This window comes from Streptomyces cyaneofuscatus (assembly GCF_042718795.1).
GTDB classification, from domain to species: domain Bacteria; phylum Actinomycetota; class Actinomycetes; order Streptomycetales; family Streptomycetaceae; genus Streptomyces; species Streptomyces cyaneofuscatus_A.
Genome location: NZ_JBHXOX010000001.1, coordinates 226,562 through 284,001, shown reverse-complemented (window position 1 = coordinate 284,001; position 57,440 = coordinate 226,562). Strand labels below are relative to the sequence as shown.

Here is a 57,440-nt window from a genome sequence, read left to right as displayed (position 1 = left end):
CCGGCCGCCCGGGCCTGCGCCGGGTCGTCGCACGCGGTGCGGTCACCTCCGCCCTCACCGCGCTGCGCACCCTCGCGTACACCCTGCCGTACGGGCATGCCCTGCGGGCCCACCTGCCCACCGGGCTCGCTGCCCTGCGCGACCGTCTGGCCGACCCGGGCCTGGTGCTGGACCTCGGCCTGAACTGGACGGAGTCGGGCCAGCAGATCGGCGCTCCGATCCGCGCCGCTCTGGGGCTCTCCGAGTCCGGCGGGGCGGACGCCGACGGACTGGTCCGGGCCGGTACGGCGCTGCTCCTCGCGCCCGGCCACGGCAACAACGAGACGCTGCTGATCCGCCCGGCCGGTCTGACAGGCCCGGACGACCCGGCCTTCGGTCTCATCGAGGGCACGGTGGCCGCGCACACCACCGGCGACCTCCTCGCCCTGCGCACCCTGCTCGGCGAGGAGACCGGGGAGCTGGTCTCGGCAGGGCTGCCCGAGGGGACTGTGGGCTCCGACGGCTCTTCGGCCTCCGACGGCTCTACGGCCTCCGACGGCTCTTCGGGCTCCGACGGCTCTACGGCCTCCGACGGCTCTTCGGGCTCCGACGGCTCTACGGCCTCTGACGGTTCTACGGGCTCCGACGGCTCCCCGCACCACCCGGCGCAGGACCCGACCCGCGCGGTGCCGGAGCTGGTGGCGGAGGCCGCCGAGACCCTCGGCCTGAGCGCGGACGCCGCCGCCCTGTACCTGATGCTGCTCACCCTGCCCGACCCGACGGACCGCAACTGCGTCCGCTGGACGGAGTGGAAGCCGGCCCGCGTCAAGAAGGCCCGGGCGGAACTCGCCGCCACCGACCTCGTCCTGGAGGCGAAGCGCTCCCGCGCCGGCCGCACCCTGTTCCTGCCCTGCGGCTGGATGGAGCGCAGCGCCCCCGCGCTGCCGCTGGAGACCTGGAAGGAAGGCCTGTACCCGGTGGCAGGCGGCGTCCGCACCGTGCCCCACCTCCCCGTGCCCGCGCTGTTCGCAGCCGCCTGGGCGCGGGTCCGCGGCGGCGATGCCCCCGCCTTCGAAGAACTGCAGACCCGCGCACCCCGGAAGGGCCGCCGCCGATGACGAACTCCACCACCACCAGCTCGATGGACAGCACCACCGCGGCCGGCGTCCCGGACCAGGCGGTGGCGCCCGGCCGCGAGCACCGCCAGGTGACCCCGCCCGAGGACCGGTACGCCACCGAACTGGCCTTCCTCGCCGCCCACGACGCCGGCCCCCGCCCGCCCGGCTGGCGGCTCACCCCACGCGCCGTCGTCACCTTCGTGACGGGCAGCGCGGGGGAGGCACTGGGCCTGCCGAAGGGCGCCCGGCCCAGCGCCGGGGTGCCGCCCCGCCTGGTGATCGAGCAGAAGTTCGTCGGTGAACGCGCCCTGGTCGAACGGTGCGTGGTCACCCTCGCCGGCGAGCGCGGCCTCCTCCTCGTGGGCGAGCCCGGCACCGCCAAGTCGATGCTCTCCGAGCTGCTGTCGGCGGCCGTCTGCGGCACCAGCGCACTCACCGTGCAGGGCACCGCGGGCACCACCGAGGACCAGCTCAAGTACGGCTGGAACTACGCGCTGCTGCTCGCCCAAGGTCCCACCGAGCAGGCGCTGGTGCCCTCCCCGGTGCTCACCGCCATGACCCGGGGTGCGGTCGCCCGCGTCGAGGAGGTCACCCGCTGTCTGCCCGAGGTCCAGGACGCCCTGGTGTCCCTGCTGTCCGAGCGCCGGATCGCGGTCCCCGAACTCGCGGGCAGCGAGGCCGCCCAGGTGCACGCGGCCCCCGGCTTCGCCCTCATCGCCACCGCCAACCTGCGGGACAGGGGCGTCTCCGAGATGTCCGCCGCGCTGAAGCGGCGCTTCAACTTCGAGACGGTCGGCCCGATCGGGGACGTGGACGCCGAGACCGCGCTCGTCCGCAGCCAGTCGCGCGCCGCGGTGGAACGGGCGGGAGCCGCCTACCAGGTGGACGACGCGGTCCTCGAAGCGCTGGTCACCGCCTTCCGGGACTTGCGCGAGGGCCGCTCCGCAGAGGGGTGGGAGGTCGAGCGCCCCTCCACGGTGATGAGCGCGGCGGAGGCCGTCTCCGTCGCCGGCTCCCTCGGCCTGGCCGCCGCCTACTTCCCGGGCGACCGGGATGTGCTCTCCCTCCTGCCCGGCCATCTGCTCGGCGTCGTCCGCAAGGACGACCCGGCCGACGCGGCACGCCTGCTGGGGTACTGGGACGGCCCGGTGCGCAGGCGCGCCGAGCAGGGGTCGGCCACCTGGCGTGCCCTGTGGGATCTGCGCGCGGTGCTGGAGAGCTGACGGATGAGCCAGTCGACGACCCCCGAGACGTGGGCGGGTGCCGCTGCGATGCGGGCGGGTGCCGCCGAAGCGTGCGCGGGTGCTGCCGAGAAGCGGGCGGCCACCCAGGAGAGCCGGGAGGCCGCCGGGACGACGCGGCCGGTCGCCGGGGCGCCGACCGCGCTGCCGCCGCAGGGCCCGGAGGCCGGGCCCGTCACCCCGGAGGCCGCGGTGGAGGCGCTCGCGGCGGACGGGCCCGGGCTGCCGTTCCTGATCGGGGTGCGCCACCACGCGCCCTCCCTCGCGGCCGCCGTCCCGGCCCTGCTGGACGCGGCGGCCCCCGACGTCCTCCTCGTCGAACTGCCCGCCGAGTTCCAGCCCTGGCTGGGCTGGCTCGCCCACGAGGAGACCCGGGCTCCGGTGGCGCTGGCCGCCGTACTCGCCGACGGCCCCGGTGCGGGCGGCGGACAGGAGCCCGCCTTCTACCCGTTCGCGGACTTCTCGCCCGAACTCGCCGCCCTGCGCTGGGCGGCCCGGAACGGTGTCCCGGCCGTGGCCTGTGATCTCCCGCTCGCCGACCGGGCCTGGGCGCGGGGAGGTCCGGACGCGCCCGTACCCGTACCGGGCGTGGACTCCGTACCCGTATCCGTACCGGGGGAGGGTCACGGGCTGTCCGCCGCCCTCAGGTCGCGGCTCACCGGCCGGGACGGCGACGACCTGTGGGACCGCCTGGTGGAGGCCCCCGCCCCCGGCTCCCCACCCGGAGCGCTCCGCCGCGCCGCCCTGCTCACCGGCTGGGCGCTGCGGTACGAGGCCGAGGCGCGGCGCGGCGTGGACGGCACCGACCTGGTACGCGAGGCGTGCATGCGCGGGCACATCGCCGAGGCCTTGGCGAACGGGCGGCGGCCCGCCGTGGTGGTGGGCGCCTTCCACACCCCGGCGCTGCTGCCGTACGCCACCGGGGCGGCCACGGCCCTTGCGCCGGACGCGCCCGATGCGGCGGACGCGCCCGATGTGCCGGAGGCGCCGGAGGTACCCAGCGCGCCTGCGGGCGCACCGAAGGCCCCCGCGCGCGAGGCCGGTGCGGGTGAGGGTTCCGCGGTGGCCTGCACCGTCTCCCTGATCCCGTACACCTACCCCCTGCTCGACTCCCGCTCCGGCTACCCCGCCGGCATCCGCGACCCGGAGTGGCAGCACACCGTCCTGGACGCCGCCGGGGACCCGGCCGCCCTGCACGAGGCGCTGGTCCGCACCGCGGTCCGCGTCTGCGTCGCCCTGCGCGAACAGGGCCATCCCTACGGCCCGGCGGACGGCCGGGAGGTCGTCCGGGTCGCCGGAGACCTGGCCCGGCTCCGCGACCTGCCCGCCCCCGGCCGGGGCGAACTCCTGGAAGCCGTACAGACGGTGCTCGGCCGGGGCGAGACCTACGGCACGGGCCGCGCCGTCGCGTACGCGCTCGAAAGCGTCCTCGTCGGCACCCGTACCGGACGACCCACGCCCGCCGCCCCGCGCAGCGGCCTCGGCCCCGCTGTGGAAGCCGAGACCGAGGCGCTGTCTCTTCCCGGCCCGGCGGACGCGGCCGAGAAGACCCCGCGCGACCTGCGCCTCGACCCGGCCCGCTCCACCCTCGACGGGCGCCGTGAACTGCTGCTGCGCCGGCTGACGGTGTGCGGCATCCCCTACGCCCAGGAGCAGGGGGTGACCGGCGCGGCGGGTTCGGAAGGGCTCACCACGCGCTGGCGGGTGCGGTGGACCCCGGCCACGGCCGCGATGCTCACGGCGGCCGGAGCCCGTGGCGTCACCCCCGCCCAGGCGGCCGAGGGTGTGCTGCGCGGACGGCACACGACCGAACGTGCGGAGGGCGGCCCGACGGCCGCGCAGGCCGTACGCGGTCTCACGGAGGCCGCGGAGTGCGGGCTCCCCGCTTTGGCCGACGAGCGCCTGACGGAGCTGGCGGCCGTACTCCCCGCGAGCGGGACCCTCCCCGAACTCCTCGCCGGGCTCGACCTCCTGGACCGGGTCGCCGCGGGCCACCTGCCCGGCCTGGCGGTACCCCGTGACCCGTCGTCCGCCGGCACCCCGGACGCCCTCGCCGCGCTCCCCACCCGCATCGCGCACGCGGCGGAACTCCTGACCTCGGCGGCGGTGCGCCAGGTCGACGGCCTCACCGGTTCCGAGGAGCCCGAGGACGCCCGGGCGCTGCTCGAACTGGCGCAGCGCGCCGACCGGCTGGGCGGCATCCGGCTCGCCGACGCCCTCGCCCGGCTGGCCGCCGACGGCACCCCGCTGATCGCGGCGGCGGCCGGAGCCGTCCGGGTGCTCACGGGCCACGAGCAGGCCGAGACCTTCGGGGTGCGCGTCGCCTCCTGGGTGGACGCGGCGGTGGACAGCCCCTCACGGGCCGCCCTCACCGCCCGCCTCACCGGCGTCCTGACGGCGGCGGGCCCGCTCCTGACCGTCGGCGCTGCCGCCCTGGACCCGTTGCTGCACCGGGTCGTCGAGCTGGACGACGCCGCGTTCCTGACCCGGCTGCCCGCCCTGCGCGGCGGCTTCGACACCCTGAGCCCGGCCGCCCGGGACCGGCTGCTCGGCACGGTCGAGGAGCGCCTGGGCGAGCGGGTGGACCTCGCCGGCGCCGACGACCCGGCGGAGCTGGCACGCCGCGCGGTCGCCGACCTCGCCGCCCGCGACCTCCTGACCGCCCTTGGCCTGCCTGTCCCGCCGCCGGGGGACACGGACCGGCACCCGCTCTCGGCACCCGCCGCCAGGTCCCTGCCTTCGGCCCCTGAAACCGGGGTCTCGCTCACGGCATCCGCCCCCGGGGCCCAGCCTTCGGCCCACGCCACTGCGCCTCTGTCGGCGGCTCACGCCACCATCGCCCCGCCTTCCGCCGACCCGGCGCACCCCCACGCCACCGGGGCCGGTCCTTCTATCGCACCCGGCCCGAAACCCACCCCCACCCCTGGCCCCGGCCCCGAACCCGCCCCCGTACGGACCCTCGCGCCCGCCGACCGGTGGCGGCTCGTCCTCGGCCGGCGTCCCGACCAACTGCAGTCCGGGGCCGCCCGCCTGGCCACCGCTCTGGACGAGCTGTACGGCGCGGGGCGCGGGGAGGGCTCCCGCGGCGGCCTGCCCACCCCTGGCGGGAGTCGCGGCGGCCGCGAGGCGTCGTTCCCCGGCGTCCGCGAGTGGTCCGAGGAACTTGCCGCGCTCTTCGGCCCCGGCGTCCGCGAGGAAGTCCTCGCCGCCGCTGCGGCGACCGGCCGGCAGGACGTCCTCACCGAACTCGACCCGGCCGCCGCCACCCCCTCCGTGGAACTGCTCCGCACGGTCCTGCGCTACGCCGGCGGCCTCCCCGAGGCACGCCTCGCGGCACTCCGGCCGCTGGTCCGCCGCCTGGTCGACGAACTGACCCGGCAGTTGGCCACCCGGCTGCGGCCGGCCCTCACCGGCACCATGCTGGCCCGGCCCACCCGCCGCCCGGGGGGACAGCTGGACCTGTCACGTACGCTGCGCGCCAATCTGGCCACCGCCCGCCGCACGGAGGACGGCACGGTCCGGGTCGTCCCGGAGAAGCCGGTGTTCCGCAGCCGCGCCCGCCGGTCGGCCGACTGGCGTCTGATCCTGGTCACCGACGTCTCCGGGTCCATGGAGGCGTCGACGATCTGGTCCGCGCTGACCGCCTCCGTACTGGCCGGGGTGCCGACCCTGAGCACCCACTTCCTGGCCTTCTCCACAGAGGTCGTCGACCTCACCGGCCATGTGCACGACCCCCTCTCCCTCCTTCTGGAGGTGAGCGTGGGCGGGGGTACGCACATCGCCGCCGGGCTGCGGCACGCGCGCAGCCTGATCACCGTGCCCAGCCGCACGCTTGTCGTCGTGATCAGCGACTTCGAGGAGGGCGCTCCGCTCGGCGGACTGCTCTCCGAGGTCCGGGCCCTGGTCGCCACCGGCTGCCAGGTACTGGGGTGCGCCAGCCTCGACGACGCCGGCCGGCCCCGCTACTCGACGGGCGTCGCCGGGCAGCTCGTGGCCGCCGGCATGCCCGTGGCGGCCCTCAGTCCACTCGAACTCGCCCGCTGGATAGGGGAGAAGACCGCATGACCGCCGTCCCGTTGCCACCCGTCGCGCCGGAGGTCACGGCCACGCTGGTGGAGGACCTCTCGCCCCGGCTGCGCAAGCGGCTGGACGCGGCGGTCACCAAGCTCGGCAGCCGTCCCGCGCACCGCGACGGGGACACGGTGACGATCGCGGTCGACGACGACACCGAACTGCGCCTCCACGCCCCGGGCGGCGTGGTGGCCACGGTGGACGCCATCACCTGCGGCTGCCTCCTCGCCCCCGCCTGCGTCCACCGCGCGGCCGCCGCATGCGCCGCCCCGGCGGCGGACCCGGCCCTCAAACCCGCCCTCGAACCCGCCCCCGAATCTGCCCATGACGCGGTTCCCGACCCCGCCGCACAACCGGCCGCCCCTACGGTCCCCGACTTCACCCCGCCGCCCGGCGACGCCACCCCGCCGACCGCCCCCGCCCCGGCGCCCGCCTCAGCCCCCGCCCCTGACGAGGCCACCCCCGCCCAGCGCGAGGCGGCCGCCGCCCTCTGGTCGGCCGGCGCCGCCGTGCTGGAGGCGGGCGTGGGCGGGGCCGGCGCCGTCGCCCAGGCGGCCCTGCTGCGCGCCGCGCACACCGCCCGGCTCCGGCACCTGCCGCGCGGCGCGTCCGCCGCGCTCTCCATCGTCACCCTGCTCCGTGCGGCCCGCGCCGGGGACCCCTCCTACCGCACCGCCGACCTCGTCACCGCCCTGGCCGAACTCCTCGGCACCGCGCACCGCGTGGGGACGGCTTCCGGCGCCGAGCTGGCAGCCGTACGAGGCCGTGCCCGCCGCCCGTACAGGCCGGACGGCTCCCTGCGCCTGTACGGCCTGTTCACCGAACCCGTGGTCACCGACTCCGGCCACGGCGGCGCCCGCACCTGGGTCGCCACCCCCGACGGCCGGCTCTGCACGGTCGGCGACGTGGCACCCGGCGGGGTGGGACGCGCCCTGGGCGTGGCCGACCGCACCGTGCGCCTCGGGGACACCGCCCTCACCCACCGCGAGCTGGGCCGGGCCGGCCTCGCGGTCTCCGGGGCGACGGTCTCGCCGGACGGCAGACTGGGCGCCGGGAAGGGCGTCAAGGCCGTCAGCGCCCGGGGCGTGGCCTGGACGGAACCGCCCCTCGCCGCCCTCTGGGAGACCCCGCCCGCCGAACAGGCCACCCGCGCCCTGCGGTCCGTCTCCCGCTACGCGGAACCGGACGGCGATGGCAGCGACCTGCTCTTCCTGGACGTCGAACTCCTGGGCGCGGTCAGGGAGTCGGCCGGTACGTGCCTGCTCGCGCGGTGCGACGGAGGGGCCCCCGTCCGCCTCACCGTCGCCGACGACGACCCCGCGCTGGCCCACCGCGACAACCTGATGCTCCTGGCCACGGCGCCGGGGACACGGCTGCGGATCATCGGCCGCCTGGTGCCCGCCCCACACCCCCGGCTCACCCTGCTCGCCTGCTCGCACCCCACCGGGGAGGGAACGGTCGACCTCGGCTTCGACCGCCTGCGCCGCGCCGACCTCCCCGACCCGGGCGCCCCCGTGCACGCCGCTCCGGCCCATCCCGGCGGCCCCGGCACGGAGTCACCCCTCCACCTCCTGGAACGCCGCGTCGAACAGACCGTCCCGGCGGGCCGGGCCTCCCTCGGCATGCTCGGCGACGTCACGGCAGAGGCCCGCCGCCTGCGCCGCGCGGGCCTCCCCACGGCAGCCGGCCTGCTCACCGCCCTCCGCGCCTCGGCGGCCCGGCGCGAGCGCGACCTCTTCGGCCGCCTCCTCCCCGCCGACACCGACGGCTTCGCCGCCCACTGGCTCGCCGCCGCCCGCTACACGGCCGCCGTCGCCGAGTCCCTGTGCGCGGCGGCCTGGGAGCCGGAACCGGGCGCCCTCACCCACGACTCCACGGAAGCCCACGGCCCCGCGGAAGCCGCCGCCCCCCGACCAGCCGGAAGCCCTCGATGAACACCCCCCCCCGGCACGAAGATCCTCGCCGCCACGGCGGCCGCCGCCGTCCTCGTGGGCGGTGGCGCGCTCGCCCTGTCCCTGCGCGGGGGTGAGGAGCCCGCCCCGCTGAAGCCATCGGCCGTCGCAGGATTCACCCAGGCCGTGACCGGGGGCGACTTCCGCCTGTGGAGCTGCGCCATCGGCGCCGGCGACGACGGCAGCGACAGCCTCGTCCACTTCACCGTCACCCAGGAACCCGTCCTGGTCGAGCGGCACCGCGCCGACGACAAGGACCGGTCCGCCCTGCTGACCTGCGCGGGCAGGCCGACCCTGTTCCAGGTCGGGCACTTCTTCGGGCCGAAGGAGAAGCCCGGCCGCGACGACCTCCGCCCGGACGTCGACCTGCTGACCGCCCTGACCGCCCTGACCGGCCTGACCGACGCCGTCGCCGGCCAGGCCGGGTGCGAGCGGGAGTGACCGGCCCGGCGAGGGCCGTCTCGTCCTGGCGAGTCGGTCACGTGTGGGCGAGCAGGGTCACGTGTGGGTGATCGGCGCCTGCGGGGAGACCTGGGCCACATATAGGTGCGGTCGGGATGCCCTCGCCCCACCGGGGGCGTTGGCGTGGGGTGGTGCCCTTCTCAGCCGATGAACAGGACTTGATGTGACCGACCTCGAATCCGGCCGTGCGGCCGCGGCTCTCTCCCGCCCCTTCACCGTCCGCGGGCTCACTGCGCCCAACCGGATCGCCATGGCCCCCATGACCCGGCAGTTCTCCCCCGACGGAGTCCCCGGCCGGGACGTGGCGGACTACTACGCCCGACGGGCCGCCGGCGGGGTGGGCTTGATCATTACCGAGGGCACCTACATCGACCACGACTCCGCCGGGACCAGTGACCGTGTCCCGCGCTTCCACGGCGAGGACGCGTTCGCGGGGTGGGCCGGTGTCGTGGACTCCGTACACGGAGCGGGCGGCGCGATCATCCCGCAGCTGTGGCACGTGGGCGTCACCCGCACCGAAGGCGCGCCCCCGGTGGCGGACGCCGAACCGGTGGGTCCGTCGGGCATATCCCTGACCGGTGAGCCCAAGGGGCGCGCCATGACGCAGCAGGACCTCGACGACGTCATCGCCGCGTTCGCCGACGCGGCGGCCGCCGCAGAGCGTCTCGGCTTCGACGGCGTCGAACTCCACGGAGCCCACGGCTACCTGATCGACCAGTTCCTGTGGGCCGGGAGCAACCGCCGTACCGACGCCTACGGTGGCGACCTCGTCGCCCGTACGCGGTTCGCGGCCGAGATCGTCGAGGCCTGCCGGGCCGCGGTCTCCGACACCTTCCCCCTCTTCTTCCGCATGTCGCAGTGGAAGATGAACGCCTACGAGGCCAAGCTCGCGCAGACCCCCACCGAACTGGACGCCCTGCTCACGCCGTTGGCCGAGGCGGGGGTCGACGTCTTCCACGCCTCCACCCGCCGCTACTGGCTCCCGGAGTTCGACGACTCCGACCTGAACCTGGCCGGCTGGGTGAGGAAGATCAGCGGCAGGCCGACGGTCACGGTCGGCTCGGTCGGCCTCGACGGTGACTTCTTCAACGCCTTCGCGGGCAACGACTCGGGCGTCACCGGCATCGACCAGCTACTGGACCGGATGGAGCGCGACGAGTTCGACCTGGTGGCGGTCGGCCGCGCGCTGATCGCCGACCCGGAGTGGGCGGCCAAGACCCTGCGCGGACGGACCGGGGACATCACGCCGTTCGGCGCCGAGATGCTGAAGACGCTGCGCTGAGCGGGCGGAGACGGGGCCGGGCGAGAGGCGTCACCGCCCGGCTCCGTCTCCAGGCGTGCAGGTCCCGGAGCGGATGAACTGCCCTTCGCCGGCGGATGCGTCGAGGACGGCAAGCGTCCAGCGGGTGTAGCGCCAGTTCCTGTTGTCGGCGAACTCCGCCATGAGCCGGCCGCGTACGGCCTTCTCCACGGCACCCGCGAGGTTGGATTGCGCCGCATGGTTTCCGAAGCGGCTTTCGGGGTCGTCGGTCCACACGTAAGCCGCGTTCTCGACGGGGTCGAAGCCGAGGCTGATGCCGTCCCTCGCGCTCATGGGTACCTCGTTGATCCCGGCCGCGCCCGCGTTCCACGTGGCGGTGACGGCTTTGACCGCGGCGTCGGCGACCCGGATCTCCGCCCTGTCGCTGCTGGGGATCCGCGCCGTGGCCATGCCGGGCTCGTCGGCGTGCCACTGGCCGGCGATCTCGGAGAAGCAGCCGTCGGTGGACCGGCCGAATCCGATGGCCGGCGCCTCGGCATCGCCGTCGGACACCTTCCAGTGGACGGAGAACCGGCCGTAGGGCCAGGTGGTGGGGGCGTCCCGGAGCCGGTGGGCCAGGGCTGCGCAAGCAGCCATCTCGCCGGCCCGCCGGAACACGTCCTGGTATTTGTCGGGAAGCTGAGGGACCGGCCCGCCGGTCACGATCACCGTCTGCGCACGCAGGTTGAAGGTGACCGTGGGCTCCATGAAGTCCAGGTCCTTGGTGGCCAGCATCGACGCCATCCGGCGGCTGATCGCCCGCTCGGTCTCCTGCTCCTGGGGCGTACCGGCGCGGGTGCTGGCTCGCCACTCCTCGGGGGCAGGCTGCGCGTCGTCGTCGGCCCGTGTGTAGGCGGGGTGGGGAATGCCCGCCAGAGGGTCCGTGGGGACTCTGACGGAACGCGGATCCGCCGGGGCTGTGGATCCGCCGACGCGGGGGACGGCGGAGGCGGAGTGCGGGGCGGGTTCGCCCGACGGGGCCGCGGGCGGGGTGTCCGCGCCTTTCGACGCGGTGCCCGTGTCTGCCCGGTTGCCGGTGTCGAGGGCGGCCACGCCTCCGACGACAGCTCCGATGACCGCCGCGGCGACAAGAACGGTAAGGGCGCGTCTACGGGCCGGCGCGGCCGGCACCCGCCAGGCGGGGTCCTCCACCTCGGGCACCTGCCACGCCGCGACGACGGTGCCGGCCTCGGTCGGTGCCGGCGCCGTGTCCGCCGTGAGGACCTGCGTGGCCTGGGCGGAGAGGAGCCGGGCGCACTGGTGCGCCGCCGCGTCGGCGGTGATCCGCTCCTCAGGACTTTTCGCGAGCGCCTCGCCCACAGTTGTGCGCAGCTCCCCGGGGAGGCCGCCGAGGTCGGGTTCGGCGGACATCACCCGGTAGGCGACTGCGTCGGGGGCTCCGGCGCCGAAGGGCAGGCGGCCGGACCCGGCCGCCGGAGAGCGCCATGCTCACAGGGCGTTCGTTTCCTCTGCTTCCGCGATGACCGGCCTCGGTGAGGCCGTATGCCGGGCGGAGAACGGCATGCACCGTGCCACCTCGGTGGCTGGATCGTATCTGCGATCCAGCATGGCGCGTCGTGATATTGCACGTCCGGGCAGGTGTTGGGCAGGTGCTGGGCAGCTCCGTCGGGGAGTTGTCAGTGGCGGCGTCTAGGCTCGCAGACAGACGATGATCGGGGGTGCTCCGTGCACGACTATGCCTTGACTGCCGATGTCCCGCTCGGGCCGTTCGAAGGGACACTTGTCAGGGTCCGTTCGGCCAAGGGCAAGAACGCGAAGTTGCATGGCGCGGGCCGCTGCTCGCAGCTACGGACCCGAGACGTGGTGGTGACGCAGGTCCCCTTCGACGCGTCGGTGGTCAGACGCATGTGCGTACGTTGCGCGGAGTCGGGTTGTTGGGGACGGCCGACGACGGGGCTCGGCATCTTTCTGCGCGCACTGTGCGGGTTCGGACTGCTCTACCAGTTGCAGTCGCACGTGGCACCTGACGAGGACGACGCACCTGATGAAGAGGTGCGTGCTGCCGCTCAACTCCTGCTATCGCCTCCTGGAGACGCCGACGAGGACGACGAGGAGGCACGAGAGGAAGTCGAGTGGCTGCGTGAGGCTGTGTTCTCCCGCTGGCGCGGAGCTGCGACGAGCCTTCATCTCGCCACAACCGTCGCGGCCGATTTTCCTTGGCTGGAGGGGTGGGCGGAGCCGAAGTTCGCGGCGAAGCGGCAGCGCCTGGAGGCCCTGCGGGCTCAGGCGGCCTTGTTCGTCGATTCCGAAGGCCTGGCCTTGGCCGCCGCCGGGGCGGAGAGTGCGGCGTCCGGTCCGGAGCAGTTGCTGACCCTCCGGCTGCCACCCGTCCGGGCCGAGTCCGTGTACCGGCGTGACGGTGGCTTCGTCGAGGAACTGGACGCGTGGACCATCGGGGTCCTGGTCACCTGCTTCGTCGAGGCGGACTGGGCCGACCGCATCGTCACGCTCCGCGTCCCCGCCCCCGTGGCGGCACGGCTGGCCGCCGACAGCGACCTGGTCGGTGTCGAAGATTCCGCGGCAGAGAACGGCAACGCGTCCCCGGCGGCCGGCCCGAGCGGTGGACCGCGTGCTCTTCAGCCAGGAATCTTCGACGACGGCCCCGTCTTCGACAGGCTCCCTCTGGCCCAGGACCACCTGCGGGTGCTCCGCTCGGCCTTGCCTCACGATGATGAGTTCTACGCCGTGTTCTCACCCGATGGTGGGGTCGAGGTTCTGCCGGTCACCACCATCGACAAGCGTCTGGCCGACGGGTGGCAGGGCGTGATCCTTGCCGGCGTTTCCGACCTGCCTGCCAAGGCGGTCGAGCCGTGGTGCGAGGAGGTCGGGCCGAGACCCCCATCAGGTGAGGGCATATGGCCCGAGCGAGTCCGTGAACCGCAGGACCCACGTTTCGGCTGGGAGCTGAGCCTCGCCGACGGCGCCCGGACGGCTGCCTGGACGGTCTACGAGGACCGCCACAGAGAACGGAATCTACGCCTGCTGGCCATGGCGCGGGGCGTGCCGGACCTGCGGGCGCTCGACGGTGGCCGCGACGGAGACGGAGGCGCCCGCAGCCTGCCCCTCGCTGTCTGGCAGGGTCTGCTCGCGGGAGACCTGCCGGATCTTCGGCCGTTCCGGAAGCCCTCCGCGGACCGCCGGCGCGGCGGCAGCGGTATCCCGCTCGGCCCTCTCGCCGACGTCCAGGTCTATGCCTCGAACGCTGATCCGCGCTATCAGGGCAAAGGGCACTCACCGCTGTGCCGACATACCCGGGAGCGTGGTGTCGTCCACCATGACGATTTGCTGAGAGTTACGGATCTGTTGACCCGGGACGACTTCGACTGGTGCAGCAAGTGCGGCGGTTACGCGATGCGCAGGCTGACCGACCTTCAGCTGTCCTACTACCGGGCGTCGCACCGGCTCCACGACATCGCTGAGCAACTGGACAGCACGCGTGGCGGGTACGGACGCCCTGACCTGGATGTGATGGGTCCCCGATTGGGCGAGTTGGCGCAGTGGCGCCCCGCCGGTGAGAAGTACTGGTACGGCCAGCACGCCCAGGAATGGCGTGCGGTTGTCAGTGACGTACGGCGCAAAGCGGAGAGCGCCGGGCGCGAGTAGGGCCGCTGAATGCACCTGGTGCGCAGGTCAAAGGTCTTGGCGTCCCACCTGACGCCTCATGACCGGCTGTCGGGGGCGCGACCCGCTCATCCTCGGCGGGCCGAACTCCATCTTGGCGGGCCGTACCGCCCGCATTCACCGGTGCGTCACGACCCCTTCCCTTCTGTTCGGTTCTCTTGGAGCATTCTGTTCGCTTCTGTTCCCCCACTCCAAGAGGCCCCCCACGCATGACTGAGATGAATCGGCGCCGGTTTCTCCAGATTGCCGGTGCGACCGCAGGATTCAGCGCCTTGTCGGGCAGCATCGACCGGGCCGCCGCCATCCCCGCCCACCGGGCCAGCGGGACGATCCAGGATGTCGAGCACATCGTCGTCCTGATGCAGGAGAATCGTTCCTTCGATCACTACTTCGGGGCGATGAAGGGGGTCCGCGGGTTCGGCGACCCGCGGCCCGTGACCCTGCCGAGCGGGAAGTCCGTCTGGCACCAGGCGGACGCCGCCGGCAAGGTGACGTTGCCGTTCCACCCGACCGCCGACGACCTGGGCATGCAGTTCCTCCAGGGCCTCAACCACGACTGGCCGGGCGGCCAACGGGCGTACAACGGGGGCCGCTACGACCGGTGGGTACCGGCCAAGACCCCCACGACCATGGCCTACCTCACCCGCGAGGACATCCCCTTCCACTACGCGCTCGCCGACCGCTTCACCGTCTGCGACGCCTACCACTGCTCCTTCATCGGAGCCACCGACCCCAACCGCTACTACCTCTGGTCCGGTTACACCGGCAACGACGGCTCGGGCGGCGGCCCGGTGCTCGGCAACGAGGAGCGGGGCTACGGCTGGAGGACGTACCCCGAACGGCTGGAGGAGGCCGGGGTCTCCTGGAAGATCTACCAGGACATCGGCGACGGCCTGGACGCGGCAGGACACTGGGGCTGGATCAACGACGCCTACCGGGGCAACTACGGCGACAACTCGCTGCTGTACTTCAACAAGTACCGCAACGCCAAGCCCGGCGATCCGCTGTACGACAAGGCGCGCACGGGCACCGACGTGTCCGCCGGCGGCGGCTACTTCGACGCGATCGCGGCCGACGTGCAGAGCGGGAAGCTGCCGCAGATCTCCTGGGTCGCCGCCCCCGAGGCCTTCACCGAGCACTCCAACTTCCCGTCCAACTACGGCGCCTGGTACATCGCGGGCCTCCTCGACGCCCTCACCTCCGACCCCGAGGTCTGGAGCAGGACCGCCCTGTTCATCACGTACGACGAGAACGACGGCTTCTTCGACCATGTCGTCCCGCCCTACCCGCCGGCCTCGGCGAACCAGGGCCTCTCCACGGCCGACACCACCACCGAGATCTACCCGGGCGGGCCCTCGTACGGCGCGGGTCCCTACGGGCTCGGCCCGCGTGTCCCGATGCTCGTCGTCTCGCCGTGGAGCACCGGCGGCTACGTCTGCTCCGAGGTCTTCGACCACACCTCCGTCCTACGGTTCATGGAGCAGCGCTTCGGCGTGCACGAGCCCAACATCTCGCCCTGGCGGCGGGCGATCTGCGGCGACCTCACCTCCGCGTTCGACTTCGGCCGCACCGAACCCGCCCCCGACGACCTCCCGGACACCTCGGCGTACGAGCCCCCGGACCGCGAGCGCCACCCCGACTACCGGCCCACCCCGCCGGCCGTCGGCGCCATGCCCGCGCAGGAACCGGGCAGCCGCCCCACCCGGCCGCTCCCGTACGAGCCCTACGTCGACGCGGCCGTGGAACCGGGCAGCGGGAAGATCGCCCTCACGTTCAGCCCGGGGACGGCGGCCGGGGCGCAGTTCTACGTCACCTCCGCCAACCGCACCGACGCCCCCTGGACGTACACCACGGGCGCGGGCCGGACCCTCACCGACCGCTGGAACTCCGCCTACTCCGGCGGCAGCCACGACCTCACCGTGCACGGCCCGAACGGCTTCCTGCGTACGTTCCGGAGCCCGGGCGCTACCGCCGGACCCGAGGCCACCGCCCGCCACAACGCCACCAGCGGCAACTTGGACCTCACGCTCACCAACTCCGGCGCCAAGAACGCCGTACTGACGATCGCCAACGCCTACGGGGGAGCCAAGCAGACGGTCACCGTACGGCCGGGGGCCACCGTCTCCCGCACGGTCGACCTGCGGGCGGGCAAGCGCTGGTACGACGTGTCCGTCACCGCCGGCGCCGGACCGGGCTTCCTCCGCCGGTTCGCGGGCCATGTGGAGACGGGGGCCGCCGGAGTCAGCGACCCGGCGACCGTCACGGCATGAGGCGCGCCGGGAGACCGGCCGAGGTGCGTCGGGAGACCGGCTGACCGTGTTGGGAGACCGGTGGAACGTGGCGGGAGCCGGGCCGGACCCTGTGGTCCCGCCCGGCTCCCGTACGCGGTGGGGGTCAGGCGGCTCCGCCGTCGCCCGCACCCGACGCGGCCTTGATGCCCTTGACGATCTCGTCCAGGACGGACAGCTTCGGCGCGTCCTTGTTGATGTCGAAGCCGGACCGGACCACCACCAGCATGTCCTTGGAGGCGGGGGAGGGGAACACCAGCGATTCCACGTAACCGTCGTCGCCCTTCTCCGTCACCACCTTCCACCGCACCGCGTAGCCCTTCTGCCCCGCCACGGTGACCGCGCCGGACCTGATCTCCTCGTGCGAGGTGATCTTCCCGTACGAGTCCCCGCCGTAGGACTCCTCGGCGTTGACGGCGATGTCCTTCTTCGCCGCCTCCTCCGCCGTCCCGGCCGTGAGCTTCAGGGCCACCGCCGGGGCCGAGAAGATCCCGCCCCGTACACACGTCTTGGCGGGGCCGCCGGGGCAGGCGTGCTCACCCGTCGTCAGACCGGCGCCCACCGCGGCCGACTTGCCCGTCCACCCCTTGGGCACCGGCATGCTGATCCCCGCCGCCAGGTCCGTGGCGTAGCCCGGCTCCGTGGGCGGGAGCTGCTCGCCGGGGCCCTGGGAGCCGCCGCCGTCCTCGCCGTCCTTGTCACCTTCGCTCCCGTTCCCGCCGTCGGGTGCGCCGGACCCGTCGGGGGCGGGCGGGGGCGCGGACGGCGAGGCGACCGCGATGCCCGGCCGACCGCCGTCGTCCTCCCGCAGCAGGTACATCCCGCCCCCGATCGCGGCGAGCACCACGGCGCCGACGGTCACGCCGACGCCGATACGGAGGCCGCGGCGGCGGACCGCGGCGGGCGACGGGCGGACGTGGCCCGTCCACTGCGCTCCGTCCCACCAGCGTTCCTGATCGGGGCCTTTACCTGAATGCCCGGGGTCTGGATGCCAGCCGGGCGGGGTCATGTGGGTCACGGATGCACTTTATGCGGGCAGGGTGAGAATCACATGAACTGCCTGCCGCGCGAGGGTCTGCGTGGGGTCGGTCGTCACGGTTCGATCAGGCCCGCGCGGATCGCGTACCGGGTGAGCTCCAGGCGGTCGCGCAGCCCGAGCTTCTGGAGGAGGTTGGCACGGTGCCGCTCCACGGTCTTGACGCTGATGACGAGCAGCTCGGCGATCTCCTTGGAGGAGTGGCCCTCGGCGACCAGCTTGAGGATCTCCTCCTCGCGTTCGGTGATCGCCCGGGCCGGCAGGTCCTCGCCGTCCCTGGCCCGGTCGAGGAAGTTCCGGATGAGCGCCGTGACCGCGCCCGGGTAGAGGAACGGCTCGTCGCGCATCGCCGCCCGGCAGGCCTCCACCAGGTCCCGGTCGGCGACCGACTTGAGGACGTACCCGGCCGCACCCGCCTTCAACGCCTCGAAGAAGTACTGCTCGTTGTCGTACATCGTGAGCATCAGGATGCGCAGCCCGGGCAGCACCCGGGACAGCTCGCGCGCTGCCTGCAGACCCGTCAGCCGGGGCATCGCGATGTCCAGGATGGCCAGGTCCGGCCGTTCGGCGCGGGCCATCTCGATGGCCTCGGCGCCGTCGCCGGCCTCGGCCACGACGGTGAGGTCCGGCTCGCCGTCGAGGATCAGCCGGACCCCCCGGCGTACCAGGGCGTGGTCGTCGGCCAGCAGGATCCGGGTCGGCGCGGCGGGGCCCCGGGAGCTTGTGCCCCGCGAAGGGGACGGGGAGGAGAGGGGCATGGTCACCGGCTTCCGTTCCGGACGGGCACATCGAGACGTACTTCGGTACCGCCCTGCGGCCCCGCGCCGAGGAACAGCTCGGCGCCGATCAGCAGGGCGCGCTCCCGCATACCGCGCAGCCCCGCGCCCTCGGGGGTGTCCCCGAGGCCCCGGCCGTCGTCGCGGATGCGCAGCTCCACCCCGCAGGGGCTGCTGCGCAGGGAGAGTTCGAGCCGTGAGGCGCGGGCGTGGCGGACCGTGTTGGTGAGCGCCTCCTGCGCGATCCGGTAGACGACCAGCTCGGCCTCGGCGTCCAGTTCGGGCAGGTCCTTGCCCATCTGCCGGCGGATCGTCAGCCCGTCGGGCGTCGGTGTCTCGGTGCTGAGCGCCGTGAGGGCGCTGACCAGACCCAGCTCCTCCAGCACCCCCGGGCGCAGTCGGCGGGCGATCCGGCGGATCTCGTCCAGGGAGCCACGAGTGATCTCCTGCACCTGCCGCAGCTCGCCGCGGAGCGGCTCGGGGGCGTGGTCGGCGACGCGCTTGAGTTCGAGGAGGACCGCGGTGAGGGTCTGCCCGACCTCGTCGTGGAGCTCCTGGGCCACCCGGCGGCGCTCGGCCTCCTGGGCGGAGAGCGCGCGGGCGCTGCTGGTGGCGCGTTCGGCCTCCAGCCGGTCGAGCATCGTGTTGAACGTCTCGATCAGGGCGGCGATCTCGCCGTGTCCGGCCACCTCGGGGCGCGGACTCGGGCGCAGCAGGTCGGTCGTGGTCATCGCGCGGGTGACCCGCTGGAGCGGGAAGAGGCCGAGCCGGAGCAGGGCCGCGTTGGCGGCGAGCATGAAGGCGATCCCCCCGGTCAGGATCATCGCCTCCGTCAGCAGGACGGGCGTGGAGATGGTGACCGGGCCGAGCAGCAGCAGGGCCCCCGCGGCTACGAGCACAGCGGCGTTGAGCAGAAAGATCCGCCAGAACAGGGACAAGGGAGCACGGCCTCCATCGGACGTCGCAGCAATCGCGGCATTGCGGGCGTCGACGCGGGACTCGCGCGCATGCGCGGGTCCTTGCGGGCGTTCGCGGGCGTTGACGTGGGCGTCGACAGCCTCCACTATCGTCGCTGCGCGCGCGAAACACACCGTCGCCCGGCTGCCGCCCGCCCCGGCGGTGGGAGGGGCACCCGGCCCACCCGCGCGTCTGCATGGTGCACACCCCCGGATATGGGTGCTGCCCCCGATAGTCCTTCCGGACGTGCCCGCGGATCATGAACTCAGGGCCCGGGGGCCCTGCTCGTGCCGCATCACCGGGCCGGCGCCGGAGGGACCGAGAGGTCTCCGTACCGGGAGGGAGACACCATGCCCACGTACGACGAACGGCTGCGCGCCCTTGAGGAGCAGCTGCATCGCGACGACCCCGGTTTCGCGGCGGCGATGTCCGACGGCACCCCGCGCAGCCCCCGCGAGTACCGCCGCCGCGACGCCTGGCTGGCCATGGCCTTCGGGCTCACCGCCCTGGGCATGGGGATCGCCATCGGCCACGGACTCCTGATCGCCACCGGACTCGTGGTGGCGGGAGCGGCCGCCCATCTCTTCGACCCGCAGCGCGGCCGCCTGCACGGCAAGGACATCCCGGGAACCCCTGGAAGCCAGGGAACCCCTGGAAAGCCGGGAACACCCTGACACGCGGCGCCCGCACCGCCGCTTCCCCCGGCCGCTCCGCACGGGCCGACCGAGGCCCCGACCGCCGAAAACCGGTCGGGGCCTTCGTGTGCTCGGAAAAGAGGACCTTTGTTTGGTCCTACCTCTGAAGGGTGAAAGGTCCGACCACACTGCATGTGTGACATACGCTGCTGGTCCCGGAACCGGGCGAAGCAGGGAGTGGCGGATGTCGGTCGAATGGCAGCCCGTACGGCAGTCCCGTACGCACGAACTCGTCCTCCGCTCCATCGAGGAGCGGGTTTTCGCCGGCGAGCTCAAGGCGGGCGACCGGCTCCCGCCCGAGCGGGAACTGGCCCCCGTGCTCGGCGTCAGCCGGTCCGCCCTGCGCGAGGCGCTGCGGGTGCTGGAGACCATCGGCGTACTGGTGGCCCAGCCCGGCCGGGGCCCGGACGCCGGGGCCCGGATCGTGCGCAACCCGGACGACGCCCTGGGCCGGCTGCTGAGGCTTCACTTCGCCCTCGGCAGTCACAGCCTCCAGGACGTCCTGGAGGCCCGGGTCGTCCTGGAGCGATCCAGCTTCGAGGGGGCCGCCGGCTATGCGTCGTCCGAGGATCTCGACGAGGCGGAGGAGCTGGTACGGGGGATGGCGGAGCCGGGCGTCGGGGTGGGCGCGTTCAACGACCTGGACACCCGCTTCCATGTGCTGATCGCCCGCAGCTCCGGAAACGCGCTGACCTCCACCCTCACCTCCGCCGTACGGGAATCGGTGCGCCCGCTGATCCTGCGCGCCCTGGAAGGGGTCAAGGACTGGCCCGCCACCGCCCATGCTCTCAACGCGCAGCACCGCGCCCTTCTGACGCTGGTGCGCGAGGGGCGGGGGGCCGAGGCCGCCGACCTGGTGGAGCAGCACATCCGGGGGCTGCACGGCACGCTCGTGGACGATCCGTTCGGGCCGTAGCGGCGGGGGCGGGGGCGCGCCGGTTGACGGGTTCGCGCCGGCGGCCTGTCCGGCGTGGCCCATTCCTTCGACGGACCGAGCCCAGTATGGTCCGACCATAGAAACGTCGTAGTGAAACCGGAACCCGCCGGGGAGGCCACATGCGTATCGGACTCTTCGCCACCTGCCTGGGCGACACACTCTTCCCCGACGCGGTGCGCTCCACCGCCATCCTGCTCACGCGGCTGGGCCACGAGGTGGTGTTCCCGCCGGAGCAGACGTGCTGCGGGCAGATGCACATCAACACCGGATACCAACGCGAACCCGTCCCCCTGGTCCGGAACTTCGCCGAGCAGTTCGGCGACGCCTCCATCGACGCGGTCGTGATGCCGTCGGGATCGTGCGCCGGTTCGGTCCGCCACCAGCACGCGATCGTCGCCGACCGCTACGGGGACGCCGCCCTGCGGGCCGGGGTGGCCGCCGTCGCCGCGAAGACGTACGAGCTCTCCGAGCTCCTCGTCGACGTCCTCGGGGTGACCGGGGTCGGCGCCTACTTCCCGCACCGGGTGACGTACCACCCGACCTGCCACTCGCTGAGAATGCTCCGCGTCGGCGACAGACCACTCCGGCTGCTGCGTGCCGTCGACTCCATCGACCTCGTCGAGCTGCCCGGCGCCGAATCCTGCTGCGGGTTCGGCGGGACCTTCGCCCTCAAGAACGCCGAAACCTCCACCGCGATGCTCCACGACAAGCTGGACGGTATCGCCACCACCGGGGCCGAGGTCTGCACCGCCGGCGACTCCTCCTGCCTGATGCACATCGGCGGAGGCCTCTCCCGCACCCGCTCCGGCACCCGTACCGTCCACCTCGCCCGGATCCTCGCCGCCACCCGCGCCACCCCCGACGCCCTGACGGAGGCCGCCGCCGTATGAGCACGTTCCTCGGCATGCCCGCCCGGCCGCCCCGTTCCCCGTACGGCACCGGCAACCTGCGCGGCGAGGAGCCCTTCCCCCGCGCCGCCCACCAGGAGCTGGGAAACGGACAACTGCGCCGCAATCTTCACAAGGCCACCACCACGATCCGCGCGAAACGCCTGAACGTCACCGGCGAACTCCCCGACTGGGAGGCCCTGCGCGACGCCGGTTCCGCCATCAAGACCGACGCGATGAACCGGCTCCCCGAACTCCTGGAACAGCTCGAGCGCAAGGTCACCGAGCACGGCGGAACGGTCCACTGGGCGCGCGACGCCGCCGAGGCGAACGAGATCGTCGCCCGGCTGGTGAAAGCCACCGGCAGCAGCGAGGTCATCAAGGTCAAGTCGATGGCCACCCAGGAGATCGGGCTCAACGAGCACCTGGAGTCGGCCGGCATCACGCCGTACGAGACCGACCTCGCCGAACTCATCGTGCAGCTCGCCCACGACAAGCCCTCCCACATCCTGGTACCCGCGATCCACCGCAACCGGGACGAGATCCGGCAGATCTTCCTGGACCGCATCCCCGGCGTCGACCCGGAGCTGGACAACGTTCCGGCCCACCTCGCGGCCGTCGCCCGGACCTATCTGCGGCAGAAGTTCATGACGACGAAGGTCGCCGTCTCCGGCGCCAACTTCGGCATCGCCGAGACCGGCACCCTCTCCGTCGTCGAGTCCGAGGGCAACGGCCGCATGTGCCTCACCCTCCCCGACACGCTGATCACCGTGATGGGCATCGAGAAGGTGCTGCCGCGCTACCAGGACCTGGAGGTGTTCCTCCAACTGCTGCCGCGTTCCTCAACCGGTGAACGCATGAACCCCTACACCTCGTTGTGGACCGGAGTGACACCCGGCGACGGCCCTCAGGACGTCCATCTGGTGCTGCTCGACAACGGACGCACAGCCGCGCTCGCCGACGCGATCGGACGGGCGGCGCTCAACTGCATCCGCTGCTCGGCCTGTCTCAACGTCTGCCCGGTCTACGAACGTACCGGCGGCCACGCCTACGGTTCGACCTACCCCGGCCCGATCGGCGCCGTCCTCACCCCGCAGCTCGCTGGGATGCACGCGGCCGACGACGACCCCAACAGCTCCCTGCCGTACGCCTCCAGCCTCTGCGGGGCCTGTTTCGACGCCTGCCCCGTGAAGATCGACATCCCCTCGCTGCTGGTGGAGCTGCGCCACCAGCACACCGAACAGACCGGCACCACACCGGAGAAGCTGGCGATGAAGGCGGCCGCCGCGGTGATGAAGCGGCCCACGCTGTACACGGGCGCGCAGAAGGCGGCCGGCCTCGGCCGCGCGGTCGCGGGCCGCGACGGGACGATCTCCCGCCTGCCCCCGCCGTTCAGCGGCTGGAGCGACAGCCGTGACACGGCGGCCCCGCCCCGGCAGACCTTCCGCGCCTGGTTCGCCTCCGACGAGGGCCGCGCCGCGCTCCGGGCAGCCGCCGACGAACACGACCCGGGCCAGGGAGGATTCGACCCGGATCCAGGAGAACCCGACCGGAACCAGGGAGAACCCGGCCGGAACCGGGGAGAGGACGGGACCCGGTGACGAGTGCCCGCGAGACCGTGCTCGGCCGGGTCCGCGACGCTCTGGCCCTGGCCCCGACGCCCACCACCGTCGTACCGCGCGCCTACCGCACCGGCCGGGTCCTCCCCGACCCCGAACGCCTCGCCCTCTTCACCGACCGGCTCCTCGACTACCGGGCCGAGGTCCACCCCTGCACCGCCGACCGCACGGCCCAGGTCGTCGCCGAGGTGCTGCGTGACCACGGTGCCCGCCGGATCGGGGTGCCCGCAGGACTGGATCCGCGCTGGCTCGACGCGTACGAGGGCGAGGTGTGGCACGACGCGGCGGACATCCCCGCGCCCCGACTGGACTCCCTGGACGCGGTGGTGACCGCATCCGCCGCCGGCTGTGCCGAGACGGGCACGATCTTCCTGGACGGTTCGCCCGACCAGGGACGCCGGGCGCTGTCGCTCGTCCCCGATCTGCACCTTTGTGTCGTGGACCTCTCCTCAGTCGAGGCAGGAGTGCCCGAGGCGGTGGCCCGGCTGGTGCCCGAGCGGCCCACGACTCTGATCAGCGGCCCTTCGGCAACGTCTGACATCGAACTGGAACGGGTGGAGGGCGTGCACGGCCCCCGCACCCTGGTGGTGGTGATCCGCACCGACAGGTGACCGCACCCATAGGCGACCGTATCGACAGGCGACCGTACCGGCAGATGACCGATCTGTGGTCCGACCTATGAATGTTCCACCGTGACCGCACCCCGACCGAAGACGATCCGCGTCCTCACCCCGTCCTCCGCCCAACCGACCTTCACCTCGACCCCGACCGGATCACCGTCCGGACCGGCTTGTACGACCACCGTGTCCACGACCGGCTCCAACGGCCCCGCCTCCGGCTCCGCCGTGAGCGACGCGAGGGCCACCAGCACCACGTCCCCCGCCACGTCGGCGGCCAGCCGGGGCAGCACCGCCCAGCGGGTGAACGCCGTGCCCTGCGGGGCCCGCACCTCCTCCGGCGCCGCCCAGCCGTGGAGCCCGTACAGCTGGGAGCGCACCGGCCCGCCGGGCTCCGTCGCCCAGCCGGTCAGTTCGGCCTCTGCCCCGTCCGGTGCACCGAGCACCCGGTGTACCCGCAGCTCGTAGCGGCCCCGCGCCACCGTCACGCTCTCCACCCGGAGCCCGGGTACGGTCGAGGGGCCCGTCGGGAAGACGGGTACGTGCCAGGACCCGGCCCAGCCCCAGCCGTCGCCGTGCCCGGCCCCCAGCGGATGGATCCGGCGCCGGGTGCTGCGTACCCCGCCGACCGTCACGGAGAGGTGGTTGTCCGCCGGGTTCGCCGCCGAGGTCGGCCCGGTGACGGTGGAGTAGGCGAGCCGGGCGTAGTGCGGGTCCGTGCCGGCCGCCGACTCGCCCTCGTCCGGGCGGACATGGTCGCTGCCGTGGTTGTGGAGCCGCACCACGCCGTCCGCCTGCGTCGACTGCACCAGGAACCCGGGTGCCGGCACCGACAGCACCCGGTCCGCGCCTTCGCTCGGAGCTGCCGCCTCCATCGACGTCCACAGCGGGTGCCCGGCGGGAGCCAGCAGCGCGACGAACGCCTTCGACGCCCAATAGGGCGACGCGGGACCGGAATAGGACTGCAGGGTCGCCGGGTGGGGGCCGTGCCAGCCGAGGCTCAGCAGCCCGTCACCGCCGCTCGCGCCGCGCTCCAGGAAGTACCGCAGCGAGCCGTTGACCAGCCGCCGCGACACCCCGTGGGCGAGCGGGGTGTGCCCGGAGACCGCGCCCAGGCCCACGGCCGCACTCGCGGCGAAGCGGTAGGTGAGCGAGCGCCCGAAGTGCAGCGGGGCCCCGTCGCCGCCGAACATCAGCGAGAAGCTCTCCAGGTGCTCACGCAGCCGTGCCCCGTGTCGCGCCGACGCGCTGTCGTCGCCGGCCAGATGGGCGTCCAGCATCGGATACAGGTGCAGCGCCCACCCGTTGTAGTGGTCGAAGGCGCGCCCGTCCCCGTCGGCGTACCAGCCGTCGCCCCGGTACCAGAGCACCAGCAGCTCCAGCGCCCGCTCCCGTGCCCGGGCGGTCTCCGCGTCGCCGCGCCCCACCGACTCCAGGAAGCCGGCGACCGTGTACGGGAAGAGGTACCAGTTGTTGCCTGCCGGAAGATGCCGCAGCGCACCCCGTAGCCACTGTTCCGCCCGGTCCTGCACGCCGGGCTCCAGCCGGTCCCAGAGCCAGGGCCGGGTGAGCCGCAGTCCGAGCGCGACGGACGCGGACTCCACCATGGGCTGGCCCTGCACGTGGTGGTCCAGGATCACCGGCCAGGACTCGGCGTCGTCCCGCCCCGGCGTACGTGTCCCGGACGCGAGCCCCCGCGCGTACCGATCCAGCCATTCGTGCGGGTCCTTCCCCTCGGCCCCGGCGACCCGGAAGGCGGCCGCCAGGAAAGTCCGCGCGTACCCCTCAAGACCGTCGGAGCGCACGCCGGAGTGCGACGGAGGGCCGGGCAGGTCGAGCAGCGCCCCGCGGGGGGTGGCCCACCGCCAGGCGGCGTGCAGCAGCCCGTCGGCGGCGGCCTCCCAGTGCGCCCGGGTGTACCCGGTGTACGGGCTCGACGCCCGGTCCTCCGGGGGAAGTACGAACGAAGGGGAGCGGAAGATCGTCATACGGGGAGGCCAGGCCCTTCGTGGGGGACACGGTCGGCACCGGAAATCCTGATCGAGTGATCACAAGCGGTCAAGAGGTCGATCAGAAGCCACCGAAGCCGATCAAACGATCAGGCGGGAGGCTGTTTCCGGAACCGTCCCGCCCGCACCGCGTGACGCCACGGGACTGACGGGACTCACATGACTCACAGCACTCACAGCTCAGGGAAGCAGCAGCCAGTCCGCACCGACGGCGGCCACCAGGCCCGCCCCGAGCAGCCAGCTTCCGAGCCTGGTACGGCCGTTCCTGCTGAGCTCGATCACCAGGCCGCACAGAATGAGCGCGAGCCCGTAGACACCCACCACCAGCACCGACGACCGGCTCGCGATCCGCAGGGCGAGGACCACACCCATCGCGACCATGCCCACGGAGGAGAGAACGATCCGCAGCTGACGAGCCTGACGTGGCGTCAGTCTCTTCGCGAGCTCAGGCTGACCCTCCGACTCCGATGTGGGCTCCGATTCAGGTGCCGATTCAGGCGCCCGCTCGGTCTCGGTCTCGGCGTCGGGACGGGAGGCGGCCGCGTTCTCGGTGTCGTGCGCGTCCTCGGCCGGATCCGCCACCGCGGTCCCGGCTATCGAGGTGTCGGTCTCCCGGTCCTGGCCCTTGCGCTGGTCCCGGTCCTGGTCCTGGTCAGAAGTGCTCATGGAGCCGGATCGTAATGGCTGCGCGGCAGCCCTGTTACCGGACCCGGGCGTTCCGCCACCGACCCGACCCGACCCGACCCGACCCGACCCGACCCGACCCGACCCGACCCGACCGGACCTCGGGGGCCGCATGGGCTATCCCAGCAGCCGGGGCGCCTCGCCAGCCGCGTCCACAGTAGGGCCGCTCTCCACCCGCCCGGCCAACTCCTGGGCCCAGTCGATGAGCCCGCCGATACCGATGCCGTGCGGCCGGGCCTCGCGGTACGCGGAGAGCGCACCCGCGCCCCGGCGCAGCAGTCGCGCCCCGCCCGCCGTGTTGCCGCGAGCGGCGTGGGTGAGCCCCACGGCCACCTGCGCGAGCCCCCGCCACAGCTCCCGCTCGCTCGAAGGCCCCGACTTCCAGGCGTCCTCGAACACCTCGTGGGCGTGGAACGGCATCCCCGTGTCCAGCAGCCGCTGTGCCTCCCGCAGCGTCTCGTGCGGTGTGCGAACGACGCCCTCGGGCTGCCGCTCGACTCCGGGCGTGCCGTAGGGCAGCGGACGGCCCAGTCCGTCCCGGGGGCGCGCGTTGCGCGCCCGGCCTTCGGTGTCACGGTCCCTGCGTGTCTCGTTCACTACTCGATTGTGCCTCGCACCTGCAAGGAATCGGCCGAACCCTGTCGGTGAGCACCCGCGCACGACTAGGCTCGTCCGTCGTCACTGCATGCCATTTGGGGAAGGGTGGGCATGAAGCCGTCCCGGCCGTTGTACGAGCGTGAACCGGAACTCGCCGCCGCTGCCAAGGCGGTGGACGATCTGTGCGGAGCGCAGGCCGTCGGCGGGCTCCTGGTCTTCAGCGGAGAGGCGGGGCTCGGGAAGACCGCCCTGCTCGCCGAGATCCGGGCGATGGCCGCCGACCGCTGCACGATCTGGTCCGCCCGGGGCGGCGAGACCGTCACCTCCGTACCGTTCCACGTCGTACGGCAGTTGCTGCAGCCCGCCCTCGACCAGTTCCCGCCCGACGAGAAGCGGGCCCTGTTCGACGACTGGTACGACACCACGGCGCCGGCGCTCGGACTCGCCGAGCCCAGCGGTCCGCAGCCCGACCCGCAAGGTGTCCGGGACGGCCTGGACTATGTCGTCTCCCGGCTCGCCTCACGCCTCAGCCACCGGCCGTTACTGCTGCTGGTCGACGACGCCCACTGGGCGGACGGCGAATCCCTGACCTGGCTCTCCTCGTTCACCGCCCGCCTCGGTGAACTCCCGTTGCTCGTCGTCCAGGCGTACCGGCCGCAGGAGATGGCCGAGCGCAACGCGAGCTACGTCGCCGACCGCGAGGCCGAACGCGGCTCCGACGGCCAGAGCGCGGTCATCCGGGTCGCCCTGCGGGCGCTGACCCCGGACGCCACCGCCGAACTGGCCCGCGCGGCGCTCGGCGAACACGCGGACGACCCGTTCTGCCGCGAGGTGTGGGCCGTCACCGGCGGGAACCCGTACGAGGCCGTCGAGCTGGTCGCCAAGGTCCAGGACCAGGAGCTGGCCCCGGTCGAGGAGTCGGCCGGGCAGCTGCGGGAGCTCGGTGCCTCCGCCCGTGGCAGCGGCCTCGTCGCCCGCCTGGAGCGGCTCGGCACCAACGCCAACCGGTTCGCCTGGGCCGCCGCCGTGCTCGGCACCGACATCTCCCAGGAGCTGGCCGCCACCCTCGCCGGGATGAGCTCGGCGGAGGCCGCCGACTGCACGGCGCGGCTGCGCGACGCCCGTATCGTCAGCGGTTTCGACCCGCTGGAGTTCGTCCACCCGCTGATCGCGACCGCCGTCTACCGCTCGATCCCGCCGGCCACCCGTACCGCGATGCACGGACGCGCCGCCTGGGCCATCACCCGGGCCGGCCTCGGTGCCGCCGCGGCCTCCCGGCACCTGCTGGAGGTCCACCCCGACGACGACCAGGAGCTGGTCGCCCAGCTCCGCGAAGCCGCGGGCCAGCACCTCGCGGTCGGCGCCCCGGAAGCGGCCAGGCGCTGCCTGGAGCGTGCCCTCGAGGAGCCGCCCCGTCCGAAGGACCGCGCGGTCCTGCTGTACGAGCTCGGCTGCGCGACCCTGCTCAGCTCCCCGCCCACCACCGTGCAGCACCTGCGCGCCGCCCTGGACATGCCCGGCCTCGACGACGGCCTGCGGGTCGACGCCACGTTCCGGCTCGCCGCCGCGCTCGCCCACAACAACCAGCTCAAGGACGCGGCCCTCTCGCTGGCCGCCGAGGCGGCCCGTACGGCACCGGGCCCCGGCCTGATGCGGCTGCAGGCCGCGCACTTCATGTGGGAGGGCATGCAGGCGACCGAGGACGACGGCCCGGTCCGCTCCCGGCGCCTCACCCGCAACGCCGACCACCTCAAGGGCCGCGACAACTCCGAGCGGGCGCTGCTCACCCTGCGGGCCTTCGATGCCATGCTGCGCGGCGAGAACGCCCAGCTCATCGTCGACCTCTGCGAACGCGCCCTGATCGACGGAAGCCCCGCCCGCGGCCTCGGCTGGACCGACTCCGAGTGGGGCTTCGAACTGCCCACCATGGTCGGCATCACCTACACCTTCACCGACCAGCTCGACCGGGCCGAGAGCCTCTTCGGCGAAGCGGTGCGGGCCTTCGAGATCTCCGGCTGGAGCGGGGCCCACCTGGCGTTCGCGCACACCCTGCTCGGCATGGTCCACCGCCGTCGCGGCCGTCTCGCGGAGGCCGAGGGCTTCCTGCGCGAGGGACTCCGGCTCGCCGACCGTGTCGGCTCCGGCCTGCCCGTCCACTGGGACGCGGCGTGCCTGCTCATCGACACGCTGCTGGCCCGGGGCCGTACCGCCGAGGCCCGCAAGATCGCCGACCGCTACCACTTCGGACCGCCCTATCCCAGTGCCATGGTGCTGCCGGACGGCCCGTGCATCCTGGGCCGCCTGCTGCTGGCCGAAGGCCGTAAGGAGGAAGCGATCGCCGAACTCGAAGCGGCGGGCGCGGCCCTGGAGTCACGCGAACGCTTCAACGGAATCTGGGCACCCTGGGCCGGCGACCTCGCCCGCGCCCTGGCCGAGGACGACCCGGGCCGTGCGGCCCACCTCGCGGCCCGCGCCCGGGTGCACGCCGAACGGTTCGGCACCGATACCGCCATCGGCGAAGCCTTGCGCTGCGTCTCCCTCTTTGCCCCGCCCGAGGAGGCGGAGCAGCTCCTCGCCGACGCGGTCCGTCATCTGGAGCGGTCCTCCTCCGCCTACGAGCACGCGCTCGCCCGTGTCGACTACGGCATCGCCATCGGCTCGCACCGAGAACTGGCCCGGGCCCAGAAGCAGGCCATGGCCTGCGGAGCGGAAGGACTGGCGGCCCGCGCCCAGAAGGCACGGACGTCGATCCGGTCCTCGGAGTGAGGTAATGTTTGTCCTGCGCGGCCGCCCCGGGAAACCGGGCGGAATCGCATCGGGACGTGGCGCAGCTTGGTAGCGCACTTGACTGGGGGTCAAGGGGTCGCAGGTTCAAATCCTGTCGTCCCGACTGGAGACAGTCGCAGGTCAGGGCCGGTTTCGGAGCAATCCGAAACCGGCCCTTGATCATTTTTGGGGATCAGTGGGAAATCCGGCCTCCTTGACCGGGGCGGTGGGGTGTGACGGCGGGGCTCGGTTGCGAGCGCGGTGAGGCACGTTCAAGTGGGCCGCCCGGAACCAATAGCGCCGCCTGCAAAGAACAGACACCGCGATACGCGAGGACAGCTTCGTTCGCTGCCCGTACGGCGGTGTCTGCGACGGACTCCAATGGGCCCCAGCCGTCAACAACCCCGCATCTGGGCAGTCCTCGTAGCTTTCGGCGGGCCACGTGCTCCCTGGTGTCACCGTGCCCCGTGAGCTGATACGGCGGTTCCGCAACGCCTCTTCAGCTCTGCCCGCGAACTGCCCTGCCGGACCTGTGGACAGAGCCCGATCTTCGGTACAGATGAGGGTTCAGCCCAACGAGGTTCCGAAGGGAAGGTCGTGCACGCGCGAGGAAAGCCGCACCGGTCGTCGGACGAACGAGACAACGCCTTACACCGCTTGCGCGGACCGAACCCGCCGGTTCCGCGCATGCTGGAGCTCCAGCGGACGGTGGGGAACGCCGCGGTGGCCCGGATGGTCGAGCAGGAGCGGCACCAGCACGGTCCGGGATGCGAGCACGCGGACACGGCCGTCCAGCGCCGGGAGACCTCGGCGCACCAGCACCAGCAGGCGGATGAGGTAGCGGAGAAGGCGGGCTCGACGGATCACCGCAGTCTCCTCGACGCCGCGATGGCGACACCGAGCAGCCCGCTGCCGGGCGCGTTCCTCACGAAGGCAAGGGGGTTCTACGGCAACGACGCCCTCTCCGCAGGCCGCGTTCACGACGACGCGACCGCCCAGCGCGCCACCGCCGCGCTCGGCGCGCAGGCCATGACCATCGGTAGCCACATTTTCCTGGGCGCCTCTGCCGTGGGGGACACCGAGACCCTCGCTCACGAGGCCAGCCACCTCGACAAGAACCTCCGGGGCATCCGCGAGACCGGCAAGGACAACGGTACCGGCGTCACGGTGACCGACCCCGGACAGGACTCGGAGCACGCGGCCGCCGCGGACGGCGCCGCCTTCGTGGAGGGAGCGGCTACCGCACCGTCGGCCGTTGCCCAGCGGGCTCCGGCCGCCAGTGCAGTCGAGAGGCCGCGCGCCGGACTCCACGGCGGCAGGGCGGTACAGCGCGCGGTCTGGGAGTACGACCAGGCCGCCAGCTTCGACGACCCCCGCGCAGGCCAGGAGACCCGCTGGCGCAACCAGGACAACCTGGACGAGATCCGCACTGCCACCCGGCTGGGTATTCATGGCCAGCGCAGACCGCGGCACGGCGACGTCTACGACGACGCGACCCAGCAGATGCACAGCAGCGCGAACGTGAAGTTCTCGAAGAACGGTGCCATCCCGGACCGCGACTACCCACGGCGCGAGACACAGACCCGCAGGGCCCTGGTCAAGGCCAAGCAGGCCATATCGACGGTGCTCACCCTGCTGGACGGAGCAGGCAACGCCCCCGGGGGCCGGCTGCTGACCGGTCTGCAGTCGGGCTTCCCCGCGTTCCGGGCCGCGACGCCCGAGCAGATCACTATCTTCCTGCCGCGGATCAAGGAGGTCGTACGGCGCATCCAGGCCGGCTTGAACGCCGAGGGCGCAGAGATCGCCTTGGTGGGCGGCGACGCCCCGGCTGGGGCCGCAGGCTGGGTCGCCCCCAGCACGACCGACGTGTTCACGCGCTTGTTCAACCCCGATCAGCAGAGGAGCGAGGACCTTCCGACCATGGACATGGGCCGGAGCGGACCGATCAACCTCACTAGCGGGGGCCAGGACGCCTGGACCATCATCCACGAGGCGACCCACCGGTTCGCAGGCACACTCGACTACCAGTACAGCTCCCGTGACATGGAGATAGAGGAGGAGGACCGCAACGCCGAACTGGACGCCTTCATGCCCACGTCGGCGGCGGAGCGCAAGGAGGCCATGCTCGGCAAGCGCGCCCTTGGGAACCCCTCGACGTACAGCGGCGCGAACGACGGCTCCGACCGCCAGCCGAACTGGTACGCCATGGGACAGCGCGCTCTGATGAACGCGGACTCCTACGCCCAGTTCATCCTGACGGCGACGGGCCACCGGGCGCCACGCTTCTGACAGCGTGCCCGGTCACTGTCGGCCCGCCCGTGTGACTCGTCGCCCTGCGGCGTGTACGGCCGGGCCGGCCTCTCGCCGAAGAGGCCGTGATGTTCATGGGTTCAGAGGGCGAGCGTGGTGTGTGGCCGCGGACCTGTCCGATGTCCTGTGCTCCGCGGGCTGCCCAGCAAGCCCCTGACCACCATCTCGAGCAGGGGGCATCCGCCCTTCAGAACGACCATCCCCAGCCACGCCACCATCTGAACAGTAGTCAGGTCCCAGGTCTCGGCCTCCTGGCGCCGGCGGGTGCGGGATAGCCCGGGAGCGACCCCAACACCCGATGCTCCGACTTCTGTACGGCCTGCTCGTCGCCGCGGTCACGCCCGTCTGATCGCGCGCCGGCGTCGCTGATCGGGGCGGGTGCGGAGACGGCGGGGGAGGTGTACAGGCCGATCGCCGCCGCTCCACCGGATCAGGAGGGGGTGGAGGTGCGGACGCTGTCGTGTGTGCGGGTCGCGATGTCGGAGCCGGGTGGCCACGGAGGAGAAGGAGGCCCGAGGATCGCCACGCCGACCCGGGAGCGCTACGGGCCCGGCCGATTTCCCACGCTGGATGCAGCCTCCGCACCCCCCCACCGTCGGTCCGTGGCGGCGGCGAGCCGACGGGGCTTCGGGGCCGGCTTGTTGTCGCCTCGGCGGGGAGGTCCTGGTCGGGTCGTCGTACCGGGCCTGCAACGCGGAATACCCGCGCGTCGGCGGGGAGGACGGGAAGGTGGCGCCCACCGGCACCATCCTTGACGGAACACTCTCGCGTGCCGAGGGCCGCAAGGCCGGCCCCGTACGCCGGTTTCTCGCAGTACCGCCGCCGAGGTGGCGCCCGCAGTACGTCGGACGGGCATGCGGAGTCCCGCGGTAATGCGGCCGTGAGGCTGGAATCCCGGCGTTGCCCGGATCCGGCCCGGAGTCGAGGTGACCCCTGGCCTGCTCCGTGGTCCGTCCCGTTTTCTCAGCAATCGGTTCCCGCTCTCGCCCCCCATCAGGGCAAACAGTCGCGGCACCCTGCGATGTTCACCTGATGGTCCGTCATAAACATTTACACGCAAGAGCGTTGAAGGTGCAGCTATCTGACACCTCAGGTTTCCTTCACATCTTCTTGAGCTTGAAACGCGATCGACGACCCTAGGTTGAGCCTGGCTCCGGTGCAGCGATCGTCCACTTTGTGCCGGAGAGGACTTGCTGTTCGCGAGAGAAAGGAAGAGTAGATGCTTGACACCGATCCCACGCCAGGAGGAGCGGTCGACCTCGTCGTCGGCGACGCCGATGAGTCCTGGGAGGACCTTGTACGCGATCTGATCGCGGGCCCGGCGGACCCCTCGCGCATCCTCACGGACTGCGGTGGTAACGGCTGTAGCTGTGCCGGCTGTGTCGGCTGCGGCCTGAACTGCATGAGCGGCGGCTGGAAGTGCGCCACGTGTGGCAGCGCGTGCTGCTAGTGCCGTCCCCGGCCGACCCCGCCGGTCGAGGCGGTAGGTAGCGAATCGGCCCGCCGGCGGTGGTACCCGTCGGCGGGTGCCACCCGGACAAGGAACCACGGTGTTCCTTGCCTGACCTGAATGACGTGAACATGAAACAGCTTGATCCGCTTCTCTCGCGCTACGGCGTCGTCGGGGACGCCTTCGACCTCTCCCCGTCCCGCTATCGAGGTCTGCCGGAACTGAGCTCCTACGGGGTCGATCTCGGCAGCGGCTTCCCGGGCTTCGAGGCACGCGCGGACGACCGGGTCGTCGCCGGAGGACATGCGCTGGGAGACAAGGACAGGGCACGCCTGCTCGCCATCGCCGAGGGATGCGAGCGCTACTCGGGGGCGCAGTTCGGCACGGAGGGCGTAGTGACCGCCGCCGCGCACGATCTCGATGGCAGGGTGCTCGACTGGTCGCGGATCCCGCGTCTGTCCGACGCGGAGTACGCGCATCCGCGGTGCCCGCTCGTCCCCTTCGATCCGGCCGCGCCGATCAGGTGGGTGCGGGGGGTGGATCTCCGGGACGGAGACCCCACCTGGCTGCCGCTTTCCATGGCGGCCTACCGGTCGGGGCGCCGTTTCCCGGCCGAGCGCTTCGTGGCGAGCATCTCGACGGGCTGCGCCGTGCACACCGATCCCGCGAGTGCTCTCTTCGGCGGCCTGAGCGAGGTCGTCGAGCGGGACATGATCGCCGTTCTGTGGCTACAGAAGCTGCCGCTGCCGCACATTCCTCTCGACGTGCTGGACGAGCGGGAACTCACCGTGGTCGAGTGGGCGCACGATCGCTTCCTCGACACCGTGCTGCTGGATGCCACCAGTGACATCGGTGTACCCACGGTGTACTGCATGCAGACCGCACCGCATGACCAGACGATACGCACCATGGTCGGGTGCGGTACCGGGCTCACCATTCAGGATGCCGCGTACAAGGCGTTGCTGGAAGTCACCTGCTTCCGTGATTCGCTGCATGTGGAGTGGGAGGAGCCCGAGTCCTTCGCCGACTACACCGATATCTCGGACGGCGCGAAGTACATGGGCAAGCCGGAGAATGCCCCGCACTTCGCATTCCTTACCGATGACCACCCCGACCGGCCCTCGTTCCAGGATCGCGGCCGTTACGCCGCCGATGCCACTGAGGGGCTGACCCGCGCTGTCCGGAGGTTCGCCGAGCTGGACATGGCGGTGATCGCCGTGAACCGGACGACGACGGAACTCGCCTCGGTCGGACTGCACTCGGCGACCGTGGTCATCCCGGACCTCCAGCCGATGTCCCTCGTGCCGCTCGCCCAGTATCACGCGCATCCCCGGCTCTACTCCGCCCCCGCGGCGATGGGATATCGCGTACTGCCTGTCGAGGAGTTGAACCCATGTCCGCAGCCGTTCGCCTGACCCGTCTGTCCGTCCTCGGTACCGGGGCTTTCGGCACCCGGGCGTCCCAACTGCTGCCGCAGATCTCGGGCCTGGCCGTCACCCAGGTCGGTCCGGAGATCACCTGCGACATGCTCGTCGATGCCGATGCAGCCGTACTGGTACTGGACCGTCCCGCCCGGCGGTTGGCACGCCGATTCCGGCAGGTGGCCTCCGAGGCGGGAAAGCCGTGGCTCCTGGTGGAGTTCGATCACCCCGTCATCAGAGTGGGACCGTACTTCGATCCTGTGGCCGGCCCATGCCTGGACTGTTTCCACGCACGTGAGGACCAGCACGCCGACAAGCCGGCTCCCCTCCGGAAACCCGTATCCAAGCACGAGCACGAGCACAACCACGAACACGCCCATGCCCACGCACCGGACTGTTCGCACACATCGGCCCCCCTGTCGGCGGAGGAAGGACTCGGCGTCGAGGCGGCAGCCGGGGTCCTGCCGCATCAGGCGCGCATCGCCGCGGGACTGCTGAGCCTGTCGCTGGCCGAGCAGGTTCGCGGGCGCGTGGTCACGGTCGATCTCCGCACGGCGGCGGTCCGCTCGGACCAGGTGATCGGCTGCCACGGCTGCCCGCACTGCGGCGACGAGACCCAACGTACGCTCCTGTCGCGACAGTTCGATCACCTGCTCCGCACCGTGGGAGGCGTCACTCATGACGAGCACCGATAGTTTCCCCGCAGGCGGCCTCCGGCCCCGGTTGCGCGGTGGGGTGGCGGTCTCCGCCGCCGACGGCCAGGTCGTCTTCTCGGCCGGACAGATACGCAAGAGGATCGGCGGAGGGGACGCCCTCCGGCTCCTGATGCCGATCACGTCGGCGATGGACGGGCGCCGCACGGTCGGCGACCTCGCCGAAGCGACGGACCTCCCGTACGAGGCAGTGGCCCAGGCCGTGGCACTGCTGGTGAAGCAGGGCCTCGTCCTCTCCGGGGAGGTCGCACCGCCGAGGCCGCTGGCGGCCGGCGTCATCGACTACCTGGAAGTGACCGCCGGCACCTCGGCCTCGTTCCGCGACGCCTCCGAGGTACTGGAACGCCTGTCCCGGTGCGCGGTGCTGATCGTCGCCCCACCGGGACACACGGAAGCCATCAGCGACGACCTGGCGATGAGCGGCGTCGGAACAGTCCACAGCGCGTCGACGCCGGCCGAGGTCGGGAACGAGGTGCTCGACAGCCTGCTGGAAGCGGCGGGCAGCCTCGTGGTGCTGTGCGGCCCGCCCCGCCACGATGACAGCACGGACAGCTTCACCGACGACTGCGCTTCCCGCGACATCGCGGTACTGCACTACGCGGCGCACCAGGGGCAGGTCGACCTAGGCCCGCTGCTGCATCCGCGGGCGACGCTGTGCCGACGCTGCTTCACCAGCGGCTACCTCGCGGAGTTCGGAAGCGAACAGCCGGCCCCGGCCGAAACTGCCACGGGGGCGGTCGCCGCCGGACTGGTGGTGGGCGAAGCGCTGGCCTACCTGGCCGACATCGACAGCATGCGCACCGGTCAGGCCCTCGTCCGCTGGACCCTGCCGGATCTCACCGCGGTGCGGTACGCGGTCTCTGCCGAGGCCGGGTGCGCATCATGCGCGACGACGTCCCGCCGCTCGGGGGAGTGTGCAACCGTACTTGAGGCGTACGAGGACATAGTCGCCGCGCATCCCCTCGGCGACCGGCCTCAGCCTCCGGTCACCGCCGGCGGGGAGAAGCGCCTGGCGGCGCTGGGCAAGGAACGCGAGTCGTTCCCCACCGCACCGGTGATACCACTGCCTCCGCCACCGGCGACCGCGTCCGCCGCCCCGACCGGTGACGAGGTGTCGGCCGCATCCGAGGCGGGCCCATCCGGGACAGTGGGTACCGCCGACGCCGCGTTCGTCGCCGACCTGGCGGCGATGGCGGTGGGACGGCGCGGGGACGGCGGACCCCGCAGGTGGACCGCGTCCGGGGGAGACCTCGCGTCGGTCGAGCTGTATCTGATGTGCGCGGACACGGTCTCCGGACTGCCCGCGCACACCCTCATGAAGTACGACGACGTCGAACACCGACTCCTTGTCACCCGCCGGACCCACGGACCCGGTCTATGGCGGTCCATGCTCGACGCGACCGGGATCACGGACAGTTCGGACGTCGTTCTGGTCGTCGTCGGCGCGCTCTGGAGACTGAAGCTCAAGTACAGCAACTTCGGGATCAGGCTGGGACACCTCGACGCCGGGTGCGCCCTCGCGCAACTGCACGCGGTGGCCGGCGACAGAGGGGCACGCGTCACCCTCAACGACCGCTGGCAGCCGACGCTGTCGACACTGCTGGAACTCAAGGAAGACGAACAGGTCTTGGCTGTGGCCGGCCTGTGGACCCCGCGGAGCGCGCGATGCCACTGATCAATGAGACCGACCTGTGGTCGCTGGCGAAGCGTGCCCTCGCCCCCGCAGACCGCCCCGCCGAGCGGACCGTTCCAGACGGGCCGTCGACCCAGGACACCTCCCGGATCTCTCGGAGCGCGCCGCTCCACGATGTGCTGACAGCCCGTCGATCGGTCCGCCGGTTCCGGGAGGACCCGGTGCCCGACACCGACCTCGCCACCCTTCTGGATCTGGCCACGTCGACCGACCGGCAGATGTGGCCGCACGGTACGGCCGCGACCACCCCGCAGGCATGGCTCGTCAGCGGTGTGACGGGCACGTTGGGAACGCGGCTGCGCCAGTACGTACCTCGGCGGTCCCTGGCAGGACAGGCCACGGCGGCGGAGCCCCTCGCGGGGGAGTTCACCGATCACGGCGACAGCCCCGAACCGGCTCTGCTCGCCGCGCGTTACGCCCCGGCCCCGGTAACGATCATGATCTGCGCGACGATCACCGACGAAACCGACACCGGAACCGGGTCCGACAACTCCGGGTCGGACTACGGGCGGGCGCTCCTACGGGCGTCGGCATTCGGCTACAACGCCTGGCTTTCGGCGATCGCGGCAGGTCTCGGCGGCAGCGTGTACGGCCGTTCCTCACCCGAGGTGACCCGCATCGTGCGCCGTAACACCGGTACACCGGCGAGGCACCTGTTCACCCTTGTGCTCGGGCATCCCGCCGAAGCCCCGCAGGAGTTCGGCCGTGAGTGACACCGAACGGATACAGATACGCGCTCTCGGCCGGCGCGTACTGCGGCGATTCGCCGCGCACAAGGCCAACTTCGCGCTGTCCCTACTGACCGTCGTGCTGTCCACGGGGCTCGGGATCAGCGGGCCGCTGTTCCTCCGCGTCATCGTCGACGAGGCGGTGCCCCAGCGCGACCGGGAGCTGCTGCTGTGGATGTGTCTGGGCATGCTCGCCGTGGGAATCGCCCAGAGCGGCTTCTTCTACCTGCAGAGCCGGTTGACGAACTCCATCGGACTCGGAGTGGTTCACGGTCTGCGAGTGGAGGTGTACGAGCGGGTGCAGTCGATGCCGATCACCTTCCACGCCGGCCGTTCGGGGGCGGAGGTGCAGACAAGGCTGGCCAGTGACATCGGCGGCATCTCCGATGTCATCACCTTCACCGCCCAGCGTGCGCTCGGGTCACTGACGATGGTGGTTACCATCGGGACCGCCATGCTCATCCTCAGCTGGCCCGTCGCCGTGGTGGCGATCGGTCTCACACTGGGGCTGGTGATCATGAACCAGCACTACGCCGAGCGGCAACGGCTCCTGGCTGTCGAGGCACAGGAGCACACATCGGAGATGCTGCGTCTGACCGGCGAGCACCTCTCCCTGCCGGGTGTCCTCATGGGACGTACGCTGCGCTGCTGGGACGGCCAGCGCGACCGGTTCCGCGCGTCGTCGTCGGCCATCACCGGCCTGACGATCCGTGAGCGTTCCATGGCGACGAGCGCGGAGTCGATCATCGGCGTCTCGTTCGCGGCGATCCCGCCCGTGGTCTACTGGATGGCCGGCGGCGGCTTCACCAGCCTGTCGATCGGCACCGCGATCGTGCTGGTCGTGCTGCAACTCCAGCTCGCGCAGCCCATCCAGGCGCTACTCGGCCTGAGTACGTCCGTGCGGCGGTCACTGGCGCACTTCGACCGCATCTTCGAGTACATCGACCTCGGACCGACGGCGGCCCTGCCCGCGCCACGGAACCCGCACACCGGGACCCAGGTACCCGCGGTCGGCATCACACTGCGCGAGGTCTCCTACCGCTATCCGGAGAGCGGCAGGAGCACACTGCGCGGGATCGACCTGGACTTCCCCGCCGGTTCCACCACCATGATCGTGGGTTCGACCGGCTCCGGAAAGAGCACCCTGGGCTACCTCGTAGCGGGACTGCTGGAGCCCGGCGCAGGTACGGTCCGGGTGTCCGGCGGCGATGACAAGCCGTCCGAGACGGTCCTGCTTGTGCCCCAGGAGCCCGGGATCTTCAACGCCTCTTTCCGGGACAACCTCCTCCTCGCCCGCCCCGATGCCACCGAGGCCGAACTGCGCGACGTGTTGTCCAGACTGGCTCTCGACGATCTCGTCTCCTCCTTCCCCGACGGACTGGACACCTCGGTCGGCGAAAGGGGCTACCAGCTCTCCGGCGGCGAACGCCAGCGGCTCGGGTTGGCCCGCGCACTGCTGTCGGACGCCCCCGTCGTCGTGCTCGACGAGGTGACGAGCGCTCTGGACTGGGCGACCGCACGAACTGTGCAGGCAGCACTGGAGGAACTGCGCGGCAACCGGACCACGGTCGTCATCAGCCACCGGCTGTCCGGAGTCAAGGACACCGACCGGGTGGTGGTTCTCGCGGACGGGCTCGTCGTGGAGAACGGCACCCACGGTGAACTCCGTACCACGCCCGGCCGATACGCCGACCTCCTGCGCATGCGCGACGAGGACCTGTCCGAGGCGGGTACGACGCCATGAGTCCCCCCATCAGACTCTCCGCGGCGATCATGACCCACCCCGCTCGCAGGGCGAGAGCCCTCGCACTCAGGGACAGCCTGCCGGAGTTGAGTTTCCAGGTCGTCGAGGATCCCGACCCCTACGGCGCCGGCTCCTGTTCGGCGAGGACCGCGGTGCTCGCCTGGGGGACAGTGGCTCACCATGCCACCCACCACCTGGTCCTTCAGGACGACGCCGTCCCCGTCGCGGACCTGCGGGAACGTGTGCTGCGCATGATCGGTGAGCGGCCGGCCGCCGCGATCAGCCTCTACACGGAATGGGCTTCGGCCACGTCGTCCGCCGTCCACCTGGCGGCCTGGCTCGGACAGCCCTTCGCCGAGGTGTGCGACCCGTACACACCCTGTATCGGACTCGTTCTGCCGGCGGAGGCGGCCCGTGAACTGGCGAGGGCGAGACCGGAGGTCCCGCAGGACGACGTCATGATCGCCGGTGTGCTGCGCCGGCTCGGGGTCCCCGAATACGTGACCGTTCCGAATCTGGTCCAGCACGCGACCGAGGTAAGTCTCACCGGCAATACCCCGATGGGGCTGCGGCTGGCCGCCTGCTATTCCACCGCACCCCACAGCGACACCGCGCCGGTGGTGGACGCCCGGCTGGACCTGCTGCCCTGCTTCTCACGCTCGTACGGAAGGCCGTACTACCTGGAGCGGGACCCCGGCAGCGACTCGGGCTGGTCGCAGCGCGGCCTGCTCGAGACGCTGCTGCGACGAGACGTGGACGTGCCCGCACTGCAACGCACGGCGGCACGCCGGTCGGCGGGTCTTCACCGGGCCGAACCGGATCTGCGGCCCGACATCGTGATCAGCCTGTGGATCACCGCATGGCTGGCGGGTACCGAACTCCGTCGGCTTCTCCGCGACCATGCCGTGGCCCCAACTGAGGTGCTCGGCCGGAGACTGGGGCGGGTCGCTCTGGCCAACATCGGCCCCGGGATCTTCGACCAGTACTTACTGCCGGAACGACTCCTGGAATTGTCACCCGTCCTGGAGAGCTTTGCCCATGCGGCCTTCACCGAGGGCGTCACGTCCTCCGTGACGGTCGATTCCCCCGACCACCGGTCGCTCAGCGGCTGAAGAGGAACTTACCGATGAGAGTCAATTTCGTCTCACGCGGTCATGGCTACGGCCACGCTGCCAGAGACCTGAGGATCATGGCCGCGATGCGCCAGGTGAACCCCGGGATACAGATCAGGCTGGCTTCGGCGGGGAGCGGAGCGGACTACTACCGCTCCCGCGGTGTCGAGGCCATCGACCTCGGTTTCGAAGACGCCGACGACATGGGTGAGGCGGCGAGTTGGAGCGTCTGGCGATTCCTGTACGAGCGTGCCGACGCCGACCTGGTGGTGAGCGACGAGTTCCTGACCGTGCCCGGCTTCTGCCGCCGAGTCCTCGACGTTCCGAACGTGCTGATCACGGACTGGTTCTTCGCCGAGTTCGGCTGGCCCGACGCCGACTCGATCATGGACGACGCGCTGGGGGTGGTGGTCCCGGACTTTCCCGAGGCACACCCGGTCGCACCGGCTACGACCGCGCCGGTGTGGTTCTGCGGCCCCCTTGTGGACGCCTTCGCACCACAGCGGGCGGAGGCGCGCAAGGCCCTCGGCCTCGACGAGGACGCGCTCGTCCTGACAGTGGCGGCGGGCGGTCGCCCGGACCGTATCGCTGCCCTGCGCATCCAGTTGCAGGCGCTCCAGGCGTGGAGCAGATACGCCGCTCCGACGGATCAGCTCCTCCTCCTGGCGGACCCGCCCCCCACACGCGGGCGAGTCCCCGCCACCCCCAACGTCCGATGGGTCGGGCGGAGCGATCGGCCGGAGCTGTACTACCGGGCCGCCGATGTCGTACTGGCCGACGCGCTGGGCTTCACCGGGTGCGAACTCGTCGCCAACGGCGTGCCGGTCATCGCCTCCGTCACCCCGGACCCCGGCCGAGCGATGCGCGTCGGATTCGCCGAGCGCATGGACATGCTGGAGCGGACCGGTCTGCTGACCCGCACCCACGCCGACGAGGACCCCGCGGCTCTGTGGGACAGCGTGCGGGAGATGCGCGGCCGGGCCGACGACCCGGCGCCCCGGGACGTCTGGGCCGACCCCTTGGATGTCGCCACCCGGATACTCGGCCACGGCCGTACGGGGTGAGGCCGCTTTCCCGGGATCCCGTCGTACGGGCCGCTCCCCTTCCCGGGATCTCGCTGTACGGGCCGGTCCCGTATGCCCAGGTGCATGTACGGGCTCTCTTCTCGTAAGGAAAGACCGGTCGCGGCCGCCCGCGGGGCCGCCGGGCCGCCCCGGTGGACCCATGCGCGCCGAAGCGCCCGTGCCCGGGGCCGGGAGCCGAACAGGCGGAGCCTCGGAAGGCGGCTCCCGACGATCGACCCGAAGGAATCTCCCGGGAGGTCGGACGGGTCCTCACGGACGTACCGTGAAATCCACGCTCGTCCCGGAGGGCGCGGGGCTCCGCAGGGCGAGCTGTGGTCAGTCGCCGAACGGGTCGGCCGGGATGCGGTGTTCGGTCATGACGGACTTCGTCCGGGGGAACTCGGCGACGGCCTCGACCTCGTTCTCCCGGCTCAGGTCGAACTGCCTGTAACCGCCGGACGGCACGCTCCGCCTCCGACCGTCGAGCCCCCCGGTGCGCGCGTGCCGCGTCGCGGGTCCAGGGCCGGCAGCCAGACCGTCGTCCACATATCCCTCGATCCGTTCCAGAGCCACGGCCGAGGACACCGGCCCGACGTGGGTACGCGGGTCGAGGGGGCGCCGACCCGCAGCCGCCCGATCGCCTCCCCGTACCTGCGGAGGAACTGCTCGTACACCTCGCGCCGTACGAGGACGCTGGAGCCCGCGGCACAGGTCTGGCCTGCCGGGAGAGGGCGCCTTGCCCGGCCGCGAGGGCGGCCGAGTCGAGGTCGCCGTCCGCGAACGATGTCCGCGGACTTGCCGTCGGCCTCACAGACGTAGCGCTTCATCCGCTCGGTGTCGCCACCGGGGCAACCCTGCCGACCGCCGCCTGCGACGACACCCGCACCCCCACCTCGGCCGCGCGAGCGACAAACTCGCCGTCGCGACGCCGCAGGAAGGAACTGACTGTGGACGCCTCCTGTGCGGTGGCCTGATCATGGAGACCGGAGATGCCAGAGCGTGCCTCGCCGCCAGGGCGGTGATCCTGGGGACCGGCTGAGGCCCGCCGCCCGGCACCACCGCCCCAGGGAACTACCGCCCAGCCGGCGTCCCCGCCCCCAGCTCCAGCCACAGCTCGGTGAACCGGTCGAGCATTCCCGCGGCCGTCGTCACGTCGTCCGTCAGTGGCCGGTCGGCCAGCTCCGGGTCGAGGACCGCGTCCGCGAGCTGGAAGGCGCGGCCGACCGGGAGCCCGGTGTCGAGCCGTAGGTCGCGTTGGCGCAACGCCCTGACAGCGGCGACGAGTTCGCAGCCCACGACGAGGCGGTACGCCGCGCACGCCCGCAGGGTCTGCCGGGCGCCCAGGGACGCGAAGCTGGCCTGTTCCTCCACTCCCCGGGAGAGCACCGCGTGGCCGAGGGAGGCGGGCGCGGAGAAGGCCCGCAGGTCGCCGAGGGCCGCCCCGGCCGCGTATTCGAGGATCATCACTCCCGACGACGCCGGCTCGCCGTCCGCGAGGAAGGGGCGCAGGCGGGTGAAGCCCGGTTCGTTCAGCGTCGAGAGGCGGGAGGTCGACAGGCGGGCCACCTGAGTCACCGACAGCCTGAAGTGGTCCAGGGCCAGGGCGAGTTGGGCGAGGTAGAAGCCGCCGTGGTGGTAGGCGGCCATGTCGTCGGCCGAGATCAGCGGGTTCTCGGCGGCCGCGTTGATCTCGACCGCGAGGACCTCTTCGAGCGCGTTCGCCGCGTCGTGGGCGGGCCCGTGGATCTGCGGGACGCAGCGGAAGCCGTACGGGTCCTGGATCCGCCCGAGGGGCGGTGTGGGGCGGTCGGGGGCGCCGAGCAGCCGCCGCATCCGTTCCGCGACCGCCTGCGAGCCGGCGTGGGGCCGCGCCTCGTGCACGGGCAGCGCGTACGCCTCGTACGAACCGTCGATCGCCATGAGAGACAGCGCCGCCACCACCTGCGTGGCCGCGATCAGGCCGCGCAGCTCGTGCAGGGCGAGCGCGGACTGGCCGAGGGTCAGGGCGTTGCTGCTGATCAGGGCCAGGGCGTCGTTGTTGTCGAGCGGCTGCGGTTCGGGCGCGGTCCCCTTGCCCTGCCAGGGGTGTTCGCCCGCCAGCGCGAGGCCCATCTGCGCGAGCGCGGCGATGTCGCCGGTGCCGACCGAGCCGAAGGCGTTGACCTGCGGGTAGGCGCCCGTCTCCAGGGCTTCGCAGAGGGCGGTGACGACGGTCGGGCGCAGTCCGGCGCCCCCGGCGAGCAGTTGGTTGGCGCGGACCGCGAGCATGGCGCGGACCTCGCGCGCGGGAAGCTCCTCGCCGATGGCTCCGGCATGGCTGCGCAGCAGCCGCAGCCCGTGATCGGCGGCCGCCTCGGTGGGTACGGACTCATTCCGGTTGGCGCCCACGCCGGTGGAGCGGCCGTAGACGCGGCCCCATGAAGCGATTTCCCGCGCGGCGTTCCAGGAGTCCTCCACGCGCTTCATGCCCTCGGTCGCCGGAACGGGCCGGGCGAGAGATTCGGCCATGCGTACGACATCTGGGACCATGAGTCGGCGGCCGTCGAGGACGATGACCGCGTGGTGGTCATGAGCCACCTTGTCCGAAGTATGAGACGACATAGGCGGCAATTCATCCTCCATCGGGCGCTCCGTCTTGCCTTGCGGCCACTTATCGCCAGAGATGTGCGCCTGTGCGGCGACAACCTATTGACAATCTATTCAGTCACGGAGAACTCTGCATGATGATATGCAGCCGGGCAAGGGACTCCTCATGATCCAGTTCGATACGGTCCACAAGCGCTTCCCGAACGGCACAACCGCGGTGCACGACCTCACTCTTGAGATGCCGGAAGGGGGCGTGACCGTCCTCGTCGGATCTTCCGGTTGCGGTAAGACGACGACGCTCCGCATGATCAACCGGATGGTCGATCCGACCTCCGGGACGATCAGGGTCGGCGGTAAGGACGTCCTGGAGCAGGACGCCGCCGAGCTGCGCCGCTCCATCGGCTACGTCATCCAGCAGGCCGGGCTCTTCCCGCACCGGACCGTCGTGGACAACATCGCGACCGTACCGCTGCTGCTCGGCTGGGGCCGCCGGAAGGCCCGGGCGCGGGCGGCGGAGCTCCTGGAGACGGTCGGCCTCTCCGCCGACACCGGCAAGCGCTACCCGCACCAGCTCTCCGGCGGCCAGCAGCAGCGCGTCGGCGTGGCCCGCGCCCTGGCCGCCGATCCGCCGGTGCTCCTGATGGACGAGCCGTTCGGTGCCGTCGACCCGGTGGTCCGCACCCAGCTCCAGGACGAACTGCTGCGACTCCAGAGAGAGCTGAACAAGACCATCGTCTTCGTCACCCACGACATCGACGAGGCCGTACGGCTCGGTGACCGCATAGCCGTCTTCCGTACCGGCGGCCATCTCGTCCAGTGCGCCGCCCCCGCCGAACTCCTGGCCCGCCCCGCCGACGCGTTCGTGGCCGACTTCCTGGGCGCCGAGCGCGGTCTCAAGCTGCTGTCGCTGACGACGCTCGCCGGGGTCGCCCAGGGGGCCGCCCCCAAGGGCGCCCGCTGGCAGCTGACCCTCGACCCCGCCCGTAAGCCGCTGGTCTGGCGCGACGGGGAGAGCGGCACGGAGATACCGGTCCGGCCGCTGCGGGACACCGACTCGCTCCTCTCGGCGCTCAACGAGTCCATCGCGGCGCCCAGCGGCCTGGTCGCCCGGGTCGACGCGGACGGTGTCCTCACCGGCGTCACCTCCCGCGAGGACATCCACGACCGCGCCGGCCACGTGCACAGCGAGGCAAGCACGGTGGCCGCGTGAGCGTCGACTGGTCGTGGATAGCCGACCACACCGACGACCTCACCGCCCTGACCCTCTCCCATCTCCAGGCCGCCCTCACCGCCGTACTCCTCGGCCTGCTCGTCTCGCTTCCCCTCGCCGTGGTGGCCCACCGGGTACGCAGGCTGCGCGGACTGCTCCTCGGGCTGTCGAACGTCCTGTTCACCATCCCCTCCATCGCCGTCTTCGTGCTCCTCCTGCCGGTCAGCGGACTCACCCGCACCACCACCGTCATCGGTCTGACGATCTACACACTCGTCGTGCTGCTGCGGAACACCGTCGAGGGCCTCGACTCCGTCCCCGCGAAGACGAAGGAAGCCGCGAAGGCCATGGGCACCCGGCCGCTGCGCACCCTGCTCACCGTCGAACTGCCCCTCGCCCTCCCCGTCATCATGGCGGGCGTGCGGATCGCGACGGTGATGGCGATCTCCCTGGTCTCCGTGGCCACGTACATCGGCGACGGCGGACTCGGGCAGCTGTTCACCGACGGGTTCCAGCGCAACTTCCCCACGCCGGTCATCGTCGGCGTCGTCCTGACCCTGCTCCTCGCCCTCGTCGCGGACGCCCTGCTCGTCACCCTCCAGTACGTCCTGACGCCGTGGACCCGCCGGCAGAAGCAGGGGGCCTGACCTCATGTACGAACTCCTCAAGGGCCTCGGCGCCTGGCTGACCGGCGGCGAACAGTGGGCCGGTTCCGACGGCATCGGGCACCGCCTCGCCGAGCACCTCCAGTACTCGCTGCTCGCCACCCTCATCGCCGCCGCCATCGCCCTGCCCATCGGCCTGCTCATCGGCCACACCGGGCGCGGCGCGTTCATCGCCATCAACCTGTCGAGCTTCGGGCGGGCCCTTCCCACGGTCGGACTCGTCGTGCTGGTCTTCCTCGCCAGCGGCCTGTCCATGTGGCCCGTGTACATCGCCCTGGTGGCCCTCGCCGTGCCCTCCATCGTCACCAACACGTACGCCGGGATGACGGCGGTCGACCCCGAGGTACGGGACGCGGCGCGCGGCCAGGGCATGCGCCGGCACCAGGTGCTCCTCCTGGTCGAGCTGCCCCTCGCCCTGCCGCTGATCATGACCGGGCTGCGGCTCGCCCTCATCCAGGTCGTCGCGACCGCCACGATCGCCGCGTACGTCTCCTTCGGCGGACTCGGCCGGTACGTCTTCGACGGGCTGGCCCAGCGCGACCTCGTGCAGGTGCTCGGCGGCGCCGTGCTCGTGGCCGTCGTCGCCGTCGTCCTCGACCTCGCGCTCTCCGCCCTCCAGCGCGTCCTGTTCCGCCACCGTCCCGCCCCGCAGGCCTAGGAGTCGGCCCCTCATGACCCGTACGAACCGTGAAAGCCGCGTGAACCCCATGAACCGCAGGGCTCTCCTCGGCGGTCTCTTCGCCGCCGCCACCGTCCCCGTCCTCGCCTCCTGCAGCAGCGGCATCACCTCGCTCGACGGAGCAGGATCCGGCGGCGGGGGCGGCGGCTCCAGCGAGGGCGGCGTCACCATCGGCACCGCCAACTTCACCGAGAACCAGGTCCTCGGCTACCTCTACGCGGCCGCCCTCGAAGCGGCCGGGGTGACGACCAAGGTCCGCCCCAACCTCGGCACCCGCGAGATCCTCATCCCCGCGCTCAAGGGCGGCGACATCGATCTGCTGCCCGAGTACCAGGGCGCACTGCTGCACTACCTCGACGCGAAGGCCGAGGCCACGGAGGAGGGAACCATGCAGAACGCCCTCGCCGTCGCGCTGCCGCCCGGCCTCCAGATCCTCCCGTACGGCGAGGCCGAGAACGCCGACGCCTTCGCCGTCACCCAGGAGACCGCCGAGAAGTACGGCCTGAAGTCCCTGGCCGACCTAGCGAAACACAACGGCAAGCTCATCATCGGCGCGGCCCCCGAGGTCAAGAAGCGCACGGTGGGCTCGATTGGCCTCAAGGACGTGTACGGGGTGGAGTTCAAGGAGTTCAAGTCCCTCGACTCCTCAGGCCCGCTGGTCAAGGGCGCCCTCAAGAAGGGTGACGTGGACGTGGCCAACCTCTTCACCACCGACACCGACATCACCGCCGAGGGCTGGGTCGTGCTCACCGACCCCAAGAACCTCATCCCCGGCCAGCACGTCGTCCCGCTCATCGCCGACCGCAAGGCCGATTCGACGGTCCGCAAGGCGCTCGCCCGCCTCGGCGGCGTACTGACCACCGAGGACCTCACCGAGCTCAACCGCCTGGTGGACAAGGACAGGAAGGACCCCGAGGACGTCGCGTACGACTGGGCGGCGGAGCACGGGATCAAGAAGTAGCCCGAAGGCCTGAGGCTGGACGTCATCTGCATCGGCCCGGTCACCCGTGCCGCCCCGCCCCTCACGCCTCCGCGGGGCGGGGCATCGCGGCGAGGTAGTCGCCGAAGCCGCCTTGGGCGCGGGCCTGGAGCCGGGGAGAGGTGAGGACGGGGCAGCGGGCGGTGCGCAGCACGCGGTGGCCCCGTTGTTCGAGGGCATCGACCAGGGCGTGGTCCTCGCCGGTGGCCAGGCAGGGGAAGCCACCGACGTCCAGGTAGGCGGCGGTGGCGACGCCTAGGTTGGCGCCGTGGACGTGCGGGTGCGCCCACGGGGTTCCGGGCGGCGGCCGGGTGGCCTCGTACCGGATCCGGTGGGGCGTGGCCAGCGGTGAGGCGAGCGGCAGGACGACGGTGCCGACGACCGCCTGCCAGCCTTCGCGGGCCCTGGCCAACTGGTGGGCCAGCCAGTCGGGCGGGACCACGCTGTCGGCATCGGTCGTCGCGATCCAGATAACAGGCGCCGCGGTTTCGGCCCGGGCCAGGGCCTGGCGAACGCCGGCCGCCCTGGCCCGGCCGGGGTTGCGGAAGGCGGTGTCGACCACGAGCGCCCCGGCGTCGCGGGCCACCGCCGACGTGCGGTCCCGGCAGCCGTCCGCCACGACGACGGTCAGGACCCGGGTCGCGGCGAGAGCGGGGTGGCGGGCCGCCCTGCCGATCGCGGCGAGCGCCGCCGGCAGCAACGCCTCCTCGTCGTGGGCGGGGACGACCACGGCGACGGTTCGCGCGCTCACACCAGCCCCTCGCGGGCGGCGACCCCGGCGGGCCGTTCGCCGTTCGCGGTGGCCCGCCGGTGGACCTGGAGGACGAAGTCCTCCTCACGGTGGTCGGCGAGGAGGACGAGGCCGGGCTGCTCGGCGACGCGTCGCGCGATCCCGGCGCCGGTGGTCAGATGTTCCTCCACTGCATGGTTCCAGTGGACGGTGACGAGGGTGCCCTCCGGCTCCAGGGACGACACCGTCCGCTCCAGCACCGTGTCGAGGGTCATCGCGTCCAGGTAATAGAGCAGTTCGGAGAGGACGATCAGGTCGAAGGAGCCCTCGGGCCACTCCTCGGGCAGCAGCATCCGGTGCACCGACACGTTGGAGAGTTCGGCGGTGCGCCGACGTGCGGTCCCGACGGCTGACTCCACCCGGTCGCAGGCGAGCACGGTGTCGCAGCGGTCCGCCAGCCGGCGGGTGAGTTCCCCGACGGAGCAGCCGGGTTCGAACGCCCGGCGGTAGCGCGGCAGCGGCAGGGCCGCGACGGTCAGGTCGTACTTGCGGCGCTCGTACCACCGCTCGGTCAGGCTCCACGGGTCCTCCGCGGAGCCGTACAGGGCGTCGAAGTACGTGGCCGGCGTGCCGGGGCGGCTCATACGAAGACCACCTCCCAGCCGCGCAGATGGTGCGTCAGCTCCTCCGGAGGCAGTACGGCCGCGTCCTGCGGCGCGGGGCCCAGCGGCCGGATCTGCGTGACGAACCGGCTGACGGCGGCCCGCTTGAGATCCTGCGCCGCCGACGGCAGGACGATCCGGGCGGCCCGCTCCCACGGGACCCTGCTGTCGCCGGGTTCGGCCCAGTGCCACATCCAGACCGGATACAGCGCGCACGGCACGGCCGTTGCCCGAGCGGCGGCCAGGGCGGCGCGGCCGGCCGCCTCGTGGTCGCTGTGCACGTCCTTGGTCCACGGCGCCAGGCAGAGTGCCGCGCCGGGCAGCAGGGCGGCCAGTTCGCCGGCCAGCGCCGCCTCGTGATCGCCCACCCCCGTGTCCGGCAGTCTCAGCCGTACGATCTCGGCCCCGGCCGCACCCAGCTCGGCCAGCGCCTCCTCCAGCTCCCGGGCCCGCAACTCGGCGAGCTCGGCGGGGGAGAGGACGAGCGAGTCCGGGTGGGAGCCCTCCCCGTCGGTGACCGACACCACGGTCACGGCGAGACCGGCCGCCGCCAGCCGGGCGATGGTGCCGCCCACGCCCAGCACCTCGTCGTCGGGATGGGCGGCGACCACCACCACCCGCCCCTCCTCCGGCAGTGTGTGGTCCGGCAGCCGGTCCCAGCCGTGCCACGCGCGCCAGAGCGCCTCGTCGGTACCCGGGGCCTGGATCGCGTCGGCGTGGCCCTCGGGGCTCCGGCCCTCCACCGTGCTCATCGGCCGTCCTCCGGACCGCGTGCGACCAGCCCGCCCAGGGCCGCCAGGTCCCGTTCCGCATGGTGCTGGCGCACGTAGACGCCCAGGTCCGTCACGGCCCGCGCATGCCGCTCGTCATGGCACAACGGCCCCGCGCCGGTCGCCCGGCCCACGTGGTCCAGGACCTCGGAGCAGACCTCCGCCACCAGGGCCCGCACCCGCAGCGCCCGCAGCCCGGCCGCCCCCGCCTTGTCGAGCGGGTCGAGGTCGATCTCCTCGGCCGCCCGGCGCAGCACCGTACCGGCCGTGTACAGCCGCAGGTCCACCGCGCCGGCGCGGGCATCGGTGAACGGGTCGGCGCGCTGCTCCGCCCGGGTGAACAGCACGCGGGCCACCGCCCGCGCCCCGCCGTACCAGCACGCGGCCACGCCGACCCCGCCGTGGTGGAAGCCGGGGCGGCGCAGATACGCCTCCACCCCGCCGACCGGGGTGGCCGGAACGTCGGTGAAGCGGAGGTCGGGGCTGTCGCTGCCGGCCATGCCGATCGCCTGCCAGGTGCCGGGGACCGGACTGCATCCCGGGGTCGCGCCACCCGCCCGCGCTTCCGGAATGCCGGTACGGACGGCGAAGAGCCTTCGGCCGTCCTCCGCCGTGGCGGTCACCAGGGCGTGGGTGCAGGTGTGCGCTCCGGAGCAGTACCGCTTGAGACCGTTCAGCACCCAGCCGCCCTCCGGGCCGCGGGTCGCGGTCAGCCCGGAGCCCGGCGGTTCGGCGGCCCACACCCCCCAGTACTGGCCGGGCGCCACCGGATCGCCGTCCAGTTCGGCCAGGATCGCCACGGCGTCGAGGTGGCCCTCCGCCAGCCGGGCGGCGCACAGGTCGTCCCCCGCCACTGCGGACAGCGCATCGAACCGGGTGGCGGTCCGGCCACCGCCCGGCAACGGCGCCTCGACGGTGCCTGCCGTCACGGCGTCGACGAATCGGATGAACCGGTCCGCCGCGCGGCGGACCGCGAGGGGGGTGGGATCTCCGCCGTCGGAGGTCTCGACGCCTGTCGCCAGGGGGATCGCATCATGCATCGGCGGTGCTCCTCACTCCATCGCTCACCGGTCGTCGGCCAGCGCTTCTGAGTTCCCCTGGATCGCGGAACCACACCTGATGGCCGTGGTGGAGTGCTTGGAGCCGCGCACTTCGTCAGGCCAGGAGCTTCGCCTTGGCCCGCTCGTACTCCTCCGCGTTGAGGGCGCCCTTGTCCTTGAGCTCGGCGAGCTTCGTCAGATCGCTCACATGACTGGTGGAGCCGGAGGAGCCCTCGCTGCTCGCGGCCTCCCTCACGTAACTCCGGAAGGCCGCCTCCGAATCCTTGACCGCCTTGGCGTCACGTTCGTGCATGCTCCGGCCGCGCACGATCAGGTAGATCAGGACGCCCAGGTAGGGCAGCAGAATGACGAAGATCAGCCAGCCCGCCTTGGCCCAGCCGTTCAGCGTGTGATCGCGGAAGAGGTCCGTGATCACCTTGAACAGCAGGAAGAACCACATGACCCAGAGGAACAGGTACAGCATGGTCAGGAAGAGGTTGAGGAGCGGGTAATCGTCCATGAGGCCAACTCCGTTCGCGCGGATGGTTCCTCATTCATACGCCTGGCCACTTTTGTCCGCATCTGTAAACGGATTGCCAGGAACCTGATCAGCGCTCTTCTCCGGGCCCCGTGATCCGCAGCAGGTGCGCGGGCGGGTGGGTGAGGCCGAGGTCCGGACGCCAGGCCGCCAGGATCTGTGCCGACGGGTCGAACAGCGGCGTCGGCAGCTCCTCGGGAGCGGTCCACCGCCACGCGCTGATCAGGTGCGGCTCGGTCACCTCGGGGATGCCGGAGTGCAGGCGGACGAGGGCCGCCATGCTGATGCGGTTGATGCCGCCGATCACGTCGTGGAGCATCGCGAAGACGTCCACCGCGCTCTCCTCCACGGTGAGGCCGGTCTCCTCGCGCAGCTCACGCGCGGCGGCCGCCGCGACCGACTCGTGCGTGGGATCGACCTTGCCTCCGGGCAGCTCCCACGTACCGCTGTGGTGCCGGCCCAGCAGCACCCGTCCCTGCTCGTCCTCGACGATCACGCCGACCCCGAGGGCCGCCTGCGCCGTGGGCGGGCGCGTGTTGCGGGCGGGGGTGGCGAGCGGGTCGGTGGTCTCGGTGGCCATGGTGCTGGATCTCCGCTCTCCGGGGCCCTTCTACAGGCCGGTGGGTACGGAACACCGTAACGACACCGAGGCCCCGGTCCCGCTCAGACCACCAGCCGCAGCGCGGTCGCCGAGATGCCCAGCCGTACGCTCTGACCCCAGGTCAGCTCCAGCGCGTCGGACTCCATCCCGTCCCCGAAGACGACGATCCGGTCCGACTCCACCGTGAGCCGCAGCCCCTGCCCCCGGTTCAGTTCGCCGGAGACCCGGGACGTGCCGGTGGCCGGTGAGGGCCAGGCCTCGCGCACGAACCAGAGGAGGCGGGGGTCGCTCGGCGCGGGCAGTGGGGTGGTGCTGCCGCGCTCCAGCCACAAGGATCTCAGCCAGCCGGTGGCGCCCGTGCCCGTGCCGACGAGGACCCCGGAGGAGGCCTGGGCCTCGCCGGGCGCCGGATCGCCGTCCGGGCCCAGGCGGTAGCGGGCCGTCTGGTGGCCGGGCGGCCCCAGGTAGATCTCGTTGAGCGCGAGCAGCCGCTGGGTGTCGTCGGCGACCGCCTCGACCATCGTCAGCGCGTCCACCCGGGATCCGGTCGCCGTCGCCGCGCGCAACAGGGCGGCCGCGTCGGTACGGCGGTGGCGGACCAGGACCCCGGGGTTGCGCCCGGGGTCGGTGTCGATGCCCACCACGGGCTGCCCGGACAGGTACTTCGCGGCGTTGGCGACCAGCCCGTCCTGACCGACCACGACCACCACGTCCTCCGGCGCGAACAGGAACCGGTCCAGGTCCGCCCGCTCCACCCGGGTGGAGCGCCAGGTGAGCGGCACGGCGGCCGCCACGTCCCGCAGGGCCTCCTGCGTACGGTGGTGGCGCCGGGCCACCTCGTCGATCGAGCGGCCCCGGCTGGAGAGGAAGAACGCGGCCTGCCCGTGCGTCCCGTGCCGGGCGAGCAGCTCCTCGTACTCGGTCCTGCGGTGTACGAGGACGGCCCGGGGCGCCAGGCTCACGCTCCCGCACCGCCGTCCGTGCGGCCGAGCCTGGCGAGCAGGCCCGTGAGGACGTCGGGGGAGAGGGTGAGGCTCTCGATGCGCGGCACGTTCTCCGCGAGCCGGGTCGCCGCCAGGGCGTGCAGCGTGGCCGGATCGACCTCGCCGTGCACCCGCAGCCAGGCCGCCTGCGCCTCGGCGCGCGCCGCACCCGTCTCGCGCGCCGCTTCCGCCTCCGCGCGCGCCAGGCGCACCTTGCGCGCCGCCTCGGCCTCTGTCCGTACGCCGTCGGCCGCAGCCTTCTCCTCGGCCTCCCGGCGTGCGTTGGTGCCGCGCTGGTCGACCAACTGCTCCTCGCGCCGGGCCAGTTCGATCTGGCTGGCCAGCTCGTTCTCGGCGATGGTCCGCTCGCGCTCGACGGCCACGGCCCGCCGTTCGTAGGTGGCCCGGTCCGCCTCTTGCTGGATCTGCTCGCGCGCCGGGGTGCGCAGAGCGCGCTCGACCTCGGCCTCGGGGCGGATCGCGACGACGCGCACGGCGACCACGTCGATCCCGGTGGCGGGGAGCCTCGGCTCGGCGGCGAGACCGGTGGCGACCCGTTCGCGTACGGAGGCGACCCCGTCCACCAGGGCCTGCGCGAGCGGGGTGCGGGCCAGCACGTCCAGCGTGTGCTGCTGCGCGGTCTCGGTGAGCAGGGTGGCGATCTGCTCCAGCGGTGCGCTGCGCCAGCTCCCGGTGTCGGGGTCCACGGAGAAGTCCAGCCGGTCGGCCGCCAGCGCCGGGTCGCTGACCCGGTAGGTGACGGTGGCCTGCACGGTGACGTCCTGGAAGTCCGCCGTACGGGCGTGGAACGCCATGGCCAGCTCCCGGTCGTCGACCGGCACCTCGGAGAGCGCCGCCGACAGCGACCGGTACCAGAAGCTGAGCCCCCGCCCGTCGTGGGCGAGCGTCCCGCGCTTGTGGTGGCGGATGTGCGCGGTGGGCGCGGAGCGCAGATGGCGCCAGCCGAAGCGCCGGGTGATGTCGGCCATGGGGTCCCCCCTCGAACCTGATGTCGTCATGGCGACGATAAGGGGGAGAGGGGTCAATGGTCAAGGTGACGAGAAGGGGGGCTGGAGGGCTCGGCGGGCCAGGTCCCGGGCCGGGATCTCGCCGCCGCCGTGGACGGCCAGGTCCGCGCCGTTGACGTAGGAGGCGTGCGGGCCGGCGAGCCAGAGGCAGGCGTGGGCCACGTCCGCCGGAAGCGCCAGCCGTCCCATGGGGACGATGCCCGCCACCGCCGCCCCGTCGCCCTTTCCGTACAGCGCGGTGGCGCTCGCGGTGCGGATGAGCCCGGCGGTGATGTGGTTCACCCGGACCTTCGGTGCCCACTCCAGGGCCAGGGCCCGGGTGAGGCCGAGCAGGCCGGCCTTCGCCGCCGTGTAGGCGGCGGTGCCCGGCTGCGGGTCGTGGGCCGAGACGCTGCCGATGTTGATCACGCAGCCACCCTCCGGCTGCTCCCGCATGACCAGGTTGGCGGCCTGTGCGACGTAGAAGGGGGCGAGGAGATTGAGGGCGACGACCCGCTCGACGAAGCGGGGGGAGACGGTGGCCGCGTCGGCGTCGGGGGAGCCGCCCGCGTTGTTGACGAGGGCGTCGAGCCGGCCGAACCGGTCGGCCGTCGCCGCCACCAGTGGGGCCGCCGCCGACGGGTCCCGGACGTCGGTGGAGCGGAAGGCGGCGTGCCGCCCGCCCGACGACGGCAACGTGGCGGGTGTGGTGCGGCCGCAGACCATGACGTCCGCGCCCACGGCGAGGAAGGCCTCCGCGATGACGGCGCCGATGCCCTGGGTGCCGCCGGTGACGATGACTACCCGTCCGGTGAAGTCGATCGGATTGCCCAGCTCCATGGTCCGCCTCCCGCGTGCGTGGACCCGCGTGCGTGGACCCGCGTGCGTGGACACGGAATCTACCAATCGCTTGTTAGGTGCGGTAGAGGCTGCGGGTGCCTGGAAACACGGGCGGCCGGTGAGCTCCGAAGAGGTCACCGGCCGCCCGGGGGATTGCGCCGCCCCCGTCCCCACGGTGCGGCGCCGGGTGGACCGTCTATATCCGCTGGGACGGACGGTCCACGTCGGTCGGGACTCCGGGTGCACCCGAGTCCCGCATCTGTCAGGACCCGGGCGCCCCCGGGGCCACGTCTGTCAGGACCCGGGGGCACCCGGGTCCACGTCTGTCAGGACTCCGGCGTGCCCGCCGTGAGTCCGAGTCCGGGCAGGATCGCCTTCTCGACGAACCTGCTGAGGTACGCCGCGTCCGCGTACCGCCCCTCCAGCAGCGGCCGCGCGCGCATCACGCCGAGCAACTGGGCCGCCACGTACTCCGCCCCCGGCAGGTCCGCCGCGATCTCGCCGCGCGCCTGGGCCCGCCGGACCATCGCGTCGATCGCTGCGATCTCCGGCAGGATCAGCGCCTCGCGCAGGGCGCACAGCAGCTCGGGGGTCTGGAGTGCCGCGTGGCTGAGCGCGTGCATCAGCGGGGTGTCCCGCCCCGAGGCCTCGCCGATCGCCCGGGCCGCCTCCAGGAGGTCCCCGGCGAGCGTCCCGGTGTCGATGTCCGGGAGCCGCATCCGCCGGGTGCCGTGCAGCGCGGCGACGACCAGCTCCGGCTTCGAGCCCCACTGCCGGTACAGCGTCGACTTGCCGCAACGGGTGCGGGCGGCGACGCCCTCCATGGTCAGCGACTCGTAACCGCTCTCCCGCACCAGGTCGAGCACCGCCGTGTAGAGCTCCTGCGCCCGTTCCGGTGTGATCTTCGACCGGCGGGACGCGAGGGCTGACTCCGGTACGGAATCGGGCGACGGCATGGGCGGTCCCTCCTGCGGCGGTGCGGCGAGGCTCTCGATACGCCAGTGTACCGATACGCGGGAGTACCGATACGCCGACGTATCGGTACACTGGCGTATCGATTCGGCATGGGCTCGCCATGCCGTCCTGACACCGCTTCGCATCCAAGGGGGCACCGGGTGACGTACGCCCGCACCGAGCCCACGGACCAGGAGCCGGACATACGTGCCCGACCGCCCCTCGTCCGCGAGTTCCTTCTCGTGGCCGGACTCTTCCTGGCCTACAAGTTCGGCCGCCGAGCAGCCAACGGCCACGTCGAGGAGGCGTTCCGCAACGCCGGGAACGTCTGGGACCTCGAACGGGCCCTGAACCTCCCGGGTGAGGGCGCCGTCCAGGGCGTTCTGCTGCACAGCCAGACGCTGATCCATGCGGCGAACACCTACTACGCCACCGTGCACTTCCCCGCCACGGTTCTCTTCCTGGTCTGGCTCTACTGGCGCCGCCCGCTCCACTACCTCTGGTCGCGGCGCATCCTCGCCGTGCTCACCGGGGGAGCCCTGGTGCTCCACCTCCTCTTCCCGCTCGCCCCGCCGCGGATGCTCCCGGCAGCCGCACTGGTCGACACCGGCCAGGTCTACGGGCCGACGGTGTACGGGGCGACGCCCGCGACCGACACGATGGCGAACCAGTTCGCCGCGATGCCCTCGCTGCACGTCGGCTGGGCCGTGATGGTGGCCGTCGGCCTGATCGTCGCCACCCGCTCCCGGTGGCGCTGGCTCTGGCTGCTGCACCCGGCGATCACCCTGCTCGTCGTCGTGGGCACCGCCAACCACTACTGGCTGGACGCGATCGTGGTCGTGGCGCTGCTGGCGGTGGCGCTCGCCGCGCTGCGCCTGCCGCGCGCGGCCCGTGACGTACCGGTGTACGCCGTACCCGGTGCGGGGGCGGCAGCGGAGACGTACGTCGGCGCCGCGCACCCGGTACGCACCCCCGCCGGGGCCGTACACCCTGCGCGCACCCCCGCCGGAGCCGGAGCCGGCCGATGAACGCCACGCTGATCGCCGTCGCGCTCTCCCTCGTCTCCGCCGGCGCCTACGCGGCCGCCGCCGTCGCCCAGTCCCGGCTGGCCGGGCGTACCGAACCCTCCACCGGCGTTCTGCGGCTCCTCGGCCGGGGCGCCTGGTGGTCGGCGGTGGGCCTCAACGCCGGGGGTGCGCTGCTCCATGTCGCGGCGCTCAACTACGGCCCGCTCACCCTGGTCCAGCCGCTCGGCGCGCTCACGCTCGTCGCCGCCGTCCCGCTCGGCGCGCGCGCCGCAGGACGCCGGGTCGGACGCACCGAGTGGC

49 protein-coding genes and 1 tRNA gene (2 of these 50 running past the window's edge) are annotated in these 57,440 nt (G+C 72.4%); 30 read left to right on the top strand and 20 right to left on the bottom strand.

What is annotated here, in order from left to right:
- The 6 genes from ACFWRT_RS01235 to ACFWRT_RS01210 form a co-directional block, all read left to right on the top strand.
- On the top strand, positions 1-1,097 hold the 3' end of the coding sequence (locus ACFWRT_RS01235) for a hypothetical protein (RefSeq protein WP_380948931.1). The gene continues 4,363 nt to the left of window position 1, outside the view; only the last 1,097 of its 5,460 coding nucleotides appear in the window; its start codon lies off the left edge, out of view; its stop codon occupies positions 1,095-1,097.
- Positions 1,094-2,320 carry an ATP-binding protein gene (locus tag ACFWRT_RS01230; protein WP_380948930.1) on the top strand — a complete coding sequence of 409 codons (1,227 nt, stop codon included), beginning with the start codon at positions 1,094-1,096 and terminating at the stop codon, positions 2,318-2,320. Before ACFWRT_RS01235 ends, ACFWRT_RS01230 begins: the two co-directional genes overlap by 4 nt.
- Before the next feature lie 48 nt (positions 2,321-2,368).
- A complete protein-coding gene (locus tag ACFWRT_RS01225) occupies positions 2,369-6,403 on the top strand; it encodes a DUF5682 family protein (RefSeq protein ID WP_380949012.1) in 4,035 nt (1,344 codons plus the stop codon).
- Positions 6,400-8,343, top strand: coding sequence for a hypothetical protein (locus ACFWRT_RS01220; protein WP_380948929.1), 1,944 nt, complete (start codon positions 6,400-6,402; stop codon positions 8,341-8,343). Before ACFWRT_RS01225 ends, ACFWRT_RS01220 begins: the two co-directional genes overlap by 4 nt.
- 144 nt (positions 8,344-8,487) lie before the next feature.
- Positions 8,488-8,802: a hypothetical protein gene (locus ACFWRT_RS01215; RefSeq protein WP_380948928.1), complete on the top strand. Its 315-nt coding sequence runs from the start codon at positions 8,488-8,490 to the stop codon at positions 8,800-8,802.
- Positions 8,803-8,986: 184 nt separating this feature from the next.
- Complete coding sequence (locus tag ACFWRT_RS01210) at positions 8,987-10,105, top strand: NADH:flavin oxidoreductase (RefSeq protein WP_380948927.1); 1,119 nt, start codon at positions 8,987-8,989, stop codon at positions 10,103-10,105.
- A 30-nt stretch (positions 10,106-10,135) separates the two neighbouring features.
- Here ACFWRT_RS01210 and ACFWRT_RS01205 read toward each other — a convergent pair whose 3' ends face one another.
- Positions 10,136-11,494 (bottom strand): serine/threonine-protein kinase, encoded by a 1,359-nt coding sequence (locus ACFWRT_RS01205; RefSeq protein WP_380948926.1) that lies wholly within the window; start codon positions 11,492-11,494, stop codon positions 10,136-10,138.
- Positions 11,495-11,809: 315 nt separating this feature from the next.
- On the opposite strand from ACFWRT_RS01205, the gene ACFWRT_RS01200 reads away from it, so the two are divergent.
- Together ACFWRT_RS01200 and ACFWRT_RS01195 are read left to right on the top strand one after the other, a co-directional pair.
- Positions 11,810-13,747 carry a hypothetical protein gene (locus tag ACFWRT_RS01200; protein ID WP_380948925.1) on the top strand — a complete coding sequence of 646 codons (1,938 nt, stop codon included), beginning with the start codon at positions 11,810-11,812 and terminating at the stop codon, positions 13,745-13,747.
- Between the two features lie 227 nt (positions 13,748-13,974).
- On the top strand, positions 13,975-16,035 hold the full coding sequence (locus ACFWRT_RS01195; RefSeq protein ID WP_380948924.1) for a phosphocholine-specific phospholipase C: 2,061 nt from the start codon (positions 13,975-13,977) through the stop codon (positions 16,033-16,035).
- Between the two features lie 124 nt (positions 16,036-16,159).
- Here the strand turns inward: ACFWRT_RS01195 and ACFWRT_RS01190 are convergent, their stop codons facing one another.
- From ACFWRT_RS01190 to ACFWRT_RS01180, 3 genes are all read right to left on the bottom strand, one after another.
- Positions 16,160-17,062, bottom strand: coding sequence for a DUF2510 domain-containing protein (locus ACFWRT_RS01190; RefSeq protein WP_380949011.1), 903 nt, complete (start codon positions 17,060-17,062; stop codon positions 16,160-16,162).
- 83 nt (positions 17,063-17,145) lie between these two features.
- Entirely contained in the window at positions 17,146-17,847 is a 702-nt protein-coding gene (locus ACFWRT_RS01185; protein WP_380948923.1) for a response regulator, read from the bottom strand.
- Positions 17,848-17,849: 2 nt separating this feature from the next.
- Complete coding sequence (locus ACFWRT_RS01180) at positions 17,850-18,803, bottom strand: HAMP domain-containing sensor histidine kinase (RefSeq protein WP_380948922.1); 954 nt, start codon at positions 18,801-18,803, stop codon at positions 17,850-17,852.
- Positions 18,804-19,172: 369 nt separating this feature from the next.
- On the opposite strand from ACFWRT_RS01180, the gene ACFWRT_RS01175 reads away from it, so the two are divergent.
- The 5 genes from ACFWRT_RS01175 (at position 19,173) to ACFWRT_RS01155 (ending at position 23,571) form a co-directional block, all read left to right on the top strand.
- On the top strand, positions 19,173-19,496 hold the full coding sequence (locus ACFWRT_RS01175; protein WP_380948921.1) for a DUF3040 domain-containing protein: 324 nt from the start codon (positions 19,173-19,175) through the stop codon (positions 19,494-19,496).
- Between the two features lie 205 nt (positions 19,497-19,701).
- Positions 19,702-20,433 (top strand): FadR/GntR family transcriptional regulator, encoded by a 732-nt coding sequence (locus ACFWRT_RS01170; protein ID WP_380948920.1) that lies wholly within the window; start codon positions 19,702-19,704, stop codon positions 20,431-20,433.
- Between the two features lie 140 nt (positions 20,434-20,573).
- Entirely contained in the window at positions 20,574-21,344 is a 771-nt protein-coding gene (locus ACFWRT_RS01165; protein WP_380948919.1) for a (Fe-S)-binding protein, read from the top strand.
- Positions 21,341-22,942, top strand: coding sequence for a lactate utilization protein B (locus ACFWRT_RS01160; protein WP_380948918.1), 1,602 nt, complete (start codon positions 21,341-21,343; stop codon positions 22,940-22,942). The genes ACFWRT_RS01165 and ACFWRT_RS01160 overlap by 4 nt, the downstream gene beginning before the upstream one ends.
- Positions 22,939-23,571: a LutC/YkgG family protein gene (locus tag ACFWRT_RS01155; RefSeq protein WP_380948917.1), complete on the top strand. Its 633-nt coding sequence runs from the start codon at positions 22,939-22,941 to the stop codon at positions 23,569-23,571. Before ACFWRT_RS01160 ends, ACFWRT_RS01155 begins: the two co-directional genes overlap by 4 nt.
- 65 nt (positions 23,572-23,636) lie before the next feature.
- Here the strand turns inward: ACFWRT_RS01155 and ACFWRT_RS01150 are convergent, their stop codons facing one another.
- The 3 genes from ACFWRT_RS01150 to ACFWRT_RS01140 all read right to left on the bottom strand — a co-directional run bounded on the left by ACFWRT_RS01150 (position 23,637) and on the right by ACFWRT_RS01140 (position 26,867).
- The gene (locus ACFWRT_RS01150) at positions 23,637-25,565 is read right to left on the bottom strand and encodes a DUF2264 domain-containing protein (protein ID WP_380948916.1); all 1,929 of its coding nucleotides are present in this window, start codon (positions 25,563-25,565) and stop codon (positions 23,637-23,639) included.
- A gap of 201 nt (positions 25,566-25,766) precedes the next feature.
- Positions 25,767-26,252 carry a hypothetical protein gene (locus ACFWRT_RS01145; RefSeq protein ID WP_380948915.1) on the bottom strand — a complete coding sequence of 162 codons (486 nt, stop codon included), beginning with the start codon at positions 26,250-26,252 and terminating at the stop codon, positions 25,767-25,769.
- A gap of 135 nt (positions 26,253-26,387) precedes the next feature.
- Complete coding sequence (locus tag ACFWRT_RS01140) at positions 26,388-26,867, bottom strand: DUF309 domain-containing protein (protein WP_380948914.1); 480 nt, start codon at positions 26,865-26,867, stop codon at positions 26,388-26,390.
- A gap of 111 nt (positions 26,868-26,978) precedes the next feature.
- Here ACFWRT_RS01140 and ACFWRT_RS01135 point away from each other — a divergent pair, with 111 nt between their 5' ends.
- From ACFWRT_RS01135 to ACFWRT_RS01085, 11 genes are all read left to right on the top strand, one after another.
- Entirely contained in the window at positions 26,979-29,633 is a 2,655-nt protein-coding gene (locus tag ACFWRT_RS01135; RefSeq protein ID WP_380948913.1) for an ATP-binding protein, read from the top strand.
- 50 nt (positions 29,634-29,683) lie between these two features.
- Positions 29,684-29,757: transfer RNA gene (locus tag ACFWRT_RS01130), tRNA-Pro, on the top strand.
- 563 nt (positions 29,758-30,320) lie between these two features.
- Positions 30,321-31,922 (top strand): eCIS core domain-containing protein, encoded by a 1,602-nt coding sequence (locus ACFWRT_RS01125; RefSeq protein WP_380948912.1) that lies wholly within the window; start codon positions 30,321-30,323, stop codon positions 31,920-31,922.
- 1,240 nt (positions 31,923-33,162) lie between these two features.
- Entirely contained in the window at positions 33,163-33,393 is a 231-nt protein-coding gene (locus ACFWRT_RS01120) for a hypothetical protein (RefSeq protein WP_356384456.1), read from the top strand.
- Positions 33,394-33,500: 107 nt separating this feature from the next.
- Positions 33,501-34,808 carry a YcaO-like family protein gene (locus ACFWRT_RS01115; protein ID WP_380948911.1) on the top strand — a complete coding sequence of 436 codons (1,308 nt, stop codon included), beginning with the start codon at positions 33,501-33,503 and terminating at the stop codon, positions 34,806-34,808.
- Positions 34,787-35,509: a TOMM precursor leader peptide-binding protein gene (locus ACFWRT_RS01110; protein WP_380948910.1), complete on the top strand. Its 723-nt coding sequence runs from the start codon at positions 34,787-34,789 to the stop codon at positions 35,507-35,509. The genes ACFWRT_RS01115 and ACFWRT_RS01110 overlap by 22 nt, the downstream gene beginning before the upstream one ends.
- Entirely contained in the window at positions 35,493-37,202 is a 1,710-nt protein-coding gene (locus ACFWRT_RS01105) for a hypothetical protein (RefSeq protein ID WP_380948909.1), read from the top strand. Before ACFWRT_RS01110 ends, ACFWRT_RS01105 begins: the two co-directional genes overlap by 17 nt.
- A complete protein-coding gene (locus tag ACFWRT_RS01100) occupies positions 37,193-37,933 on the top strand; it encodes a nitroreductase family protein (RefSeq protein ID WP_380948908.1) in 741 nt (246 codons plus the stop codon). The genes ACFWRT_RS01105 and ACFWRT_RS01100 overlap by 10 nt, the downstream gene beginning before the upstream one ends.
- Entirely contained in the window at positions 37,926-39,692 is a 1,767-nt protein-coding gene (locus ACFWRT_RS01095; RefSeq protein WP_380948907.1) for an ABC transporter ATP-binding protein, read from the top strand. Before ACFWRT_RS01100 ends, ACFWRT_RS01095 begins: the two co-directional genes overlap by 8 nt.
- Before the next feature lie 86 nt (positions 39,693-39,778).
- Positions 39,779-40,804 carry a hypothetical protein gene (locus tag ACFWRT_RS01090; RefSeq protein WP_380948906.1) on the top strand — a complete coding sequence of 342 codons (1,026 nt, stop codon included), beginning with the start codon at positions 39,779-39,781 and terminating at the stop codon, positions 40,802-40,804.
- 86 nt (positions 40,805-40,890) lie between these two features.
- The gene (locus ACFWRT_RS01085) at positions 40,891-41,868 is read left to right on the top strand and encodes a glycosyl transferase (protein ID WP_380948905.1); all 978 of its coding nucleotides are present in this window, start codon (positions 40,891-40,893) and stop codon (positions 41,866-41,868) included.
- 336 nt (positions 41,869-42,204) lie between these two features.
- Here the strand turns inward: ACFWRT_RS01085 and ACFWRT_RS01080 are convergent, their stop codons facing one another.
- The 3 genes from ACFWRT_RS01080 to ACFWRT_RS01070 form a co-directional block, all read right to left on the bottom strand.
- Positions 42,205-42,333 carry a hypothetical protein gene (locus ACFWRT_RS01080; protein ID WP_380948904.1) on the bottom strand — a complete coding sequence of 43 codons (129 nt, stop codon included), beginning with the start codon at positions 42,331-42,333 and terminating at the stop codon, positions 42,205-42,207.
- Positions 42,300-42,695, bottom strand: a complete 396-nt coding sequence (locus ACFWRT_RS01075; RefSeq protein ID WP_380948903.1) for an aldehyde dehydrogenase family protein — start codon at positions 42,693-42,695, stop codon at positions 42,300-42,302. The genes ACFWRT_RS01080 and ACFWRT_RS01075 overlap by 34 nt, the downstream gene beginning before the upstream one ends.
- A 244-nt stretch (positions 42,696-42,939) precedes the next feature.
- Positions 42,940-44,469 carry an aromatic amino acid ammonia-lyase gene (locus tag ACFWRT_RS01070; RefSeq protein WP_380948902.1) on the bottom strand — a complete coding sequence of 510 codons (1,530 nt, stop codon included), beginning with the start codon at positions 44,467-44,469 and terminating at the stop codon, positions 42,940-42,942.
- A gap of 151 nt (positions 44,470-44,620) precedes the next feature.
- On the opposite strand from ACFWRT_RS01070, the gene ACFWRT_RS01065 reads away from it, so the two are divergent.
- Genes ACFWRT_RS01065 through ACFWRT_RS01050 form a run of 4 tightly spaced genes read left to right on the top strand, consistent with a single transcriptional unit; the run spans position 44,621 to position 47,969 of the window.
- On the top strand, positions 44,621-45,664 hold the full coding sequence (locus ACFWRT_RS01065) for an ABC transporter ATP-binding protein (protein ID WP_380948901.1): 1,044 nt from the start codon (positions 44,621-44,623) through the stop codon (positions 45,662-45,664).
- Positions 45,661-46,311 (top strand): ABC transporter permease, encoded by a 651-nt coding sequence (locus tag ACFWRT_RS01060; protein WP_030572982.1) that lies wholly within the window; start codon positions 45,661-45,663, stop codon positions 46,309-46,311. The genes ACFWRT_RS01065 and ACFWRT_RS01060 overlap by 4 nt, the downstream gene beginning before the upstream one ends.
- Before the next feature lie 4 nt (positions 46,312-46,315).
- Positions 46,316-46,987 carry an ABC transporter permease gene (locus tag ACFWRT_RS01055; protein WP_380948900.1) on the top strand — a complete coding sequence of 224 codons (672 nt, stop codon included), beginning with the start codon at positions 46,316-46,318 and terminating at the stop codon, positions 46,985-46,987.
- Between the two features lie 49 nt (positions 46,988-47,036).
- Complete coding sequence (locus ACFWRT_RS01050; protein ID WP_380949010.1) at positions 47,037-47,969, top strand: ABC transporter substrate-binding protein; 933 nt, start codon at positions 47,037-47,039, stop codon at positions 47,967-47,969.
- A gap of 61 nt (positions 47,970-48,030) precedes the next feature.
- Here ACFWRT_RS01050 and ACFWRT_RS01045 read toward each other — a convergent pair whose 3' ends face one another.
- The 10 genes from ACFWRT_RS01045 to ACFWRT_RS01000 form a co-directional block, all read right to left on the bottom strand.
- Positions 48,031-48,738 carry a glycosyltransferase family 2 protein gene (locus tag ACFWRT_RS01045; protein ID WP_380948899.1) on the bottom strand — a complete coding sequence of 236 codons (708 nt, stop codon included), beginning with the start codon at positions 48,736-48,738 and terminating at the stop codon, positions 48,031-48,033.
- A complete protein-coding gene (locus ACFWRT_RS01040) occupies positions 48,735-49,361 on the bottom strand; it encodes an SAM-dependent methyltransferase (RefSeq protein WP_380948898.1) in 627 nt (208 codons plus the stop codon). Before ACFWRT_RS01040 ends, ACFWRT_RS01045 begins: the two co-directional genes overlap by 4 nt.
- Entirely contained in the window at positions 49,358-50,131 is a 774-nt protein-coding gene (locus ACFWRT_RS01035; RefSeq protein ID WP_380948897.1) for a PIG-L deacetylase family protein, read from the bottom strand. Before ACFWRT_RS01035 ends, ACFWRT_RS01040 begins: the two co-directional genes overlap by 4 nt.
- Entirely contained in the window at positions 50,128-51,189 is a 1,062-nt protein-coding gene (locus ACFWRT_RS01030; protein ID WP_380948896.1) for an acyl-CoA dehydrogenase family protein, read from the bottom strand. The genes ACFWRT_RS01035 and ACFWRT_RS01030 overlap by 4 nt, the downstream gene beginning before the upstream one ends.
- 115 nt (positions 51,190-51,304) lie before the next feature.
- Positions 51,305-51,709 carry an SHOCT domain-containing protein gene (locus ACFWRT_RS01025; RefSeq protein ID WP_030572961.1) on the bottom strand — a complete coding sequence of 135 codons (405 nt, stop codon included), beginning with the start codon at positions 51,707-51,709 and terminating at the stop codon, positions 51,305-51,307.
- Positions 51,710-51,797: 88 nt separating this feature from the next.
- Positions 51,798-52,307: a nucleotide triphosphate diphosphatase NUDT15 gene (locus ACFWRT_RS01020; protein ID WP_380948895.1), complete on the bottom strand. Its 510-nt coding sequence runs from the start codon at positions 52,305-52,307 to the stop codon at positions 51,798-51,800.
- An 83-nt stretch (positions 52,308-52,390) separates the two neighbouring features.
- Positions 52,391-53,290 (bottom strand): hypothetical protein, encoded by a 900-nt coding sequence (locus ACFWRT_RS01015; RefSeq protein WP_380948894.1) that lies wholly within the window; start codon positions 53,288-53,290, stop codon positions 52,391-52,393.
- Positions 53,287-54,300, bottom strand: a complete 1,014-nt coding sequence (locus tag ACFWRT_RS01010; protein ID WP_380948893.1) for an SPFH domain-containing protein — start codon at positions 54,298-54,300, stop codon at positions 53,287-53,289. Before ACFWRT_RS01010 ends, ACFWRT_RS01015 begins: the two co-directional genes overlap by 4 nt.
- Before the next feature lie 60 nt (positions 54,301-54,360).
- Complete coding sequence (locus ACFWRT_RS01005; RefSeq protein WP_380948892.1) at positions 54,361-55,158, bottom strand: SDR family oxidoreductase; 798 nt, start codon at positions 55,156-55,158, stop codon at positions 54,361-54,363.
- Positions 55,159-55,484: 326 nt separating this feature from the next.
- Positions 55,485-56,114 carry a TetR/AcrR family transcriptional regulator gene (locus ACFWRT_RS01000; protein WP_380948891.1) on the bottom strand — a complete coding sequence of 210 codons (630 nt, stop codon included), beginning with the start codon at positions 56,112-56,114 and terminating at the stop codon, positions 55,485-55,487.
- Positions 56,115-56,273: 159 nt separating this feature from the next.
- On the opposite strand from ACFWRT_RS01000, the gene ACFWRT_RS00995 reads away from it, so the two are divergent.
- Positions 56,274-57,140 carry a phosphatase PAP2 family protein gene (locus ACFWRT_RS00995; RefSeq protein ID WP_380948890.1) on the top strand — a complete coding sequence of 289 codons (867 nt, stop codon included), beginning with the start codon at positions 56,274-56,276 and terminating at the stop codon, positions 57,138-57,140.
- Positions 57,137-57,440 carry the beginning of a DMT family protein gene (locus ACFWRT_RS00990; RefSeq protein WP_380948889.1) on the top strand. The gene runs 662 nt beyond the window's last position, so only the first 304 of its 966 coding nucleotides appear in the window; its start codon is at positions 57,137-57,139; the stop codon falls past the right edge of the window. Before ACFWRT_RS00995 ends, ACFWRT_RS00990 begins: the two co-directional genes overlap by 4 nt.

Excerpts from the sequence above, each read along its gene's own strand:
- ACFWRT_RS01010 (WP_380948893.1), bottom strand. The coding sequence starts at position 54,300 with ATGGCCGACATCACCCGGCGCTTCGGCTGGCGCCATCTGCGCTCCGCG.
- ACFWRT_RS01110 (WP_380948910.1), top strand. The coding sequence starts at position 34,787 with ATGTCCGCAGCCGTTCGCCTGACCCGTCTGTCCGTCCTCGGTACCGGG.
- ACFWRT_RS01065 (WP_380948901.1), top strand. The coding sequence starts at position 44,621 with ATGATCCAGTTCGATACGGTCCACAAGCGCTTCCCGAACGGCACAACC.
- ACFWRT_RS01105 (WP_380948909.1), top strand. The coding sequence starts at position 35,493 with ATGACGAGCACCGATAGTTTCCCCGCAGGCGGCCTCCGGCCCCGGTTG.
- ACFWRT_RS01055 (WP_380948900.1), top strand. The coding sequence starts at position 46,316 with ATGTACGAACTCCTCAAGGGCCTCGGCGCCTGGCTGACCGGCGGCGAA.
- ACFWRT_RS01030 (WP_380948896.1), bottom strand. The coding sequence starts at position 51,189 with ATGCATGATGCGATCCCCCTGGCGACAGGCGTCGAGACCTCCGACGGC.
- ACFWRT_RS01000 (WP_380948891.1), bottom strand. The coding sequence starts at position 56,114 with ATGCCGTCGCCCGATTCCGTACCGGAGTCAGCCCTCGCGTCCCGCCGG.
- ACFWRT_RS01005 (WP_380948892.1), bottom strand. The coding sequence starts at position 55,158 with ATGGAGCTGGGCAATCCGATCGACTTCACCGGACGGGTAGTCATCGTC.
- ACFWRT_RS01170 (WP_380948920.1), top strand. The coding sequence starts at position 19,702 with ATGTCGGTCGAATGGCAGCCCGTACGGCAGTCCCGTACGCACGAACTC.
- ACFWRT_RS01070 (WP_380948902.1), bottom strand. The coding sequence starts at position 44,469 with ATGTCGTCTCATACTTCGGACAAGGTGGCTCATGACCACCACGCGGTC.
- ACFWRT_RS01230 (WP_380948930.1), top strand. The coding sequence starts at position 1,094 with ATGACGAACTCCACCACCACCAGCTCGATGGACAGCACCACCGCGGCC.
- ACFWRT_RS01165 (WP_380948919.1), top strand. The coding sequence starts at position 20,574 with ATGCGTATCGGACTCTTCGCCACCTGCCTGGGCGACACACTCTTCCCC.
- ACFWRT_RS01085 (WP_380948905.1), top strand. The coding sequence starts at position 40,891 with ATGCGCCAGGTGAACCCCGGGATACAGATCAGGCTGGCTTCGGCGGGG.
- ACFWRT_RS01035 (WP_380948897.1), bottom strand. The coding sequence starts at position 50,131 with ATGAGCACGGTGGAGGGCCGGAGCCCCGAGGGCCACGCCGACGCGATC.
- ACFWRT_RS01195 (WP_380948924.1), top strand. The coding sequence starts at position 13,975 with ATGACTGAGATGAATCGGCGCCGGTTTCTCCAGATTGCCGGTGCGACC.
- ACFWRT_RS01075 (WP_380948903.1), bottom strand. The coding sequence starts at position 42,695 with ATGAAGCGCTACGTCTGTGAGGCCGACGGCAAGTCCGCGGACATCGTT.
- ACFWRT_RS01225 (WP_380949012.1), top strand. The coding sequence starts at position 2,369 with ATGCGGGCGGGTGCCGCCGAAGCGTGCGCGGGTGCTGCCGAGAAGCGG.
- ACFWRT_RS01220 (WP_380948929.1), top strand. The coding sequence starts at position 6,400 with ATGACCGCCGTCCCGTTGCCACCCGTCGCGCCGGAGGTCACGGCCACG.
- ACFWRT_RS01025 (WP_030572961.1), bottom strand. The coding sequence starts at position 51,709 with ATGGACGATTACCCGCTCCTCAACCTCTTCCTGACCATGCTGTACCTG.
- ACFWRT_RS01190 (WP_380949011.1), bottom strand. The coding sequence starts at position 17,062 with ATGACCCCGCCCGGCTGGCATCCAGACCCCGGGCATTCAGGTAAAGGC.
- ACFWRT_RS01120 (WP_356384456.1), top strand. The coding sequence starts at position 33,163 with ATGCTTGACACCGATCCCACGCCAGGAGGAGCGGTCGACCTCGTCGTC.
- ACFWRT_RS01185 (WP_380948923.1), bottom strand. The coding sequence starts at position 17,847 with ATGCCCCTCTCCTCCCCGTCCCCTTCGCGGGGCACAAGCTCCCGGGGC.
- ACFWRT_RS01050 (WP_380949010.1), top strand. The coding sequence starts at position 47,037 with ATGAACCGCAGGGCTCTCCTCGGCGGTCTCTTCGCCGCCGCCACCGTC.
- ACFWRT_RS01135 (WP_380948913.1), top strand. The coding sequence starts at position 26,979 with ATGAAGCCGTCCCGGCCGTTGTACGAGCGTGAACCGGAACTCGCCGCC.
- ACFWRT_RS01175 (WP_380948921.1), top strand. The coding sequence starts at position 19,173 with ATGCCCACGTACGACGAACGGCTGCGCGCCCTTGAGGAGCAGCTGCAT.
- ACFWRT_RS01125 (WP_380948912.1), top strand. The coding sequence starts at position 30,321 with ATGCTGGAGCTCCAGCGGACGGTGGGGAACGCCGCGGTGGCCCGGATG.
- ACFWRT_RS01150 (WP_380948916.1), bottom strand. The coding sequence starts at position 25,565 with ATGACGATCTTCCGCTCCCCTTCGTTCGTACTTCCCCCGGAGGACCGG.
- ACFWRT_RS01040 (WP_380948898.1), bottom strand. The coding sequence starts at position 49,361 with ATGAGCCGCCCCGGCACGCCGGCCACGTACTTCGACGCCCTGTACGGC.
- ACFWRT_RS01205 (WP_380948926.1), bottom strand. The coding sequence starts at position 11,494 with ATGTCCGCCGAACCCGACCTCGGCGGCCTCCCCGGGGAGCTGCGCACA.
- ACFWRT_RS01160 (WP_380948918.1), top strand. The coding sequence starts at position 21,341 with ATGAGCACGTTCCTCGGCATGCCCGCCCGGCCGCCCCGTTCCCCGTAC.
- ACFWRT_RS01145 (WP_380948915.1), bottom strand. The coding sequence starts at position 26,252 with ATGAGCACTTCTGACCAGGACCAGGACCGGGACCAGCGCAAGGGCCAG.
- ACFWRT_RS01100 (WP_380948908.1), top strand. The coding sequence starts at position 37,193 with ATGCCACTGATCAATGAGACCGACCTGTGGTCGCTGGCGAAGCGTGCC.
- ACFWRT_RS01020 (WP_380948895.1), bottom strand. The coding sequence starts at position 52,307 with ATGGCCACCGAGACCACCGACCCGCTCGCCACCCCCGCCCGCAACACG.